Annotated in this window: 49 protein-coding genes and 3 pseudogenes (2 of these 52 only partly in view); 27 read left to right on the top strand and 25 right to left on the bottom strand. The window is 70.6% G+C overall.

The genetic code is table 11. The features are described from left to right. The 3 genes from AB0C62_RS07905 to AB0C62_RS07895 form a co-directional block, all read left to right on the top strand. A protein-coding gene (locus AB0C62_RS07905) for an alpha/beta hydrolase (RefSeq protein WP_362970632.1) crosses the window boundary here: on the top strand, positions 1-306 show its end. The gene continues 762 nt to the left of window position 1, outside the view; the window shows 306 of its 1,068 coding nt (coding positions 763-1,068); its start codon lies beyond the left edge, outside the window; the stop codon is at positions 304-306. Between the two features lie 225 nt (positions 307-531). Continuing rightward, positions 532-1,092 carry an NAD(P)H-dependent oxidoreductase gene (locus tag AB0C62_RS07900; RefSeq protein WP_362970630.1) on the top strand — a complete coding sequence of 187 codons (561 nt, stop codon included), beginning with the start codon at positions 532-534 and terminating at the stop codon, positions 1,090-1,092. 123 nt (positions 1,093-1,215) lie between these two features. After that, positions 1,216-1,776 carry a CGNR zinc finger domain-containing protein gene (locus tag AB0C62_RS07895; protein WP_362970628.1) on the top strand — a complete coding sequence of 187 codons (561 nt, stop codon included), beginning with the start codon at positions 1,216-1,218 and terminating at the stop codon, positions 1,774-1,776. A gap of 132 nt (positions 1,777-1,908) precedes the next feature. On the opposite strand, the gene AB0C62_RS07890 is transcribed toward AB0C62_RS07895, so the two are convergent. Continuing rightward, positions 1,909-2,379 (bottom strand): MarR family transcriptional regulator, encoded by a 471-nt coding sequence (locus AB0C62_RS07890; RefSeq protein WP_362970626.1) that lies wholly within the window; start codon positions 2,377-2,379, stop codon positions 1,909-1,911. Between the two features lie 121 nt (positions 2,380-2,500). Between AB0C62_RS07890 and AB0C62_RS07885 the strand changes: the two genes are divergently transcribed. The 4 genes from AB0C62_RS07885 (at position 2,501) to AB0C62_RS07870 (ending at position 5,851) form a co-directional block, all read left to right on the top strand. Beyond that, a complete protein-coding gene (locus AB0C62_RS07885) occupies positions 2,501-3,550 on the top strand; it encodes an LLM class flavin-dependent oxidoreductase (RefSeq protein WP_362970624.1) in 1,050 nt (349 codons plus the stop codon). Then, on the top strand, positions 3,543-4,574 hold the full coding sequence (locus AB0C62_RS07880; protein ID WP_362970622.1) for an LLM class flavin-dependent oxidoreductase: 1,032 nt from the start codon (positions 3,543-3,545) through the stop codon (positions 4,572-4,574). The genes AB0C62_RS07885 and AB0C62_RS07880 overlap by 8 nt, the downstream gene beginning before the upstream one ends. Positions 4,575-4,594: 20 nt before the next feature. Continuing rightward, positions 4,595-5,311: an NAD(P)-binding domain-containing protein gene (locus AB0C62_RS07875; protein WP_362970620.1), complete on the top strand. Its 717-nt coding sequence runs from the start codon at positions 4,595-4,597 to the stop codon at positions 5,309-5,311. Positions 5,312-5,452: 141 nt separating this feature from the next. After that, positions 5,453-5,851 carry a DUF1622 domain-containing protein gene (locus AB0C62_RS07870; protein ID WP_362970682.1) on the top strand — a complete coding sequence of 133 codons (399 nt, stop codon included), beginning with the start codon at positions 5,453-5,455 and terminating at the stop codon, positions 5,849-5,851. Between the two features lie 41 nt (positions 5,852-5,892). Here the strand turns inward: AB0C62_RS07870 and AB0C62_RS07865 are convergent, their stop codons facing one another. Continuing rightward, positions 5,893-6,699, bottom strand: coding sequence for a DUF1963 domain-containing protein (locus AB0C62_RS07865; protein WP_362970618.1), 807 nt, complete (start codon positions 6,697-6,699; stop codon positions 5,893-5,895). Positions 6,700-7,104: 405 nt separating this feature from the next. Between AB0C62_RS07865 and AB0C62_RS07860 the strand changes: the two genes are divergently transcribed. Beyond that, positions 7,105-8,808: a SpoIIE family protein phosphatase gene (locus AB0C62_RS07860; RefSeq protein WP_362970616.1), complete on the top strand. Its 1,704-nt coding sequence runs from the start codon at positions 7,105-7,107 to the stop codon at positions 8,806-8,808. A 64-nt stretch (positions 8,809-8,872) separates the two neighbouring features. On the opposite strand, the gene AB0C62_RS07855 is transcribed toward AB0C62_RS07860, so the two are convergent. From AB0C62_RS07855 to AB0C62_RS07810, 10 genes and pseudogenes are all read right to left on the bottom strand, one after another. Continuing rightward, positions 8,873-9,211 (bottom strand): hypothetical protein, encoded by a 339-nt coding sequence (locus AB0C62_RS07855; RefSeq protein ID WP_362970614.1) that lies wholly within the window; start codon positions 9,209-9,211, stop codon positions 8,873-8,875. 99 nt (positions 9,212-9,310) lie between these two features. After that, positions 9,311-9,523 (bottom strand): annotated as a pseudogene (locus AB0C62_RS07850) (helix-turn-helix transcriptional regulator); the annotation flags it as partial. Between the two features lie 86 nt (positions 9,524-9,609). Next, entirely contained in the window at positions 9,610-11,310 is a 1,701-nt protein-coding gene (locus tag AB0C62_RS07845; RefSeq protein ID WP_362970612.1) for a methyltransferase, read from the bottom strand. A gap of 76 nt (positions 11,311-11,386) precedes the next feature. Further along, a complete protein-coding gene (locus AB0C62_RS07840; protein ID WP_362970680.1) occupies positions 11,387-12,550 on the bottom strand; it encodes a 4-hydroxybenzoate 3-monooxygenase in 1,164 nt (387 codons plus the stop codon). A gap of 125 nt (positions 12,551-12,675) precedes the next feature. Continuing rightward, positions 12,676-13,599: an NADP-dependent oxidoreductase gene (locus tag AB0C62_RS07835; protein ID WP_362970610.1), complete on the bottom strand. Its 924-nt coding sequence runs from the start codon at positions 13,597-13,599 to the stop codon at positions 12,676-12,678. A 22-nt stretch (positions 13,600-13,621) separates the two neighbouring features. Beyond that, positions 13,622-14,260: an HD domain-containing protein gene (locus AB0C62_RS07830; protein ID WP_362970678.1), complete on the bottom strand. Its 639-nt coding sequence runs from the start codon at positions 14,258-14,260 to the stop codon at positions 13,622-13,624. A 57-nt stretch (positions 14,261-14,317) separates the two neighbouring features. Beyond that, entirely contained in the window at positions 14,318-14,956 is a 639-nt protein-coding gene (locus AB0C62_RS07825; RefSeq protein WP_362970608.1) for an HD domain-containing protein, read from the bottom strand. A gap of 119 nt (positions 14,957-15,075) precedes the next feature. Continuing rightward, positions 15,076-16,062: a GlxA family transcriptional regulator gene (locus AB0C62_RS07820; protein ID WP_362970606.1), complete on the bottom strand. Its 987-nt coding sequence runs from the start codon at positions 16,060-16,062 to the stop codon at positions 15,076-15,078. A 208-nt stretch (positions 16,063-16,270) separates the two neighbouring features. Next, positions 16,271-17,548, bottom strand: coding sequence for a cation:proton antiporter (locus AB0C62_RS07815; protein ID WP_362970604.1), 1,278 nt, complete (start codon positions 17,546-17,548; stop codon positions 16,271-16,273). Positions 17,549-17,554: 6 nt separating this feature from the next. Next, positions 17,555-18,025, bottom strand: a complete 471-nt coding sequence (locus tag AB0C62_RS07810; RefSeq protein ID WP_362970602.1) for a TrkA C-terminal domain-containing protein — start codon at positions 18,023-18,025, stop codon at positions 17,555-17,557. A 222-nt stretch (positions 18,026-18,247) separates the two neighbouring features. On the opposite strand from AB0C62_RS07810, the gene AB0C62_RS07805 reads away from it, so the two are divergent. After that, positions 18,248-18,688: a hypothetical protein gene (locus tag AB0C62_RS07805; RefSeq protein WP_362970600.1), complete on the top strand. Its 441-nt coding sequence runs from the start codon at positions 18,248-18,250 to the stop codon at positions 18,686-18,688. 107 nt (positions 18,689-18,795) lie between these two features. Here AB0C62_RS07805 and AB0C62_RS07800 read toward each other — a convergent pair whose 3' ends face one another. After that, positions 18,796-19,563: an alpha/beta hydrolase gene (locus AB0C62_RS07800; RefSeq protein ID WP_362970598.1), complete on the bottom strand. Its 768-nt coding sequence runs from the start codon at positions 19,561-19,563 to the stop codon at positions 18,796-18,798. Positions 19,564-19,941: 378 nt separating this feature from the next. Here AB0C62_RS07800 and AB0C62_RS07795 point away from each other — a divergent pair, with 378 nt between their 5' ends. From AB0C62_RS07795 to AB0C62_RS07780, 4 genes are all read left to right on the top strand, one after another. Continuing rightward, entirely contained in the window at positions 19,942-21,465 is a 1,524-nt protein-coding gene (locus tag AB0C62_RS07795; protein ID WP_362970596.1) for a right-handed parallel beta-helix repeat-containing protein, read from the top strand. 131 nt (positions 21,466-21,596) lie between these two features. Then, a complete protein-coding gene (locus AB0C62_RS07790; protein ID WP_362970594.1) occupies positions 21,597-23,027 on the top strand; it encodes a sulfatase-like hydrolase/transferase in 1,431 nt (476 codons plus the stop codon). Between the two features lie 154 nt (positions 23,028-23,181). Continuing rightward, a complete protein-coding gene (locus AB0C62_RS07785) occupies positions 23,182-24,396 on the top strand; it encodes a glycoside hydrolase family 3 N-terminal domain-containing protein (RefSeq protein WP_362970592.1) in 1,215 nt (404 codons plus the stop codon). A 153-nt stretch (positions 24,397-24,549) separates the two neighbouring features. Beyond that, positions 24,550-25,107, top strand: coding sequence for a GNAT family N-acetyltransferase (locus AB0C62_RS07780; protein WP_362970590.1), 558 nt, complete (start codon positions 24,550-24,552; stop codon positions 25,105-25,107). Positions 25,108-25,183: 76 nt separating this feature from the next. Here the strand turns inward: AB0C62_RS07780 and AB0C62_RS07775 are convergent, their stop codons facing one another. Both AB0C62_RS07775 and AB0C62_RS07770 read right to left on the bottom strand, forming a co-directional pair. Then, positions 25,184-26,761, bottom strand: coding sequence for an amidohydrolase (locus tag AB0C62_RS07775; RefSeq protein ID WP_362970588.1), 1,578 nt, complete (start codon positions 26,759-26,761; stop codon positions 25,184-25,186). Positions 26,762-26,811: 50 nt separating this feature from the next. Next, complete coding sequence (locus tag AB0C62_RS07770) at positions 26,812-28,314, bottom strand: APC family permease (RefSeq protein WP_362970586.1); 1,503 nt, start codon at positions 28,312-28,314, stop codon at positions 26,812-26,814. A gap of 145 nt (positions 28,315-28,459) precedes the next feature. Here AB0C62_RS07770 and AB0C62_RS07765 point away from each other — a divergent pair, with 145 nt between their 5' ends. Both AB0C62_RS07765 and AB0C62_RS07760 read left to right on the top strand, forming a co-directional pair. Then, entirely contained in the window at positions 28,460-29,068 is a 609-nt protein-coding gene (locus AB0C62_RS07765; protein ID WP_362970584.1) for a TetR/AcrR family transcriptional regulator C-terminal domain-containing protein, read from the top strand. Between the two features lie 109 nt (positions 29,069-29,177). Next, complete coding sequence (locus AB0C62_RS07760; protein WP_362970582.1) at positions 29,178-30,074, top strand: NAD-dependent protein deacetylase; 897 nt, start codon at positions 29,178-29,180, stop codon at positions 30,072-30,074. A gap of 119 nt (positions 30,075-30,193) precedes the next feature. On the opposite strand, the pseudogene AB0C62_RS07755 reads toward AB0C62_RS07760, so the two are convergent. From AB0C62_RS07755 to AB0C62_RS07745, 3 genes and pseudogenes are all read right to left on the bottom strand, one after another. Further along, positions 30,194-30,601: pseudogene (locus tag AB0C62_RS07755) on the bottom strand (NUDIX hydrolase); the annotation flags it as partial. Positions 30,602-30,724: 123 nt separating this feature from the next. Continuing rightward, positions 30,725-32,224, bottom strand: a complete 1,500-nt coding sequence (locus AB0C62_RS07750) for a hypothetical protein (protein ID WP_362970580.1) — start codon at positions 32,222-32,224, stop codon at positions 30,725-30,727. Between the two features lie 44 nt (positions 32,225-32,268). Further along, positions 32,269-33,705 carry a hypothetical protein gene (locus AB0C62_RS07745; RefSeq protein ID WP_362970578.1) on the bottom strand — a complete coding sequence of 479 codons (1,437 nt, stop codon included), beginning with the start codon at positions 33,703-33,705 and terminating at the stop codon, positions 32,269-32,271. Between the two features lie 394 nt (positions 33,706-34,099). Between AB0C62_RS07745 and AB0C62_RS07740 the strand changes: the two genes are divergently transcribed. The 6 genes and pseudogenes from AB0C62_RS07740 (at position 34,100) to AB0C62_RS07715 (ending at position 41,446) form a co-directional block, all read left to right on the top strand. After that, positions 34,100-35,623 carry a cryptochrome/photolyase family protein gene (locus tag AB0C62_RS07740; protein ID WP_362970576.1) on the top strand — a complete coding sequence of 508 codons (1,524 nt, stop codon included), beginning with the start codon at positions 34,100-34,102 and terminating at the stop codon, positions 35,621-35,623. Positions 35,624-35,805: 182 nt separating this feature from the next. After that, positions 35,806-37,518, top strand: a complete 1,713-nt coding sequence (locus AB0C62_RS07735; RefSeq protein WP_362970574.1) for an aldehyde dehydrogenase family protein — start codon at positions 35,806-35,808, stop codon at positions 37,516-37,518. A 68-nt stretch (positions 37,519-37,586) separates the two neighbouring features. Beyond that, positions 37,587-38,192: an RNA 2',3'-cyclic phosphodiesterase gene (gene thpR / locus AB0C62_RS07730; protein ID WP_362970572.1), complete on the top strand. Its 606-nt coding sequence runs from the start codon at positions 37,587-37,589 to the stop codon at positions 38,190-38,192. A 202-nt stretch (positions 38,193-38,394) separates the two neighbouring features. Further along, a complete protein-coding gene (locus AB0C62_RS07725) occupies positions 38,395-38,598 on the top strand; it encodes a cold-shock protein (RefSeq protein WP_081222374.1) in 204 nt (67 codons plus the stop codon). 439 nt (positions 38,599-39,037) lie between these two features. Continuing rightward, entirely contained in the window at positions 39,038-39,682 is a 645-nt protein-coding gene (locus tag AB0C62_RS07720) for a dihydrofolate reductase family protein (RefSeq protein WP_362970570.1), read from the top strand. Between the two features lie 229 nt (positions 39,683-39,911). After that, a pseudogene (locus AB0C62_RS07715) lies at positions 39,912-41,446 on the top strand (carboxylesterase family protein). Between the two features lie 113 nt (positions 41,447-41,559). On the opposite strand, the gene AB0C62_RS07710 reads toward AB0C62_RS07715, so the two are convergent. Further along, positions 41,560-42,180, bottom strand: a complete 621-nt coding sequence (locus AB0C62_RS07710) for a TetR/AcrR family transcriptional regulator (protein ID WP_362970568.1) — start codon at positions 42,178-42,180, stop codon at positions 41,560-41,562. Between the two features lie 94 nt (positions 42,181-42,274). Between AB0C62_RS07710 and AB0C62_RS07705 the strand changes: the two genes are divergently transcribed. Beyond that, on the top strand, positions 42,275-43,204 hold the full coding sequence (locus tag AB0C62_RS07705) for an aldo/keto reductase (protein WP_362970566.1): 930 nt from the start codon (positions 42,275-42,277) through the stop codon (positions 43,202-43,204). Positions 43,205-43,442: 238 nt separating this feature from the next. On the opposite strand, the gene AB0C62_RS07700 is transcribed toward AB0C62_RS07705, so the two are convergent. Beyond that, positions 43,443-44,081, bottom strand: a complete 639-nt coding sequence (locus AB0C62_RS07700; protein WP_362970564.1) for a TetR/AcrR family transcriptional regulator — start codon at positions 44,079-44,081, stop codon at positions 43,443-43,445. Positions 44,082-44,149: 68 nt separating this feature from the next. On the opposite strand from AB0C62_RS07700, the gene AB0C62_RS07695 reads away from it, so the two are divergent. From AB0C62_RS07695 to AB0C62_RS07680, 4 genes are all read left to right on the top strand, one after another. Next, entirely contained in the window at positions 44,150-45,754 is a 1,605-nt protein-coding gene (locus AB0C62_RS07695) for an FAD-binding oxidoreductase (protein ID WP_362970562.1), read from the top strand. A 137-nt stretch (positions 45,755-45,891) separates the two neighbouring features. Next, positions 45,892-47,460 (top strand): hypothetical protein, encoded by a 1,569-nt coding sequence (locus AB0C62_RS07690; protein WP_362970559.1) that lies wholly within the window; start codon positions 45,892-45,894, stop codon positions 47,458-47,460. After that, positions 47,460-48,329 carry a PhzF family phenazine biosynthesis protein gene (locus tag AB0C62_RS07685; RefSeq protein ID WP_362970557.1) on the top strand — a complete coding sequence of 290 codons (870 nt, stop codon included), beginning with the start codon at positions 47,460-47,462 and terminating at the stop codon, positions 48,327-48,329. The genes AB0C62_RS07690 and AB0C62_RS07685 overlap by 1 nt, the downstream gene beginning before the upstream one ends. Positions 48,330-48,459: 130 nt before the next feature. Beyond that, positions 48,460-48,888, top strand: coding sequence for a pyridoxamine 5'-phosphate oxidase family protein (locus AB0C62_RS07680; RefSeq protein WP_362970555.1), 429 nt, complete (start codon positions 48,460-48,462; stop codon positions 48,886-48,888). A 121-nt stretch (positions 48,889-49,009) separates the two neighbouring features. On the opposite strand, the gene AB0C62_RS07675 is transcribed toward AB0C62_RS07680, so the two are convergent. The 4 genes from AB0C62_RS07675 to AB0C62_RS07660 all read right to left on the bottom strand — a co-directional run bounded on the left by AB0C62_RS07675 (position 49,010) and on the right by AB0C62_RS07660 (position 52,279). After that, on the bottom strand, positions 49,010-50,467 hold the full coding sequence (locus AB0C62_RS07675; protein ID WP_362970553.1) for an FG-GAP-like repeat-containing protein: 1,458 nt from the start codon (positions 50,465-50,467) through the stop codon (positions 49,010-49,012). A 134-nt stretch (positions 50,468-50,601) separates the two neighbouring features. Continuing rightward, positions 50,602-51,201: a DinB family protein gene (locus AB0C62_RS07670; RefSeq protein ID WP_362970551.1), complete on the bottom strand. Its 600-nt coding sequence runs from the start codon at positions 51,199-51,201 to the stop codon at positions 50,602-50,604. Between the two features lie 94 nt (positions 51,202-51,295). Continuing rightward, positions 51,296-51,457, bottom strand: a complete 162-nt coding sequence (locus AB0C62_RS07665; RefSeq protein WP_362970549.1) for a hypothetical protein — start codon at positions 51,455-51,457, stop codon at positions 51,296-51,298. A gap of 333 nt (positions 51,458-51,790) precedes the next feature. Then, positions 51,791-52,279 carry a lamin tail domain-containing protein gene (locus AB0C62_RS07660; RefSeq protein WP_362970547.1) on the bottom strand — a complete coding sequence of 163 codons (489 nt, stop codon included), beginning with the start codon at positions 52,277-52,279 and terminating at the stop codon, positions 51,791-51,793. 652 nt (positions 52,280-52,931) lie between these two features. Between AB0C62_RS07660 and AB0C62_RS07655 the strand changes: the two genes are divergently transcribed. Next, complete coding sequence (locus tag AB0C62_RS07655; protein ID WP_362970545.1) at positions 52,932-53,543, top strand: DUF4232 domain-containing protein; 612 nt, start codon at positions 52,932-52,934, stop codon at positions 53,541-53,543. 126 nt (positions 53,544-53,669) lie between these two features. Here the strand turns inward: AB0C62_RS07655 and AB0C62_RS07650 are convergent, their stop codons facing one another. Beyond that, on the bottom strand, positions 53,670-57,671 hold the 3' portion of the coding sequence (locus AB0C62_RS07650; RefSeq protein WP_362970543.1) for a discoidin domain-containing protein. It continues 273 nt past the right edge of the window; the window shows 4,002 of its 4,275 coding nt (coding positions 274-4,275); its start codon lies off the right edge, out of view; it ends in the stop codon at positions 53,670-53,672.

Below are 57,671 nucleotides of genomic sequence, written 5' to 3'. Positions count from 1 at the left end.
TTCGAGAACCCGGACTACGCGGCCATCGTGATCCACAACTACCGCTGGCGGCTCGGTCTCGCCGAAGGCGAGCAGCGCTACGACCGCTACGAGAGGGTTCTCGCCACGCGTCCCGTCATCGCCGTGCCGACCATCACCCTCGACCCCGAGCGCGACCCGTTCACCGCGCCGGGGAACGGCGCCGCCTACCGCGACCGCTTCACAGGTCCCTACGACCACCGGACGCTGGCGGGCATCGGTCACAACGTGCCCCAGGAGGCGCCCGCCGCCTTCACGCAGGCCGTCGTCGACGCGGACCGCCTCTGAGCCCAGGGCCGGGCGTCCATCACCTTTCAGAAGGTGACCTCTACGGTTCGCCCTCACCACGGCGAGGCGGAGCGGCCCATGAGGAAGCCCGCCCGAAGCAGCGCGCCGCGGCGCACCTGGGCCCATTTACTTGACCCATCAATCACCTCTCGGCATACTTCGCTAGGCAAGTACTTATGGCGGTGTGTTCACCAGCCGCTGCTGTCCGCACGAAAGGGCCTTCCCGTGACCAAGATCGGAATCATCATCGGCAGCACCCGGCCGGGCCGTAACGCCGAGGCCGTCGCCCGCTGGGTGCACGAAGTCGCCATCGAGCGCACCGACGCCGAGTTCGAGCTCGTCGACCTACTGGACTACAAGCTGCCGCTGCTGGACGAGGCCTACCCGCCGTCGATGGGCAACTACACCCAGCCCCACACCCAGGCATGGGCCGAGAAGATCGCGTCCTTCGACGGGTACGTCATCGTCACTCCCGAGTACAACCGCGCGGTGCCGGGCGCCCTGAAGAACGCCATCGACTTCCTCTACGCCGAGTGGAACAACAAGTCCGTGGGCTTCGTCAGCTACGGCGGTGTCGGCGGCACCCGCGCCGTGGAGCACCTGCGCGGCATAGCCGGCGAGCTCCAGTTGGCCGACGTCCGATCCCAGGTGACCCTCTCGCTGTTCACCGACTTCGAGAACTTCTCCACCTTCACGCCGGCCGACATCCAGCGGGACACCCTCGTCACCACCCTGGACCAGGTCGTGGCGTGGGCCGGCGCGCTCGCTCCGCTGCGCGCCGCCTGACCGACCGGGACGGCCACCCTTCGGCTGAACCGGATGTGAGCCGCGAGGCCGACGCGCCCATCCGCGCGTCGGCCTCCACAGGCGCGCCTTGGCAGTCACACAGTCACCTGTCAGACTAGTGATGTGAACCTCGACCACGTCTTCGTCTGCGGGAATCCGGCCCTCGACTTCGCCGCGACCCTGCGCGCGCGGCGCTCGGTCCGGTTCGAGATGTTCGCGACGCCGGACAGGTTGGACGCGTGGTACACGGAGTCCGGCGTCGTGGACGCCGTCTCCCCCGCTCAGGGCACCGACGTGGAGCAGGCGAAGGCCGTGCGTGAGGCGGTCTACGAGCTGGTCACAGCGCGTCGCCTCGGTGAGGACTTCGGTCACGGGGCCCTCGCCGTGGTCAACAGCGCCGCGCGTAAGTCGCCTGCCGTGCCCCAGCTCACCCCCTCCGGACGCTGGACGGCCGCGACGCCCGACGAGGCGCTGTCCACGGTGGCGCGGCTCGCGATCGAGTTGCTGAGCGGACCGGACGTACCCCTGCTCAAGGAGTGCGGAAACCCCGAGTGCACCCGCACCTACATCGATCGCTCACGCGGGATGCGACGGCAGTGGTGCGGCATGGAGTCCTGCGGCAACAAGATCAAGGCGGCCGCCTACCGCGCCCGCAAGAAGGAGACCGCGCCGGCCTCCAGCTGACGGACGGGGCGGGCGGCGATCGCACGTGCTCGTCACGGCTGCTTCGACTTCACCGACGTACGCACGCCACCCCGGTAGACCCCGGACACACGCACGGCCGCGTATGGCGAACTCGGCCAGGACCGTTCCCTGTCAGCGCCGGTGGATTCCCCGGGCGGCGCGCAACGCGGCCATCGCGTCACCGACGGCCGCGATCCGCTCCGCACTCAACGAATCGACGAACACCTCACGGATCGCACGCAGGTGCGGCAGCAGGGCCGCCCGGAAGGCGTGGGCGCCCTCGTCGGTGAGTGCCACCTCCGCGCCGCGGCTGTCGGTCGCACACTTGTCCCGCCGAATCAGCCCGCGGCGCTCCATCCGTCCCAGGTGATGCGACAGCCTGCTGCGCTCCCAGCCCATGGTCTCGGCCAGCTCCGACGACCGCAGGGTGTGACGGGCGGCCTCGCCGAGCGCCAGAAGCACCGCATAGTCGCCCGGCGACAAGGAGGAGTCCCGCTGCAGGCGGGCGGCCAGCTCGTCATGGAGTGCCTGCGCGGTTTCGACAAAGTCGCGCCACACCCGTAGCTCCTCGGCATCGGGATACGGGCTCCGTCGTTCACTCACCACTGGCCGCCTCTTTGTTTGACGTGTCAATCATGTCGAGTGATACTTGCTTCATCAAGCACATGCTACTCCCGCATCTCTCAGGTGGCCCGCCGTCCGGGAACCATCGGAGGAGGACGCCATGACGACCGCGACACTCACCTTCGGTCTGAACTCATTCGGGGAGGTCGCGACGGACGCCGGACGCGTCCTTGACGACGCCGAAACCGTGCGGCTGCTCGTCGAGGAGGCGCGCCATGCCGAGGCCGTGGGCCTGGACGTCTTCAGCGTCGGCGAGCACTACCGTCCCGGCCACGTCGACACCTCAGCTCCGGTGCTGCTCTCCGCCATCGCCTCCGCCACCCGGCGCATTCGCCTCGGAACGTCGGTGACCGTGCTGAGCACCAACGACCCCGTGCGGCTCTACCACGACTTCTCCACGCTCGACGCGGTCTCGAACGGCCGCGCCCAGCTCGTCGTGGGACGCGCCTCGGCGACGGACTCGTTCCCGCTGTTCGGTTACGACGTCAGTGACTACGAAGAGCTCTTCGAGGAGAAGCTCGAACTGCTCATGCGGCTCCAGCGGGAGGACTCGGTGACGTGGTCCGGCGCCTTTCGCGCTCCGCTGTCGGAGCAGCGACTGCGTCCCCGGATGCGCCAGGACGGGATCCCCACCTGGATCGGAGTGGGAGGCAGCCCCAACTCCGTCCTCCGCGCGGCCCGTTACGGCCTCCCCCTCATGCTGGCCATCATCGGTGGGCGCCCGGAGCGTTTCGCCCGTCATGTCGATCTCTACCAACGCGCCCTGCGGCAGGCCGGACACGACCCCCAGCCGATCGGCCAGCACTCGCTGGGGTTCGTGGCGGACACCGACGAGGAAGCCACCGAGACCTGGTGGGAGTACTGGAAGCCGGTGGTGACCGGCCTCGCGAAGGAACGCGGCTTCTATCCGCCGACCTGGGACGTCTACCGCGACGAGATCGACCACGGTGCGCTCTACGTCGGCTCGCCCGACACCGTCGCCCGCAAGATCGCCACGGCTGCCCGTGACCTGAGTCTGAGCCGCTTCGACCTCAAGTACGACATCATGCACCTCCCCCGCGAGGCCCGCGCCCGCAGCATCGAGCTGCTGGGGCGCGAAGTCGCCCCACGGGTGCGGGAATTGCTCACGAAGGAGTCCCGTCATGTCTGATCTCGACTTCGGCCTCGACACGTTCGGCGACGTGCCGGTGGACCACTCCGGTGCACAGGTCTCCCATGCCCGGGCGATCCGTCAGCTCGTGGACGAGGCGGTTCTCGCCGACGACATCGGCGTCGACGTCCTCGCGGTGGGGGAGCACCATCGTCCCGAGTACTCGGTCTCCACGCCGGAAACCGTGCTCGCCGGCATCGCCACGCGGACCAAGCGTCTTCGGTTGTCCTCCGGCGTGACGGTCCTCAGCTCCGACGACCCCGTCCGGGTCTTCCAGCGCTTCGCGACCGTCGACGCCCTGTCCAACGGGCGAGCCGAGGTGATCCTGGGACGAGGGTCCTTCACGGAGTCCTTCCCCCTCTTCGGTTACGACCTCAGCGACTACGACAAGCTGTTCGAAGAGAAGATCGAACTCTTCGTGCGGCTGCTCGACGAGAAGCCCGTCACCTGGAAGGGCAGTGTCCGGGCCCCCCTCGAAGAGGCGGAGGTCTTCCCTCCCACCGAATCCGGCCACCTGACCACCTGGGTCGGTGTCGGCGGTTCACCCCCGTCGGTCGTCCGGACCGCCCGCTACGGCCTTCCCCTGATGCTCGCCGTCATCGGCGGCTCCCCCGCACGCTTCGCGCCCTACATCGACCTCTACCAGCGGGCCACGGCGCAGTTCGGCACCACCGCACACCCCGTGGGGATGCACTCGCCGGGATTCGTGGCCGACACCGACGAGGAGGCCCGCGAGGTGTTCTGGCCCAGCTACCGGACCATCCGCGACCGTATCGGCGCGCTACGCGGCTGGCCGCCGATACGCCGCGCGGAGTTCGACGCCGAGATCGAGCACGGCTCGCTGTACATCGGTTCGCCGGAGACGGTCGCGCGCAAGATCGCCCGCGCCGTGGGCGACCTCGGCGTGGGCCGCTTCGACCTCATCTACACCGCGGGCGCGCAGCCGATCAGCGCCCGGCTGCGTGCGGTGGAGTTGTACGGCACGAAGGTGATTCCCATGGTCCGCGACATCCTGGCCGGCTGACCGAGGGAGAGGGAGACACCATGAACAACGACGACGCGCGCACGATCGGCATCCTGGGCGCCGGAAAAGTAGGGACCGTACTGGCACGGCTGGCTCTCGCCGCCGGCCACCGCGTGCTGATCGCGGGTTCCGGCGCGGTCGAGAACATCGCTCTCACCATCGAGGTGCTCGCCCCCGGGGCGGTCGCCGTCACCGCGGACGAGGCGGCGACCGGGGCGGAGGTCGTGGTCCTGGCGCTCCCCCTGGGAAAATATCGCAGTCTCCCTGTCGAAGCCCTGCGGGGAAAGCTGGTCATCGACGCGATGAACTACTGGTGGGAAGTCGACGGCCCACGGCAGGACCTCACCGACCCTGCCGTCTCCACCAGCGAGATCGTCCAGGCGTTCCTGCCCGACTCGCACGTGGTCAAGGCGTTCAACCACATGGGGTACCACGACCTCGAGGACGGAGCCCTGCCCGCCGGAACGCCCGGCCGCAAGGCGATCGCCCTCGCCGGCGACGACCCGCACGACCTGACCGCCGTCGCACACCTTGTGAACGCCCTCGGCTTCGACCCCGTGGACGCCGGCCCACTCATCGAGGGCGTACGACTGCAACCCGGCACGGAACCGTTCGGCGCCAACGTCGGAGCCCTCGAGCTGCGGGCCATGCTGGACCGCTTCCCGACCACGGAGCACGGCCGAGCGGTCCTCGAAGCCCGGGCCACAGGAACGGCACCCTTCCACATGGCCCGCTGAAGCGCCCCGGCGAGAGCACCAGGGCCGCGGCCGTGGACCGGGTCACCCATCCGGCTCCTCACCCCCGTTCGCGCCGGGGCACAGGAGAGCGCGAGCGCCTAGCCTGACAGAGTAGCCAGGGAGGACGAGTCGTCTGCCGTGATGTTCAGCATCGGTGACCTGCTGCCCGAGTCCGGCCTGCGTACCGGAGTCGATATGTTGGTGCGCCTGGTGGAGGCGGGCGGCGCCATCATCATCTTCGTCGGCGCGGTCGTCGCTTTCTCCCGTCTTGTCACGGTTGGACTGCGGGAACGCAAGCCTGAGATCTTCGTGTCCGTGCGTCTCACCCTGGGGCGCTTCCTGCTCCTGGGTCTGGAGTTCCAGCTCGCCTCCGACATCCTGCGGACGGCCATCTCCCCGACCTTTCGCGAGATCGGCCAGCTGGCCGCGATCGCGGCCATTCGAACAGCGCTCAACTACTTCCTCGGTCGCGAGATCAAGGAGGAACGCGCCCAGATCGCGGCCGAGAAGGCGCCGGAGGTCTCCGGAGAAGACTCGTGACAGCGATGCTCAGGTGGTGAGGGCAGGCGACGCCGCGTACCTCAGCACTGCTGCTCGAAATGAAGGTTCTGCCAGCGTCCGGCCGCGATGTCCTGGCGGGTGCCCACGATCAGATTCAAGGTGAACAGGCCGTGGTCGACGCCGTTCCCGGATATCTGGGCCAGGAGCACCAGGCCGTCCTGGTCGGGCGGCACCTGCCACTGGTCGGAGAATCCGCCGATCTGCGCGACGGAGTGGGGCGCGGTTCCGGCGTGGACGCTGTTCACCAGGGCCGCTACGAAGCGGTCCACCGCCTCCGCGTCCTTGCCATCGCCGTCGCCATCGCCGTCGCCGTCGCCCTCGCCGTCCAAGAATGCCTGCACCAGTGGAGCTCCGGGCCACTCGTGGTCGATGGTCAGTCCCGGCACGGGGTACAGCACACGCGGTTCGTAAGCAGCCGCCTTCGAAGCGTCCACGTCCTCGGGCAACGGACGTTCCGCGCTCGGGACACCGGCCGGGACGTGGAGAACGGCGGAGTCCTCCGGCTCGTACTCGAACGTGGTGAAGAACAGCAGTTGCCCGTCCGGGGGAAGGTCGATGTCGAGGTAGTCGCGGGGCAGGGCCGCGCAGTCGACGACCAGTACGAAGGGGTCCGCCTGTCGGCCCCTTTCCGCACCCTCGGGCAGCGGGGGAAGCCCGCCGGTGCGTCCGGCCGGACGCAGGCCCTCCCGGGCGGCCTCGGGCAGATCGGCGTCCCCCACCAGCAGGACACACGGTCGCAGCAGCCCCGCCAGCTCCCCTGCCACGTCAGCGGGAACGCCGTGCTCTCCCGCCAGCCCGGTCACGTTGTGCTCGTCGACGTATGCCATGCCGATGATCGTGTCACGGGCCACTGACACCGGGCCGGACTCTCCTCGGGCGGGAAAGACCCCGAGTATGCGGTGCCGGCCCACCGGACCGCCAGAACCGAGGGCGTGGCGCGGTCCCGGACACAACCTGCTCGATTCCGGGCGCGTCCAGTCCGTAAACGCGTGCTAGAAAAGGGGGACTTCGGCTCTCGTGGCCGACGGCGATCGGCGGTTCGGACAAGAGCAGCCTCCTCAGGGAATCCGTCCCGGCAGCCCCTGCACTGCCCGCCCCCTCTGACGTGGTCAGGTGGGACGGCAGCCACGGCGGCCGCGGAGCGGCTTCTCCTGATCACGCTGCCTGCCCAGGACCTGTCCGGGACTCGACCGGACGGGCGGGCAAAGCCCCCTGTCATGCGAGGAGCCATGATGACGGACCGCTCAACCGCACCGCCGACGGTCATCGATCAGCTGAGTGTGAGCGCGGCCCTCGAGCACGCCAGTGCGGGCGTGTACGCCGTCGGGGAGTCGGGGCGGATCATCTGGGTCAACACGCGCGCTCTCGATCTCCTCCTTCGCGGCGCCGACGACGTGATCGGGCACGACGCCCACGATCTGTTGCACCGCGACGCGCGCGGACGGCCGGTCCCGAGGGAGAGCGGCCAACCACGCCCACCGCTTCAACAGGCGTTTCGGACGGGCCGCAACTGGTATCCCCGCGGCGACGGAACCCTCCTGCCGGGGCAGTGGTTCTCCCTCCCCTGCGAACCCAACGAGCAGGGCGTGGTCGCCCTGGTGGCGTTCCATCCCGCCGAGACACCCGAGCAGGACGCGGGCAGGCCGGCGGCGTCGCCCCGCGCCCTGTCGGAGGGTGAGCGTCTGGCCCTGCTGGCCGACACCACCGCTCAGTTGATCTCCAACGTCGACGTGCACGGGGCCCTGCGCCGAGTGGTCGAACTGATGCTTCCGCGGCTCGCGGACTGGGCGGTCATCGACCTGATCGTCGAGGGGGACGAGGTCACGCGATCGCTGGTCGTCCAGGCACAGGACTCCGTGCTGCGTATCCGTGAGGACCTGCAGGGCCCCATGCCCCCGATTCCCGCCTCCTCCCCCATGCCCCTGTCCAAAGCCCTGCGAGGTGCGGCTTCGGCTCTCGCGGGCCCCGAGACCTACGACGGGCCCCCCGACACCGGCATCGCGGTGGAACAGCGCAAGCTGTTCGAGGCGACCGGGATCCAGACCGCGGCCATCGCTCCCATCCGCGGACCCCACGAGGTCGTCGGTGCCCTCACCTTGGGGCGCACCCGACGCGACGAAGCGTTCACCACGGACGATCTGGCCCTCGTGGAGGACATAGCGCGCCGGATCGGCATCGCTCTGGAGAACGCGCGCCACTACCAGCGTCAGCGCCAGATCGCCGCCACCATGCAGCGTTACCTGCTGCCCCAGCTCCCACGGTTGTCGGGGGTGGAGATGACCACGCGCTATCTGCCCGCCCCGGACGCCTCGCACGTCGGCGGAGACTGGTACGACGCGTTCACCCTCCCGGCAGGGGACACGGCGCTGGTCATCGGTGACGTGGTCGGCCACGACCTGGACGCGGCCGCCGGCATGGCACAACTGCGCAACATGCTGCGCGCCTACACCTGGTCACAGGACAACCCCCCGCACCGCACCGTGCAGCACCTCGACCAGGCGATGAGGCACATCACCGACGTCCGCATGGCCACCCTCATCCTGGCCCGCCTCGCCTGCGACCCCGCCGGACACTGGATCCTGCGCTGGACCAGCGCAGGCCACCCACCGCCCCTGCTCGTCGACTACGACGGAGTGACCCGCTATCTCCACGAGGGCAACGGACTCCTCCTCGGCACCGGCACCGACCGTCCGCGCCACGACGCGCAAGCGGTGCTCCCGCCGGGATCCACGCTCGTCTTCTACACCGACGGACTCATCGAGACCCGCCGAGAGCTTCTGGACACCGGTCTGGAGCGCCTGCGCCGGCACGCGGCCGCACTCGCCCATCGGCCCTTGAACTCGTTCACCGACCTCCTGCTCGAGCGCACCCGTCCGACCGACAACGACGACGACGTCGCCCTGCTCACCATCCGCATCCCGCTCGGCACCCCGTAGGACAGGGTTCCGCGTTCGGCGCTCCGAGCCACGGATCCGCCCACACAGACGCGGACCTCCCGTTTCAGCCCGCGTCAGGCGCAGCGACGATGTTTCCGTCCTTGTCGAGGGTGTGGGTACGCCAGTACACGTCCCACTTGTCGTCGACCTGCTGCGGCACCTTGCCCGCGGGATACCGCGTATATCCCGCCGAAGGCTCTTCCTTGTCCGAGAAGCAGGCCGACCCGGTGCCGCCCACCGACAGGGCGGGGTACTCGCCGTTGCCGCAGATGTTCTCCTGGTACCCGAAGTCGGCGCATCCGGTGAGGACCGTGGCAGCGGCCGCGGCCGCAAGGGCAGCGGCGACAACGACGGGAAGCCTTCCGGCGCGGAGGAGGATGGCGGGTCGGTTCGTGCGGGGCACGTTCACGATGATCTCCAGTCACTTGGTATGCACCCACCTTCGCCGTCCAGGACCTCCCGTGCCTTGAGTACCCGTACTCAGAGGAACCTGGTCTCGTGCTCAACACGCCCTGGCGGAAGCCGATCTGATGGAGTCGCAGGTGTTCAGGCCAGGGGCCTCCAAGGAGCTGAGGGCGTCGGCGAGTTGTGTTCTGGTGGTGATGCCGAGTTCGGGGAAGATCCGGTAGAGGTGCGAGCCGATGGTGCGGTGGGAGAGGTAGAGGCGCTGGCTGATCTGGCGGTTCGTGAGCCCGGTGGCGGCGAGCGTGGCGATCCACAACTGCGGTGCCCGGCCCAGGCATACAGCCTGCGCCGGGCCTCGCATCGCCTGCGGCAGCACCCTCCGTGTGCCGGGGACTCCTAGGTCGTGGGTGCGGTGTTCGCCGTGCCGGTTCTGCGGGCGTGCAGAACGCTGCCGTCCAGGGGCAGGGGTGCCTGGCTCACCAGGGTGAGGCCCGCTTCGGCGAACAGTTGGGCGTAGTGGTCGGCGCGTCGTTCGCGGCCGCCGACGTTGCACATCATGTGCAGGTCCCAGGCGGTGGCCAGCGAGACCGAGCCGTCGGTGGGCAGGACGCGTTCGACGACGAGCAGATCGGCGGTGTCGGGCATCGCGCGGGCGCAGTGGCGCAGGATGTCGAGGCAGCGGTCGTCGTCCCAGTCGTGCAGGACGCGGGACAGGACGTAGACGTCGCCGCCCGCCGGGACGTCCGCGAAGTCGCCCGCTCGGAAGGTGCACCGCGCCGCATGGCCGGCCTCGCCGAGAAGGCGGCGGGCGGTCTCGACGGTGTGCGGGCGTTCCAGCAGGAGGCCGCGCAGGTGGGGGTGCGCGGAAAGGATTCGGCCGAGCAGTTCGCCATTGCCGCCGGCGATGTCGACCACGGTCGCCCCGTCGGGAGCGTCGGCGAGGACGGGGTGGGCGGGCAGCGGGTCGAACATGCGTGAACCGGCGGCCATCGACCGGTCGAAGAGTTCGGCGAGTTCGGGATCGCGGGCGAAGTGGTCGAAGTGGTTCTCGCCGAAGCGTTCCTCGAAGGCGACCTGCCCGGTGCACACGGTGTGCCCGAGCCCTGCGAAGGACTCGTAGAACGGTCCTCCGTACATCAGCGCCAGCGGCCGCATCGACCCTTCGGCGTCCGCACGCAGCAGCCTGCCGGTGTCCGTGAGCCGGAAGCCGTCGCGGCCTTCGCTCACCACGCCGAGCATGGTGAGGTAGCGCAGCAGGGTGGTCAGGTTGGGCGCGAAGGCTCCGACGTCCTGCGCCAGTTGCGCCACTCCGACGGCACGCTCCTCGTGCATCGCGTCGGCCACCTCCAGCTGTGCGAACGCGGCGAGGGCCTGGGTCGTCCACGCCCCGGTCAGCAGGCGCAGCAGTGCCTCGGCGGGCTGCCCCTTGCGGTGTTCGTCGAGGTGGGCGGCGAGGATGTCCCGGTGATCGCCGGGGACGTACACTTCCACGCGCCGGTAGCCGGCCTTGGCCTCGGCGGGCGCGGTGAAGTAGAACACCGTCCCGTTCTCGTGGGGGTTGTAGCCGCCACCGCCAGGGGTGGCGCCGTACCGTCCGAAGGTCGCGCACAGGCCGCGCAGCACCAACGGGTCCGGTGCCTCGACCTCGAAGGCGACATGCGCCTCGTGCTGCTGCTCCCGCTCGTGCGTGGCGAGGGTGTCGAGGTCGGAGCCCGGCGGCACCGTCAGCGCGAACACCTCGACCATGCGCCGCGCCCCGTCCCGGCACTCCACCGCGGGTCGCAGAATGCCGACGTCGAGGTGCGCCGCGGACCTCTTGTGCCGTGCGGCCAGGCGTTCGCGGACGACGACGCTCGGCCTCGGCGACGTGTCCGCGACGAGCCCGCAGTCGGCGAGGAGGGCGTCCAGCGCCGCCGCGTCGGGCGGGAAGACGAGGAGTGCCGCGTGCGAGAAGTCGCAGCGCTCGGCCAGGGTCCGCAGCTCCGGGCCGTCGAGCCCGGGGAGCAGGAGCGGGAGCAGGGTGGCGGTGTCCTGTTCCTTGACGAAGTCGACCGTCGCGCGCAGGCGGGACGTGTCGCCCGACAATGCCGTGATCATTGCGGGAGGATCCTCATTCCGGGGTTCGGTTGTGTGCGTACGGGTGTACGCGGGTGCGGAGCGTGAGGGCGGCGGCCTAGACGCCGACGTAGTGCTCGGCGAACCAGTCCTGATGGCTGCGCGAGGTGCGCAGCGAGGTGAGGCGGGAGCGGCGCAGGGAGTTGTGGAACCGGGATTCGCCGTCCGCGCCGGAGGGGCCGTGCAGCAGCCCGATCATCCAGTGGGAGAACTCCTGCGCACGCCAGATGTGCGTCAGACATCGCGCCGAGTAGGCGTCGAGTCCCTCGGAGTTCCCGGCCGTGAGGTTTTCGATCAGGGCCGGGGCCAGGATCGCCGCTTCGAGGACGGCGAGGTTGGCGCCCTTCGCGGCGGAGGGGCTGATCAGGCCGGCGGCGTCGCCCACGAGGAACAGGGCGCCGTGCCGGAGCGGTTCGAGCACGTCGGACTCCAGGTCGATGACGGCCCGTTGCACGATGGGCCCGCGGCGCAGCGGGCCGTACTCGCCCGCCCGCATCCGCAGGTCCAGCTCGCCCCAGATCCGGTCGTCCGACCATGCGTCGGCCGGGATGCCGCGTTCGCACTGGAGGTAGTAGCGGGTGACGTCGCTGGTGCGGGCCATGTGCCCGGCGAACCCGTGCTCGTGCACCGCGTATCCGACGGCGTCGAGGCTGGGCGGCGCCTCGGCGAGCAGACCGAGCCAGGTCACGCCGTGATCGCGGTGGTGGCGAACCGTTCCGGCCGGCAGCGAGCGCCGGGCCGCGCCGTGTCGTCCGTCGCAGCCGGCCACGTACCGCGCCCGCCACAGGCCGGGCCGCCCGTCGGCCTCGCGCACGGACACCTCGGGCCGCTCGGTGTCGGCGCCGCGCACGGCCACGGCCTCGGTGCCGAAGCGGATCTGTCCGCCGCGTTCGAGGAACCGCGTCAACAGGTCGGTCACCAGGTCCTGTTGGGGGTAGACGGTGTGGCGCTCGCCCTGGCCGAGCCCGCTGTAGTCCAGCCGGAACCGGCCGTCCTCGGTACGGAACTCGCAGGTGTTGTGGGTCTGCCCGTGCCGGTGCAGTCCTTCGGCAAGACCGTGCCGCTCCAGGATCCGTACGGTGTTGGCGGCCAGGAATCCGGCACGGGCCCGTGTCTGCACGTGCGCGCGCTCGGCCCGCTCCAGGACGACGCAGTCGATGCCCTGGTCCACAAGGATGTTGCCGAGCACGAGCCCGGCCGGCCCGGCCCCGAGGACGAGCACATCGGTCGCGTGGTCGTCCGGTTGCCGACAACTCTTTCCATCTGTCACGGAGACAGATACTAAGGAGGCCTAAATCCTTGATCGAACCGAAATCACCTGAATGCCCCGTACGAATGGAAGAGTGATCACCGCTCCTCGGCCACCTGAATGATCGTTCTGCCGGAGACGCGACGATCGGGTACGAAGGCCGCGGCGGCCTCGCCGAGGGGGCGCACCTCCGCGACCCGGACGTCGAGGTGTCCGTCACTGACCCGCCGTACGAGGTGCGTGAGGCGCGCGCGGTCGGGTTCGACGACGAAGAAGAGTGCTCGTCCGTCCTTGGGCCGAACGGTGGGCGGCCGGGCGATCGTCACGAGCGTGCCGCCGGGGCGCACGAGCGCCGCCGAGCGGTCGAGGACGTCACCGCCGATCACGTCGAACACGACGTCGACGTCTCCCGCGTCCTCCAGCCGGTCGTTCTCGAGGTCCAGGAAGGCATGCGCGCCCAGCCCCAGAGCCGTCTCCCGGTCGGCGGCCCGGCCGGTTCCGATCACCCGGGCTCCGGCCTCCCTGGCGAGCTGCACCGCCATCGAACCGACAGCCCCGGCGGCGCCGTGGACGAGGACGGTCTGGCCGGTCCTGATCTGCGCGTGATCGAAGAGGCCCTGCCAGGCGGTCAGTCCCGAGACCGGCAGCGCGGCCGCCACGGTGTGGCTGACGTCCGCGGGCAGCGGGGCGAGATTGCGGGCCTCCACGGCGACGTACTCGGCGAGCGAACCGTCGCGTGTCCAGTCGGTCAGTCCGAAGACCCGTTGGCCGACCGTGAGACCGGTCGTGCCGTAGCCGAGTTCCGCCACGACTCCTGAGACCTCGTGGCCGGGCACGCTCGGCGTGCGGTCGTGGCCCGCGCGATCGGTCCACGTCGCGGGCCAGTCGAGTTCACCACGGGTGAACCCCGCGGCGTGGACCCGCACGATGACGTCGTTCTCCGCCATGTGGGGATGGGGGAGGTCCGTCAAGGTGAGCCCCTTGACGCCGGCGTCGCGGTCCCCGGCGGTGATGGCCTGCATGTCATAACCTCCTTCGTTCGCGTCAGCTCGGCCACGGCGCGTCGGTGATGCGCTCGACCATGCTGGTACGCCGAAATCCTGGGATGAAATGTTCCAGCACGTCTGCGTTGACGGTCCCGTACGTGGTGTCCGGACGATTCCTCAGACCGTCGACGAATTCCTGCAGGAAATCTCTCTTGAATTCTCCGCGCGGATGGGCGGCGACGATTTCGTCGGCCTGACCGTCGTCCAGTTCCGCCAGGCCCCATCCGACGGCGTCGGTCAGTACACCGTAGTTCGTGGCTGCGATCTCCGCGCCCAGGCGACCGGGAATCCCCGGCGTCGTGTGCAGCGCGACCGCCATCCAGGCCACCTCGGCGGCGCTCTGCGGGAACCCGTGGTCGAGCAGGAACCCGCGGGCATGGTCGGCGCCGTCGAGCTCGAAGCGCTGCTCCTTGTCGGAGTACGGGGACAGCAGTCCGGCGTCGTGGAACATGGCGGAGACGTACAGCAGCTCGGGATCGGGCCGGAGGCCGAGCCTGCGCGCGTGCAGAGAACCGAAGAGAAAGACGCGGCGGGAGTGATGGAAGATGAGCGGGTTCGTCGTCTCCCGAATGAATTCGGTGGCAGCATCAATTGCCGCCGTCTGAGGAATCTCCACTCCGGAGATGGTCTCGATCATGAAGGTCATGTCTTTCCGTGTGGCGCGCCAGGGACACTGCGGGGGATCTGCGTACGGTCACTCCGGCCAGGCTGAGTTCTCGATGACGTCGACGAAGTCGGTACGCCGAAAGCCCGGGACGAAGTGCTCGAGAACGTCCGCGTTCACCGTGCCGAAGGTGGTGTCGGGTCGATGCCTGAAGCCGTCGGTGAACGCCTCGAGGATCTGCCGCTTGAAGTCCGGCCTCGGGTGGACAGCCGTGACGGCGTCGATCTGCGCCCGCGTGATGTTGGCCAGGCGCAGGCCCAGTACGTCCGTCTCGACACCCGCCGTGGTCGCCGCGATCTCGGGCGCCATCTTGTAGGGCACCTCCGGTGTGGTGTGCAGGGCGACGGCCGTCCAGACGGTGTCCGCGTCGCTCTCGGACAGACCGTGGGCCAGCAGGAACGCCCGCGCCTGGTCGGCACCGTCCATCTCGAAGCGCTGATCGTCGCTGCGGTAGGGCGCCACCAGGCCCGTGTCGTGGAACAGCGCCGCCACGTACAGCAGCTCCGGGTCGGGGCTGAGCCCCAGTGCGGCCGCCTGGAGACTGCCGAAAAGGTAGACCCGGCGGGAGTGGTGGAAGATCAGGGCCGGGGTCGTGTCACGGATGAGCTCGGTGGCGTCCTGCGCGAGCTTGCTGTCGGGGATCGCGACGTCGGCGATGTACTCGGTCATGGCTGCCTTCCCTGGGCGGGGTGGGGTTCCTGTCCCCAGCTTCCGCCGAGCGGGGCCGCCGCGTCCGCAACCAGATGGCCGACAAGCCCTCGAAAACGGTCACGGCCCAGGCGGCCGGCTCACCTCGCGTTGGGTGCGCGCGAGGTCGGTGTCGTGGTGGCGAAGCGGTGCTGGTACTGGGTGGGGGAAAGCCCGAGATGACGTGCGAAGGCGCGCCGCAGGCTCTCGTAGCTGGGGAAGCCCGAGAGCGAGGCCGCCTCCGTCGCGTTGTGTCCGGCATCGAGGAGGGCCTTCGCCCTGTCGAACCGGATCAGTTCCACGTATTTCATGGGTGTCGTGTCGAGTTCGGCGCGGAACATCCGGGTCAGGTGCCGTGGGCTCACTCGGACCCGCGCCGCGAGGGACTCCAGTCCGTGATCGGCTGTCGGATCGGCCTGGACCGCGTCCTGGATCATCCGCAGCACGGGAGTTCGGGGTGCCGGGCCCTGGAGCGACGCGGAGAACTGGGACTGTCCGCCGGCTCGCTGCATGTACACCACCAGCGAACGGGCGATCTTGCGGGACAGGTCCGGTCCGTGGTCCTGCTCAACCAGGGCGAGGGCGAGGTCGATACCCGCGGTGACACCCGCGGAGGTGTAGGTGCTGCCGTCCCTGACGAAGATCGCGTCCGGCTCCACCGTCGTCTGCGGGCAGCTACGGGCCAGCGCGGCGGTGTGCTGCCAGTGCGTGGTCGCCCGCTTGCCCTCCAGCAGTCCCGCGGCGCCCAGGACGAAGGCCCCGGTGCAGACCGACGCGACGCGTTCCGCCCTGTCCGCCAGGGCTCTGGCTGTGGCGGACAGCTCAGGGTCGACAGGAGTGGCCGGCAAAAGGTCGCCACCCACCACGAGCAGCGTGTCGAAGGGGTCCGCGACCGCGGCCTCCACGTCGACGGGAACGCTCATGCCGATGGAGGAGCGCACCGGCGTTCCGCCCGCGGAGACGATGCTCAGCCGGTACTGGGCGCCGTACCGGTTGGCTTCACTGAAGACCTCCGCCGGCCCGGACAGGTCCAGCATCTTCATTCCGTCGAACACAAGGACGCCCACGCTGTGTGTTCGGGATGCCATCGTTCCTCGTTCTCTTCGCTGCGTCGCTCCCCCGCCGTACTGGTCACGTCTACCAGGAAAGAGCCTTGAAGCATGCTTCCGAGCACACGTGTGTGACTGACCGGCGCGTGTCCGGACCCGCGTGCCCCGACCGTGGAGCCCGGTTCTCCCGCCGCAGTTCAATGCCGGTCGGCGCGGCCTTCCTCGTCGCGTGCCGATCCGTCCTGGGTCACACGCGGCCGACCGTGTCCTGCTCGTCCACCGCGTCCTCTCCGTCCATCGCGTCCTCCTGCTCCCCGGCCGACGCGTCCGACGCGTCCGACGCGACGAGGGCTGCGGGAGAGGGCTTGCGCAGGCTGCCCACCAGGCGTGCCACGGGCTCCGTGTAGCGGGCGGTGAGCGGGCCGAGGATCACCAGGATCAGCACGTACGCCGTGGCCAGCGGTCCCAGCGAAGGCTCGATCCCCGCGGTGACCGCGAGTCCGGCGATCACGATGGAGAACTCGCCCCGCGCGACGAGCGTGCCGCCCGCGCGCCACCGCCCCTTGACCGAGACGCCGGCGCGCCTAGCGGCCCAGTAGCCGGTGGCGATCTTCGTCGCCGCGGTGACGGCGGCGAGGGCGAGCGCGGGAAGGAACACCGGCGGAATGCTCGACGGGTCGGTGTGCAGACCGAAGAACACGAAGAACACCGCGGCGAACAGGTCCCGCAGCGGTGCCAGCAGATTGTGCGCGCCTTCGGCCACTTCGCCGGAGAGGGCGATGCCGACCAGGAAGGCTCCCACGGCGGCCGACACCTGGAGCTCCTGCGCGAGCCCGGCGACCAGCAGGGTCAGGCCGAGGACCACCAGCAGCAGCTTCTCCGGATCGTCGCTGGAGACGAAGCGCGAGATGTGCCGGCCGTAGCGCACTGCGATCAGCAGCACCAGGCCGGCCACACCGAGCGCGATCGCCAGCGTGACGCTGCCGGCCGCCAGCGTCGTGCCGGCCAGCAGGGCGGTGACGATCGGCAGGTAGACGGCCATGGAAAGGTCTTCCAGGACCAGGATGCTGAGGATCACCGGCGTCTCCCGGTTGCCCAGCCGACCGAGGTCACCGAGGACTTTGGCGATGACTCCGGAGGAGGAGATCCAGGTCACCCCGGCCAGGACCACCGCCGCCACCGGGCCCCAGCCCAGCAGCAGGGCCATCGCGGCCCCGGGCAGGGCGTTGAGCGCCGCGTCGACCAGCCCGGCCGCGTACTGGGTCTTGAGGTTGGACACCAGGTCGCTGGCCGTGTACTCCAGGCCCAGCATGAGGAGCAGCAGGATCACGCCGATCTCGGCGCCGATCGCCACGAACTCCTCGCTGGTGCCGAGCGGCAGGATGCCGCCCTGCCCGAAGGCCAGCCCGGCGAGCAGATACAAGGGGATGGGTGAGAACTGGAAGCGGCCGGCGAACCGGCCCAGCAGTCCGAGGCCGAGGATGATCGCACCGAACTCGATCAGGAAGGTGGCGGAGGAGTGCATCGCGGGTCACTCCCGTCCGAGGATCACGTTGGCAGCCTCGACGCCCTCGCGTGTGCCGATGACGATCAGCGTGTCCCCGCCGGCCAGTCGGAAGTCCGGCCCGGGTGAGGGGATGGCCTCTGCCCGGCGCAACACCGCCACGATCGACACACCGGTGTCCGTCCGCATGCGTGTCTCACCGAGCAACCGTCCGTTCCAGTACGAGGTGGCGGACAGTTCGGTCCGTTCCGCCACCAGTCCCAGCTCGGTCGTCGACAGCAGGTTCGGGCTGTGGTGCGCGGGCATCAACGCGCCGATGAGCACCTCCGCCTCTCCGGAGGACAGCCGCACCGACAGTGCGCAGGCATCCGGGTCGTCCTGGCGATACGCGCTCAACGTCCGCGAGCCGTCCCGGTGCGCGACGACCGACAGGCGTCGCTGCTCTCGTGTGCTCAGGTCGTAGCGGACCCCGATCCCCGGCAACGGCGTACTGCTCATGCGCGCAGCGCCCACAGCTGCCCTCCTGTCCGTCTGTCTCATTTGACTGTTCCTTTGCGAACCACTGGGTGTCACCATACCGAGCACCGGGGCCGCCCCCCGCGGCCCCCTTGGACCGCCAGTGGAACAATCCGCCCTCGGGGGGCCACCCGTCGCAGCAGTCGAACCCACCGGCGTTTCCCTCCCCTTGGCGCCGGCACGGACCGGAAGGAGACGTGACCCATGATCGAGTGGGTGTCCCTCAGCAACGGCAGCCGACCCGTTCCCCGGCCCGCGTCCACGTCGCTGGTGTGGGCAACGGCCTTCGTCGGCGCGCTGGTTCTGGTGGCCTTCCTCAACACCACCGTGGGACCGGATCGGCCCGGGCTCGCCCTCACCGCGCTGTCCCTGTTCGCCGTCGTCCTCGGCTTTCCGGCCAGCTTCACCGCGGCGCCCGGAACGGCCGTGCTGTGCTGGCTGTTCCTCAACGGCTTCGCCGTACCGCCCGCGGGCACCTTCAGCTGGATCGGGCACCGCGACACCTTCTGGCTCGCCTGCCTGCTGTCCGCCGCCCTCATCGGGACAACGCTGGCCCGCCTCGCCCACGCCCGGGCCGCGTACCGCAAACTCCCCGCCGCCACCGCTTCGGTGGCGGAATTCGACGACGAGCCGCGTGTCCCCTGACCATGTGCTGTAGCCGAGCCCGCGGGTCGGTGCGTTCATGCTCTGGCCACGCGGTCGCGGCGCCCGGCTGGTTGGCTGGGCGCCGCGGCCGTTCAGGTCAGGTCAGGTCAGGCCGCGACGGTGCCTGCTCCGCCGAAGTGCCGGTCGAAGAAGCGGACCGCGCTGTCCGCCTCGAACCGGGGCAGCTCCTTGTGCCTGCCCGCGTTCACGTGCAGCGACTTCTCCTTCGAGGCGAAGGCGTCGAACAGCGCGAGACCCTCCTCGCGCGTGATGTGTTCGTCGTCCCACTGCAGGTCGAACTCGATCGGGATGGTGATCCGCTTCGCCTTCTCGGCCAGGACGTCGGGCCAGTGCTGACCGAAGACGGCGGCGGTGATCCTGGGTTCGATCGCCACCAACGGCACACCGATCGCGGTGCCCATGTTGAGGCCCCAGAAACCGACCGGGCCGTCGGCCCCGATCTCCGGAAGTTCTTGGAGTGCATCCAAGGTTGCCTGGTATTCGGGCACGGCGAGCCGGGCGAGGTGTTCGTTGTAGCGCACGACGATCGGGCCTTCCGGCTCGCCGGCCGCCCTCGCCCGGAACAACTCGGCGATCTCCGCCTCGTCGTGTGCCGTGCGCGGCCGGTCGCCGTGACCTGGCGCGTCGATGACGGCGACGTGGAAGCCGCAGCCGGCCACGACGCGCTGAGCGCGGCCGGACATCGCCGGATGCCTCTTGTGGTTGCCGCCGCCGTGAGCCATGAGGATCAGGGGCGCGCGCTCGGCCGCGTCCGCGGCAGGCGACCAGAGGACGCCGGGGACGTCGCCCACGGTGAAGTCGCGCTCGAGCACGCCGTTCGACGACGACTCGGCGGTGAACTGCGGAGGGTGCATGTGTGGTGCCTTTCGGGAGTGCCTAGTTGTCGAGGCGCTCCCGGCGACACCTGTGTCAATCGCCCGACCGTGACGAGAGGGGAAGCACCCACGTGGATACAGCGTTCATGGGTCTCACCTCCTCGGGACGGTGCCGCGGTCGACGGAAAGCTAACAGCCCGACCGCGATCACGCCCACTCCTTTTCCACGACGCGATCACAACTCCAGGGAGGGCCCGACACCCCAGGAATTCGCCGTTCGGACGGGACTTGGCCCATTGAGGTGACGGAAGCGCGGCAACTGTCCAAGCACACGGGATGTTTGTCCATGGAGCCCGGTCCGGATCGCTTCGTAGTGTCGACGGCGTCCGCATCAGCCAGCCCGTTCGGAGCCGATACGTGTCCAAGAGCCTGAGCCGCTCGGTCGTCCTCACCACCGCTGTCGCCGTGTCCGTGTCCGCCGCCCTCCTTCCGGCAGGCGCGGCGTCGGCGCACGGCGCACCGTTGGGAACCTCGTACTACGTCGACTGCCAAGGGGGAGACGACCGGGCCTCCGGCGCCGGCCCCACCGCGGCCTGGAGGTCGCTGGCGAAGGCCAGTGAGCACGTGTACGGAGCCGGTGACCGGCTTCTGCTCAGGCGCGGCGGCAGTTGCGCGGGCGTCCTGGCTCCTGCCGGATCCGGGGCGGCGGGCGCGCCGGTGCGGATCGACGCGTACGGCCTGGGGGCCAAGCCGCGCATCGAGGGCGGAGGCGCACGCGCGGCGGTTCGGCTGGTCGACACCGAACAGTGGGAGATCCGCAATCTGGACATCTCCAACTCGGGTGCTCCTACGACGACGGAACGGCGTGCCGGGATACTGGTCCAGCTGACCGACTACGGAGTGGCCCGTCATTTCGTGGTCGACGAGGTGGACGTCCACGACGTCAACGGCGCGGACTTCAAGGACCCGGATCCCAGCGGGGGCATCCTCTTCACCGTGCTCGGCTCGTCCGTGCCCACCCGGTTCGACTCCGTCACCGTCGAGGACTCGACGGTGCGGCATGTCGACCGCACCGGCATCGCCACCGCGTCCACGTGGGGGCGGCGTCCCGAGCATCCGAGCGGACCCGGAACGAGTTGGGAGCCGCAGACGGGTGTCGCCGTGCGGCGCAACACGGTTCAGGACGTCGGCGGCGACGGCATCGTGGTGCAGACCGCGAAGGGCGCGCGCGTCGAACACAACCGCGTCGACGGATTCAACATGCGTTCGTCGGGCTACAACGCGGGCGTATGGGCCTGGAACTCGGATGATGTGCTCTACCAGTACAACGAGGTCAGCGGCGGCCACGGCACGTTCGACTCGATGGCCTTCGACTTCGACGGCGGCAACAACCGCAACGTGTACCAGTACAACTACAGCCACGACAACGAGGGTGGCTTCCTGCTGGTGTGCAACGGCGCGGGGATGACCACGCGGGGAAGCCGGTTCCACGACAACGTGAGCATCGACGACCACAACACGATGGCGCCGTACGGCGTCATCTCGGCAGCGTGTGCTTCGACCACCGACACTCAGATCTACCGGAACACGATCGTCACCGACCGGGCGGACACCGCCCTGGTGTCCAACGACGGCAGGACGGGCGTGACGTTCCGCGACAACGTGTTCGTCGGGGCGCCGAACGGTGGTTCGCCGATCGCGGACACGTCGAGCACCTTCCGCCACAACCTGTACTGGCGTACCGCACAGTCGCTGGACACGAGCGCCATCGACGCCGACCCGCTGCTGCGCTCGGCGCATCCGGCCGAGGCGCGCGACACCATGCTCCGCCCGGGCTCACCGGCGCGTGGCGAGGGTACGGTCACCGGCGACGGGGTGACCCGCGACTTCTTCGGCCACCGGATCGGCACGCGCCGGAACCTGGGCGCCGACCAGAGCTGAAACTCTCCCCGGGGCGCACTCTCGCCGTCGGGACCCGCGCGGGGCGGTGGAGGCGGGGCGAGGATGCCCGCGGTCACGGCCGTCCCTGATGCTGCGCACTCCCCCGTTCCCTCGAAAGGGCTGACTCACCGTTGTCCAGTCAACCGCCCAACGTCATCGTCGTTCTGACGGACCAACAACGGTGGGACACCACCGGTGTCCACGGCAACCCGGCCGACGTCACACCCGAGTTCGACCGGATCGCGCGTACGGGCACACATGTGGAGCAGGCCCTCACACCGCAGCCGGTGTGCGCGCCGGCCCGGGCCTCGCTGCAGACCGGCCGCTACCCGACCGCGACCGGGGTGTTCCGCAACGGCATCCCGCTGCCGACCAAGATCCCCACCATCGCCGAGGTGTTCGGCGAGGCCGGCTACACCACCGGCTACATCGGCAAGTGGCACCTGGCCGCCGGCGCCTCGGGGGCCGGTCCCGTGTCGCCCGGGCGGCGGGGCGGCTACCAACGCTGGCTGGCCAGCGACCTGTTGGAGTACACCTCCGACGCCTACCGCACCGTGCTGTACGACGGGGACGGTGAGGCGGTGCGCCTGGTCGGCTTCCGTTCGGACGCATTGATCGACGCGGCCATCCGCTTCGTGGCGGACCATCACGACCGGCCGTTCTTCCTCTTCCTGTCCCTGCTGGAGCCCCACCATCAGAACGCCACCGACGACTATCCGGCGCCGGAGGGCTATCGCGAGCGCTACGAGGGGCGTTGGATGCCCGCCGACCTCGCCGCGCTCGCGGCCGCCGCGCCGCAGGGTGGCCCGCACCGGCACATGGGCGGCTACCTGGGGCAGATCAAGCGGGTGGACGAGGGGGTCGGCCGACTGCGGGACACCCTGCGCAGCCTCGACCTGGCCGATTCGACCGTCCTGGCGTGGACCGCGGACCACGGCTCGCACTTCCGCACCCGCAACGACGAGTACAAGCGCTCCGCCCACGACGCGTCGGTACGCGTCCCCCTCGCGCTGACCGGCCCGGGATTCACCGGCGGCGGACTGATCCGCCGTCCCGTGAGCACGGCGGACCTGATGCCCACGCTCGTGGAGGCCGCCGGGCTCCCCGTGCCGGAGGGTGTGCAGGGCCGTTCCTTCCTCCCTCTGGTCGGCGGCGGAGAGGACCCCGGCCGGCCGGAGGAGGTCTTCGTCCAGATCAGCGAGTCCCACGTGGGCCGCGCGGTGCGGACGGACCGGTGGAAGTACGCGGTGGCGGCACCCGACGGTGACGCCTGGGAGGACTCCGGCGCCGCGCGCTACGTCGAGACCGAGCTGTACGACCTGCGGGCCGACCCCCACGAGTTGGACAACCTCGCGGGTCTCGCCTCGCACCGGGAGATCGCGGACGGCCTGGGCGAGGCGCTGGTCCGCTGGATGGTCCGCGTCGGCGAGGCCCCTCCCGTCGTCGAACCCGCTCCGGTTCGCGATTCCGGCGGCCGGCACGCCGACCCGGAGGTCGGGCAACTCCCCTGGGACAACCTCCCCTTCGGCCACGCGGGGAGCGCCTCACTCCGCACCCCCTGACCGCGGGCGGTGGCGGTCCAGCGCGCCGCCGTGCGCCGCAGGTCACTGCCTTTTCGCGCACTGGCGGCACATTCCCACGTTGATACGATGAGCATGGCATCTGACTATCCGCTCGACGTCCGAGCGGCCCGCAGCAGGCACCGTCGGAGTATTCATGGCATCCCACCAGTCGCCGGCCCACCGCTCCCCCGCCAAGCGTCGTGTCCGGCTCGCGACCTCGCTGACCCTTGCGCTCGCGTTGGCGGGAGCGGCAGGCGTACAGATCTCGCAGGCCGCCATCATCGACCCGTCGGGAAAGACCCCCACGGTCGCGGCGAACACCTGCGCCGACACGACCTTCAAGGCGATGTCGGCTCCGCAGCGGGTCGGTCAGCTCTTCATGGGATCGGTCACGCCGTCCGCGCCCGACAGCAAGCGGATCGCGCTCATGCACCAGTACCACGTCGGCTCGGTGTTCCTGGCCGGCCGGAGCACGGCCGGGACGAAGGCGACCAAGACCGTCGTCGACGGTCTGCAGGCGAAGGCGGACACCGCGGCAGGACACCGTGTGGGCCTCCTGGTCTCGACCGACCAGGAAGGCGGGCAGGTGCAGGTGCTGTCCGGCCCCGGGTTCTCGACCATCCCGAGCGCCCTCACGCAGGGAACGTGGACCACGTCGAAGTTGCGTGGTGAAGCCGCGGTCTGGGCCAAGGAGCTCAAGGCCGCCGGTGTGAACCTGAACCTCGCCCCCGTCGCGGACGTGGTGCCTCAGAGCCTGGGCAGGGACAACGCCCCGATCGGTCGGTTCGACCGCGAGTTCGGCCACACCGCCGCGACGGTCGCCCCGCACAGTGACGCGTTCCTGGAGGGCTCCACCCAGTCCGGGGTGTTGCCCACGCTCAAGCACTTCCCGGGACTGGGATACGTACGGGGCAACACCGACACGACGGCCGACGTCGTCGACGGTGTCACGACGAAGAACAGCGCGAGCATCACCACCTTCGACTCCGGGATCAAGGCCGGGGCACCGTTCGTCATGATCTCCTCCGCCACGTACAGCAAGATCGACTCGAAGAACCGGGCCGCGTTCTCCTCGACGGTGATCCAGGGACTGCTCCGCAAGGATCTGGGCTTCAAGGGCGTGGTCATATCGGACGATCTCGGGAACGCGGTGGCGGTGAAGTCCGTGTCCCCGGGCGACCGGGCGGTCAAGTTCCTGTCGGCCGGCGGCGACGTCGTCCTCACGGTCGAACCGAACCTGATCCCGGCCATGACCAAGGCCGTGCAGAGTCGCATGACCCAGAGCGCGACCTTCCGCGAGCAGGTGGACCAGAGCGTTCATCGCGTCCTGAACGCAAAGCAGAAAGCGGGTCTGCTGTCCTGCGACTGACCCCGCGCACTTCGCGGCCACGCCTCGTGCGAGCGCGGCGACGGCCACTCCGTGTCGGAAGCCGCGCGGACGGCGGGTGGCGGGCCGAGGTCGAAGGGCGGGCGTGCGTGTTCCGGACCGCGTAGCCGTGCATCGTGAAACGGGGAGGGTGGCATGACGTCGCTGCGGTTCCGTACGGGGGGTGCCGACGACGCCGCGAAGGTGGCGTCGCTGCATGCCGACAGTTGGCGCAGGCACTACCGCGGTGCCTACGCCGACTCGTTCCTGGACGGGGATGTCGTCGCCGACCGCCGTTCCGTCTGGTCGTCACGGCTCGCCGTACCCGGCGACAACGTGACGGTCGTCGCCGAGTACGACAGCGAACTGGCGGGATTCGTGCACGTCGTGTTCGACGCCGACGAGCGATGGGGAAGCCTCGTCGACAACCTGCACGTCGTCCACGGCCGTCAGCGCACCGGCATGGGCGCCGCGCTCCTCACCCGGGCGGCCGCGGCCGTCACCGAGCGGGCCACCGGCGCATCCATGTACCTGTGGGTGTTGGAGCAGAACACCGCCGCCCAGCGGTTCTACCGGGCCCTCGGTGGCACCTGCGTCGAGAAGGCGGCGGTGCCGGCTCCCGGCGGTGTCCCGGCTCGGCTCAACGGCGCCCCTGACATGCTCCGCATCGCCTGGTCCGACACCTCGTTGCTGGGGCAGCCCACCGGTCACTGACCGTCACGGCAGACGACCTCACGACGCTCGTCGGTGTCTTGGCCCAGGTCCACTGACCCCGCCGACGAGGATGTACTCAGTCCCCGCGGTGCGTGATGTGACCACCGACGGTGGTGAGGCGGACCGGCGCTTCGGCGGTCTCGTCCGCGGGAGCACAGGCGGGGTCCACGCCGAGGGCCGTGAGGTCCGCCCGCAGACCCGGTGCGATCCGTCCGGCGTCCTCTCCGGCGGCGCGTGCCGCGTGGGAGGTGCAGCCTTCCAGGGCCATCAGTCCGGTGAGTCCCTGCCGGGAACCCGCGGCGCCCTCGGGCGCCTGCGCCATGGACAGGACCCGGCGGACGTCGTAGTGCGCGATCGGCCAGTCCGAACCGAGCGCGAGCACCGCGCCGGCGTCGCGCAGGTCGCGGATGCGCCACGCGCGGGACGCCCGGTCGGAGCCGAGGCGCCTGGACCACTCGTCCGCATGGTCACTTCGGGTGTACGCCGTGTGGGGCGGCTGCATCGACGCGGCGACGCCGAGAGCCGCGAAGCGCGGGATCGTGTCGTCGGGCACCGTCTCGATGTGCTCGATCCGGTGCCTGCCGGCACCGCCCGCGCCGAGGGACTCGACCGTGTCCAGGACGTGCCGCACGGCCGCGTCGCCGATGGCGTGGGTGGCGGTTCCGACGCCGGCGTCGTGCAGGTGGCGCACGGCGTCGGAGTAGGCCTGGGGGTCGGGCCAGAAGGCGTCCGTGCCCTGCCCGTGGCAGTCGGCGTGCTCCAGCCACGCGGTGCCGCCCTCGACGGTGCCGTCCATGAAGAACTTGACCCCTCCGACCCGCCAGTGCCGTCCGGCCTCGCGCTGGAGGGCGATCAGCTCGTCCAGACCGTCCTGGTCCGTGCCCGGCATGCACCAGGGTGCGAGGCGCAGCCGCAGGGGCAGCACCGCCTCGTCCTCCACCGATGCGAGGAGTTGCGGTACGTCGCCGTGCCCCAGGTCCATGACGTGCGCGCCGGTCAGTCCGGTGGCCGCCATCCGCGACAGGAGGGCGAGCAGTCCGGTGCGGCGCTCGCCGAAGGAGGGCCTGGGGACGGCGTCGAGCATGAGGTCCATGGCGGCGTGCTCGACCAGGTGACCGGTGGGACGGCCGTCCGCGTCGCAGACGATCTCCGCGCGCTGGGCGAACGTGCGCGGCCCCGTGACCCCCGCGGCCTTCAGCGCGGTGGCGCTGGCCAGAGCCGAGTGCCCGTCGTAGAAGCGGATGAAGGCGGGCGCCCCGCCGAGTTCGTCCTCGACGAGGGCGCGGTCGATCCGCCGGCCCGCGAACACGTTGTGATCGAGCCCCCAGGCGACGACCCAGCCGTCGACCCGTGGGGCGTCGCGCAGGGCCCCCCGGAGTTCGTCGAGCGTGCGCACGCCCGACAGGTCGGTGCCGGTCGCCATCTCGAGCCCCCACACCGGGTGGCTGTGCGCGTCGACCAGGCCGGGGACGAGGGTGGCTCCGGTGAGGTCGACGCGCTCCGTTCCCGGACCGCTCCACTCGCGGACGAGGTCCTCGGTGTCTCCGACGGCCGCGATCAGACCGCTCCGGACGGCCACGGCCGTCGCCTCCGGTAGCGCGGGGTCGAGGGTACGGACGTGGGCGCCGGTGAGCAGCAGGTCGGCTTCGGACACGAGGGAGCTCCGTTCGGGTGTGTCTGAGGTGGGCAAGGCGAAGCGTCGGGTCAGGCCCGTACGGCTCCGGCGTGGTCGGCGTCCGTGTCGTCGGCCGGCTCCGCCGCGAAGCGTTCGAAGACCTCGGGCTTGTTGCGCCGCAGTCGTCGACCGAGCGCCAGGCCGAGGACGAAGACCGCGGGGGCGACGGACGCGAGGATCGTGTTGACCAGCGAGGACGCTCCGGTGAACAGGTCGAGGTGGGTACAGACGAGCACGATCGCCACGCCGAGGAGCACGGTGGCCACGACCGGGGCGACGACCGTGCGCAGCACACCCTCCTGGTGGGTGATGCGGCGGAAGTAGAACGGAACGGCGATCGCGGCGAGGAGCTGGAGCAGCATGAGGCCGACCATTCCGGGGGTGTTGACCCACAGCAGGAGCTGGGCGTAGGGGTCGGCGCCCGCGGCCCAGAAGGCGAGGACGACGACCGCGCCCAGTACCGTCTGCGCGAGGCCGGCGACGTACGGCGACCGGTGCCGGGCGTGGACGCGGCCGAAGGCCTTCGGCACCACGCCTTCCTCCGCGAGCGCGAGACCGTAGCGGTTGATCGCGTTGTGGAAGGCCAGGAGCGAGGCGAGGACGCTGGTCACGATGAGGATGTGCATCAGGTCGGCCGCCCAGCCCCCGACGAAGGCGCTGATGGCCGAGAAGAACAGTCCGGCCGGGTCGCTGCCCGCAGCGGCCACGACCCCGGCGTCGCCGAAGGCCTGGATCACGGTCCAGACGATGAACGCGTAGAACAGCCCGAGGAAGGCGACCGCGATGTACGTCGCGCGGCGCACCGTGCGCCCGGGGTCGCGGGCCTCCCGGCGGTAGATGACGGTCGACTCGAACCCGGTGAAGGCGGCGAACGCGAAGGCGAGCACGGCGGCGGTGCCGGGCACGAACACGTTGTGAGGGGCGAAGGAGGCCACGGACAGGCCTTGTGCGCCGCCCTTGAGCAGGACGCCGGCCGCCAGCAGGACGAGGATGCCCGTCTCGGCGCAGAGCAGGACGCCGAGGAGTTTGGCTCCGAAGTCGATGGACCGGAAGCCGCCGTACCAGATGAGGACGAGCCCGGCGAGGGAGACCGGCAGCCAGGGGATGTCGACGCCGAACAGAGCATGCAGGGTGTCCTGCGTCGACGTGCCGAGGAGCCCGTAGACCCCGATCTCCATGCCGTTGTAGCCGACCATGGCGAGCAGAGCGGCTCCGATGCCCACGGAGCGGCCGAGGCCTCGGGTGATGAAGGCGTAGAACGCCCCGGCGCTGCGGACGTGGCGGCTCATCGTGGTGAAACCGACGGCGAACACGGCGAGCGTCACGCCGGCGACGAGATAGCCGACCGGCGCGCCGATGCCGCCCAGCGCGATGGCGAACGGCGCGACTCCCGCCATGACGGTGAGCGGCGCGGCGGCGGACACGACGAAGAAGGCGATGTCGGCGGTACCCAGGGTGCCGGCGCGCAGGGTGGGTGCGGCGCCGACGCCGCGGTCGGTGTGGGGCTGTGTCTGCGGTGAGGTTGCGGGCATGCGGAAGGAAGCCCTTCTGGCGGCGGGGAGACGGGGTCCCGAGGGCATCGGTCCCGGGCCCGGAAGCTAAATCTAAAGGCTTTCGGTTTCGGCAATGTAGCCTCCCTCTGGGCATTCGGGAAGACCACATTTTCGGGAGAGCGCGATGGGACGGCCGAGCAAGCCGCTGCTGGACAGAGAGCGGATCACCACGACCGCGCTCGAACTCGTGGACGCCGAGGGCGACTTCAGTGTTCCGAAGATCGCCCGACGGCTCGGTGTCCAGACGGGATCGGTGTATCACCACGTGGACGGCCGGGACGGCATCGTGGAGCTGCTGCGCGAGCGGGTGGCCGTCGCGATCGACCCGGCTCCGCTGACCGCCGAGGCACAGCCGTGGGACCGGCGGATGGCGGACTGGGCTCGTTCCTACCGGGCGGCCTTTGCCTCCCACCCGAAGGCGATTCCCCTGCTCACCACGTCGCCGGTACGAGCGCCGCGCGTCCTGGAGCAGTACGACCTGGCGGCCGGTCTCCTGCTGGACGCCGGTTTCTCCCTGCCGGACGTGATGCCGGTGATCATCGGCCTGGAGAACGTCGTGCTCGGGTCGGCCCTCGACATGGCCGCGCCGGAGATGATGTGGGAGCTGACCGACGAAACGGCGACGCCGCACCTGGCGGCGGCCCTGGCGGCGATGGGCGGGGGCCGCGCCGACGCGGCCTTCGAACTGGCCCTGACCGGCTTCCTGAGCCACGCCCGTTCCCTGCTGCTGTGATGAGGTCCTGATGCCGTCGGGTCACTCACCCGGGGCGGGTCCGAGCACGTCCGGCAGCGGTGTCGGCACTGTTCCGCGGACCAGGGCGCCGGGTCCGTACCCTGGCATCATGCGCATGCGCCCCACACTGAGCTGGACACCCACCGAGGACCTGCCGCCCGGCACCACGGATCTGCGGCCGGTGACCGACGCCCTGAGCACCGGCGGGGTGCTGGTGCTCAGCGGGGCGGGCATCTCCACGGAGTCCGGCATCCCGGACTACCGCGGCGAGCACGGGAGCCTGAGCCGGCACACCCCGATGACCTACCAGGAATTCGCCGGGAGCCCCCAGGCCCGACGACGGTACTGGGCGCGCAGTCACCTCGGCTGGCGAACCTTCGGCCGCGCCCGCCCGAACGACGGACACCGCGCCGTCGCCGCGTTCGAGCGACACGGACTGCTCTCGGGTCTGATCACCCAGAACGTCGACGGTCTGCACCAGGCCGCCGGCAGCGAGGGCGTCGTGGAACTCCACGGAGGTCTGGACAGGGTCGTGTGCCTGTCCTGCCACGACGTGAGCCCGCGTCGCGAACTCGCCCGCCGGCTGGAGGAGGCCAACCCGGGCTTCGAGCCGTTGGCCGCCACGATCAACCCGGACGGTGACGCCGACCTCACGGACGAGCAGGTCGGCGACTTCCACGTCGTGCCGTGCACGGTCTGCGGCGGCCTTCTCAAGCCGGACGTGGTGTTCTTCGGCGAGTCCGTCCCCCCGCTCCGCGTCGAGGACTGCCGCCGGCTGGTCCGCGAGGCGACCTCGCTGCTGGTTCTGGGCTCTTCGCTGACGGTGATGTCCGGCCTACGGTTCGTCCGCCAGGCCGCCCAGGAGGGAAAGCCGGTGCTGATCATCAACCGGGACCCGACTCGAGGCGATCCGCACGCCCTCGCCCGGGTCGCACTGCCCCTCGGAGCAGCCCTGACCACGGTGACCGCCCGGCTGGAGATCCCGCTCGACGAAGCAGCGGCCTGAGTGAGGCGGGTTCTCTCGGGAACCCCGAGGCATTCGCCCCATCCGCTCGACCAGCGGGTCAGATCGGCGAGATACAGGTCCAGCGTCTGAACGCGGCCTGGAAGAGGCTCGATCCGATCCCACCAGTGGATCGCCGCGATCTCGTCGGTGGCCAGGTAGTCACGAACCGCGGTACAGCGGCCCGCGAACAGGGCCAGGTACTCGGTTCGCCGGTCGGGCGCCACCACGAACTTCGCGAACCCGATGAACCGCAGCGCTCCGTCGGGTTCCTGTCCGCTCTCCTCCAGCAGCTCACGAACTGCCGCCTGCCGCAGGGACTCCCCTTCTTCGACGCCTCCGCCGGGAAGTTCCCAGGACTGGCGGTACCGGTCGAAGACCAGCAGGATCCGGTCGTCGTGCCAGAGGGCGACCAGAGCGGCCGCTACGGGTGCGTCGTTCGGCGGTGCCGTCTCCGCTCCCGGCGAGAAGGACAGCAACGCGGTTCCGCGGTCATCGACTGCGAGCGGTCGGTGCTCGGAGCTGGTCACGGTCGGACCCTTCCCCACTCGGCCCGGTGGAAAGCCCTCTGCGGCCCGGGCCTGCCCGCTTGCGTCGAAGCGCGGCAGTCCCGGGCCGGTACCTTCAGCCCCCGATGGACGGCGACCGCTCCGTCAGACCGTGGAGTGCGCGCCGGGGAGTGCCGCGCCGAAGTCGATCTCGGCGTAGCGGCGCTTGAGGCCCGCTGCGGTTCCGCTGATCGTCGTCGATCCCCTGGTGGCGGGTCCGGCGGCGGAGCCCCGGGCCGTCCACAGCAGTCCGTCGGAGTTCTCGCCGGGGACGCCCACGACGATTTCCGCCCTGCCGTCCTTCGTGACGTCCACCAGGTGGGTCGAGGCGCCGAAACGGTCTCCGGCCTCGGCCGTTCCGGCTATGCCGCCGGTCGTCTGCGAGTAGGCGCGCGAGCCGGCCGTGGTGAGACCCGCGGCCGAGCCCCGCAGCAGGGTCGCCTGCCCCGCCCCCGTGCTGGAGCCCAGCGCCTCCCAGGGAGCGCCGACCAGGACGTCGGCGTACTTGTCGCCGTTGGTGTCGCCGATGCTGAGCGACCATCCGAACTGGTCGCCGTTCTCGCCGCTCCCGGGTACACCGCCGGTGTCCTGGTGGACGATCTGCGGCTTCTGGTCGGGTGAGATGCCGTGAGCGCTGCCGTAGAGGACCTGGATCTCCCCGCCGCGGTGGGTGGGGACGGGCGCGGAGGTCAGTGACGCGTCGTACGGCACGCCGGTCACCAGGTCTCCGTACCCGTCACCGTCGATGTCGCCGATCTGGCCGGACAGGCCGTCGGCGAGCGGCAGTTCCGTGGAGGAGCCGTCGTGACCCTCGGCGTGGACGGGCCCGCCCTCGTCGCCGTCGGTCGGGCCGGGCAGCCAGAAGCGTTCGGCCCTCCCGTCGCCGTCGACGTCGCCCATGACGACACCGCGGTTGGTCCCGTAGTCGTTCACGAACCTTCTCTCGGCCGGGACACCGGAGCGGGTGAACGGGCCCGTGTAGGTGGTGGCGCCGCAGTTGCCCGTGACACCGATGTCCGGCGCTCCGTCTCCCGTGACGTCTCCGACGGCCAGCCCGGCCGCGAAGCCGCACCCTTCGTCCAGACCGGTCGGCGGTGAGATGTTCGCCGCGCTCTTGAGGCCGGCCGAGCTGCCCCACACCACGGTGAGCGAGCCGACGCCCCCCATGGTGCCCACGGCCTCGTCGGGGGTGCCGACCAGCAGGTCGGCGTAGCCGTCACGGTCCAGGTCCGCGGAGGCGACGGTCGTACCGAACTGGTCCCACTCCTCCGCCGCGCCCGGGATGCCGGAGGTGGCCTGGGTGATGACCGTGCGGTGGGAGGCCGACACCCCGCTCGCGGAGCCGTACAGCACCACGACCGCGCCCGCCTCGTCGACGGAGCCGTTGGCGGCTCCGGGCGCGCCGACGGCCACGTCGCGGTAGCCGTCGCCGTTGAAGTCGTCCTGGACGGCGGCGGTGTTGGCGCCTCGGTAGGGTGCGGCCGCCGTGGCCGTGCCGGGCAGTACGACGACGGTCAGTGTCGCGGACGTGGTGACGGCGATGGCGGAGGCCAGGATGCGGGAGGTGAAGGTGTTCGGGGTGCGGAGGCTGGTGCGGGAGGACATGGACGCTCCGGGTCGGGGGACGGACGGGACGGGGCGGTACGACGTCATGGGCCGGTCACCACGCTGCCGAAGTGGGTGGCGCCGGCCGAGCCGAGGCCGACGCCGCCGGTCGCGAAACTGATCGCGCCTGTCGCGGTGACGGACGAGGCGGATCCGCGCAGCGACCAGACGGCGCCCGAGCCGCCGTTCTCGCCCGGAGCGCCGACGACGAGATCCGCGTAGCCGTCCTTGTCGAGGTCGACGACCCGCACGCCCGTGCCGAACCCGTCGCCCGTCTCCGAGCTGCCCGGTACACCGGAGGTGCTCTGCGTCCAGGTACGGGCGTGAGCGGTGTCCAGTGTTCCCGTGGTGCCGCGTACGACGGTGACGCCACCGCTGCCGCTGTTCTCGCCCGGGGTGCCGATCACGAGGTCCGAGCGGCCGTCCTTGTCGGTGTCGCCGATCGCCAGCGAGGCGCCGAAGCGGTCCTTGGCCTCGCCGGAACCGGGCACCCCGGCGGTGTCCTGCGTGATCGTCTGGACGCGGTTCGAGGAGCCCGAGTATCCGGCGTCGAAGTAGATCGTGACCTGGCCACCGAGCGCTGTGCCCGGGCTCTGCGAGGGGTCCTCGGGGTTGCCGATGACGATGTCGGGAGTTCCGTTGCCGTTCAGGTCCCCCACGGCGGAGGAGGTCCCCGCGGGCAGGGGCGCGTCGTCGAAGCCGGCCGGGTCGGCGAACTGGGTGGACGGGTCGTCGCCGGTCCCGTCGTAGCCCCGGCCGCCGTCCGACACGCCCCGGCCGTGGACGATCAGACGGTCGTCGTCGGTGCCGGGCACGTCGACCGGGGTGAGGGCCACGATTCCGTGGGCCGGGTTGAAGTCGAACCCGTTCCCCGAGGTGCCCGACTGGTGTGACAGATCGGCGGGCACGTAGGTGACCTCGGCGTCGTTGGCGCCGACGGCGATGGACAGCTTGCCGTCGTTGACGGGATTGAGGCCGTCGTAGGTGCCCACGGCGACCGTCCGTCCGTACGCGTCGTGCGAGGTCGGCCAGGGGTCCTCGACCGTCTTCGCCTTCGTCAGGCCGGAGGCGGTGCCGTAGACGACCGTGACCGAGCCGCCTCCGACGTCTCCGTACACCTCCTCGCCGGGGGCGCCCACGACCAGGTCGCTGTAGCCGTCGTGGTTGAGGTCGGACACGGCGACGGCGGCGCCGAAGCGGTCGCCGGCCTCGGCTGCCCCCGGAACGCCGGTGGAGTTCTGGGTCAGCACGGTGCGTCTGGAGGGGTCGACTCCGTGCGAGGTGCCGTAGAGCACGACGACGGCTCCGGCCTTGCTGTGGCCCGCCACCGTGGCGTCGGGGGCGGAGACGACGATGTCTCGGTAGCCGTCCTTGTTCACGTCACCCGGGGTGCCGGCGGTCGCCTCGGCGCTCGCCATGGCGAGCGGGGTCAGGCCCGAGGCGAGGAGGGTTGCGGACATCAGCAGGGTGCGTTTACGCACGAGCTACTCCAGAGAGGGTGATTCGGACCAGAAGGCGATGGACTCGACCACCCGAAAGCAGTTTCCGACATGATCAGGCCAAGTACGCGCACGCAAGACTCCCGAGGCGGCTGGAGGGTTGCACGAGGCGGACGTTTTTCTGAACCGCACGTGGCGCGTGGGCATCGGGCCCGGCGCCGACGAACATCTCGGCTCCGTCGTCACCCGTCCGGGTCGGTACCGGATGACGCGCGCGCGGAACGCGGAACGGTCGGCCGGCGGCCGTGTAGAGAGGACCAAGCGCGGGCCTTTCACTAGCCGCGCGGAGGAGGCTCGGCTTTCGGCAGGGGCGGTGATCGCGTCGGCCGCCCGAGTCGCCGAACGTCCGTCGAGGTGATGGAGGCCGAACACGCCCATGAGCACTCCCCACTGGCTCTTCGGCGACCAGCTAGGTCCCCACTTCCTCGCTCCCGGCGAGGGCGGCCCGGACCGCGACGCTCCGGTGCTGATCATCGAGGCGCGGTCGGTCTTCCGCCGACGACGCTTCCATCGCGCGAAGGCCCATCTGGTCCTGTCGGCGATGCGGCACCGGGCCGCCGAACTGGGCGACCGGGCTCGCTACATCCGGGCCGACACCTACCGCGAAGGGCTCCGCGAAGCGATCGGCGACGTCGACAGCGGCGCCGGCGGCGCGGTGACGGTGCACCATCCGACCTCGCACGCGGCCCTGCGGCTGGTGCGGTCGCTCGACGCCGTCACCGTCCTGCCGGCCCGCGGTTTCCTGGTGCTTCAGGAGGACTTCGGCACCTGGGCGGACGGCCTCGGTGGTCGGCGGCTGCGGCAGGAGGACTTCTACCGGTGGGTGCGGCGCGGACACGACCTGCTGATGGACGGTGACACCCCGGCCGGCGGGCGCTGGAACCACGACCACGACAACCGCGAACCACCTCCCAAGAACGTCCGGACCCTCGACGTACCGGCGCCCTACCGGCCGCGGGAGGACGCGATCGACGAGGAGGTCCGGCGCGACCTCGACCGGTGGGAGAGCAGCGGAGAGGTGAGCTTCGTCGGACGGGACGGGCCCCGGCTTTTCCCCGCCTCCCGACGTGAGGCGCTGGCGGCGCTTCGACGGTTCGTGGAGCACCGCCTCACCGGCTTCGGCGCGTACGAGGACGCGATGCTGGCGGCGGACCCGGTGATGAGCCACAGCCTGCTCTCGTCGTCGCTGAACCTCGGCCTGCTGCATCCTGCCGAGTGTGTCGAGGCCGCGGAGGGCGCCTGGCGGTCCGGGCAGGCTCCGATCAACAGCGTGGAGGGATTCGTCCGGCAGATCGCCGGCTGGCGTGAGTACGTCTGGCAGCTCTACTGGTACTTCGGTGACGACTACCGGAACAGCAACGCGCTGCGGCACCACACGCCGCTGCCCGACTGGTTCCTCGATCTCGACGCCGAGGCCGTGACCGCCCGTTGCCTGGCCACGACGCTCGCCCAGGTACGCGACACCGGTTGGACCCACCACATCCCGCGGCTGATGCTGCTCGGCAGTCACGCCCTGCAGCGCGGCTGGGACCCGCGGGCGGTCACGGACTGGTTCCACCGCTGCTTCGTCGACGGCTACGACTGGGTCATGCTGCCGAATGTCGTCGGGATGTCCCAGTACGCCGACGGCGGGCGGATGACCACCAAGCCCTACACCTCGGGCGGCGCGTACGTGCACCGCATGAGCGACCTGTGCACGGGCTGCGCCTACCGTCCGACGGAACGCGTGGGGGAACGGGCCTGTCCGTTCACCACCGGCTACTGGGCCTTCCTGTACCGGCACCGGCAACGGCTGTCCGGGAACAACCGGATGAGCCAGGCCGTCCGCGGGCTCGACCGGCTCGGCGACCTGGACGAACTGCTGCAGCAGGCACGGGACAACGGCGACGGGCCGCCCTGACGGGCGTGGGTGGGGGCGTGATCCGCCCGGGCATCACCGGGGGCCTCACGCGTCGAGGTGTGCGCAGTCGCGTCCTTCCTGCTCGTCGACCCCGTGCGGGACACTGCCCGTAGGCACGACCGACCGGGCCCGGCCGATCCCGACGCACCTGTTCGCGCACCCCCACCGAAGGAGTTGTCCCTTTGAGTACCGCACCCGCCCTCGACACCGCCCACCTCGACCTCGCGGTCGGCGAACTACGCGCGCACGCCGACTCCTGGACGGCCACCTCCCTGGCGGAGCGCATCGGCCTGCTGGAGCGGATGTTGCCACGCATCGGTGACGAGGCCTCGGGGATGGTCGCCGCGGCGGCCCGCGCCAAGGGCTACGACGAGCGGTCGGAATGGGCCACCGAGGACTGGGCGTCGGCCCCCTGGGCGCTCGCCCAGACCGTGAGCGCCTACCTGCACGTGCTGCGGCGCCTGCACGCCGGAAAGGCCCCGGTCAGCGCGGGACAGACCCGCACGCACGACGGCCGCGCGGTGATACGGGTCTTCCCCGCCACCGCCGCCGACCGCCTGCTCCTCAACGGGTTCACAGCCGATGTGTGGACGTTGCCGGGCACCTCACGGGAACAGGTCCTGGAGCGGGCCGCGGGCGAGTACCGCGGACGTCCCGGCCGCCCCGCCGTCGCTCTCGTGCTCGGCGCCGGCAACGTCGCGGCCATCACCCCGCTCGACATCCTGCACAAGCTCTATGCGGAGGGGCAGGTCGTCATCGCCAAGATGAACCCGGTCAACGCCTACCTCCGTCCCCATTTCGAGGCGGTGTTCGGCGAGTTCGTGGAACGAGGGCTGGTCCGCTTCGTCGACGGAGGCCAGGCGGAAGGCACCTACCTGACCCGGCACGACGGCATCGACGCCATCCACGTCACCGGCAGCGAACGCACCCACGACGCCATCGTGTGGGGCACCGACGAGCGGGCGGCGGAACGCCGGCGCGCCAACACGCCGCTCAACACCAAGCCGTTCACGAGCGAGTTGGGCGGCATCAGCCCCTGCATCGTGACGCCGGGCCCCTGGAGCACGGCCGACTTCCGCTTCCAGGCCGAACACATCGTCACCAGCAAACTCAACAACTCCGGTCACAACTGCGTCGCCAGCCAGATCCTGCTCGTCCCCCGGGACTGGGACGGCACCGACCGCCTGCTGGCCGCGATCCGCCAGGTCCTGCGCCGACTCCCGCCGCGTGACGACTACTACCCGGGCGCCGAGACCCGCCTCGACACAGTCGTGCGGGCCCACCCGGAGGCCGAGACCTACGGCGCCGGCGTCTGCCGTGTGCTGGTCCCGGACGTCACCGACCCCGACGATCGGATGCTCACGGACGAGGTGTTCGCCAGTGCCCTCGGCGTCGTACGCCTGCCCGGCGCCGACGCTCCCGAATTCCTCGCGGCGGCAACGGAGTTCGCCAACGAGAAGTTGCCCGGCACCCTGGGCGCCACACTCCTCGTCCACCCCAGGACCGAGCGCGCGCACCGTGCCGCGGTGGACGACGCCGTCACCGCGCTGCGATACGGCACCCTCGGCATCAACTGCTGGTCGGCCTTCGGATTCCTCCTCGGCCACACCCCGTGGGGCGCCCACCCCGGCCACACGCCCCAGGACATCGGCAGCGGCATCGGCTTCGTCCACAACACGTTCATGCTCGAGGACATCGAGAAGACCGTGCTCCGCGCCCCCTTCGCCCCCGCGCCCCGCGGCCTGTTCACCGGCTCCCCCTCCCTGTCCCCCCGCCCGCCGTACTACGTCACCAACCGCACCGGACGCACCACCCTGCAGCGCCTGACCGCGTACACGACGGACCCCGGATGGAGTCGCCTTCCGTCGATCTTCGCGTCGGCACTGCGCGGCTGAGCGAGAGGTTCGGGGCGGGGCCGGCCGTTGCGGCCCCGCCCGTACGCCATTTCGCTTCCGTGTCACCGATGCGGTACGAAGACGCGGTGAAGGATCATCCCCCGCCCTCGACCGTCCGTGTGTTCATCGCGCTCGCCCCGCCCGACCAGGCGAAAGAGGAGCTGGCTGCGGCGCTCGGCCCCGCCTACGCGGCGCACCCGGAGATGCGGTGGAACCGTGTCGAGGACTGGCACATCACCCTGGCGTTCCTGGGAGAGCTGCCCACCGACGCGGTCCCCCTGCTGCGGCCGCCCCTCGCCGACCTCGCGGCGAAGCGCCCGTCGCCGTCTCTGGCCCTGCACGGCAGCGGCACGTTCGACGACCGCGTGCTGTGGAGCGGCGTCGACGGAGACCTTTCCGAACTGCACGAACTCGCCGCCGACGTCCGTACCGCCGTACGGAACTGCGGGATCTCCTTCGAGGAGCGTCCGCTCCGCCCTCACCTGACGTTGGCCCGCGCCCGTAGGGGAGACCATGCCTCAGCGGCTGAGATCGCCCAGGGGATCGCCGGCTTCACCGGCCGCCGATGGTCCGCCGAGCGTCTCCATCTGGTCGGCAGCAACGCGGGCCGCGGCCGGGGGCCGATCCACTACCGCGACATCGAGGCCTGGACTTTCGGCGACAGGGCTGCGTAGCCCCTGCCTGTTCGCTGACGAACGACGCCCAGGGCCTGACCCGCCGCCTTGGACGCCCCCACGGGCTGCATGACGCGCTCCCTCACGTCACTGTGCGTGGTTCACTCTATGCGGTGAGTTAGTTTCTCGTCCGCACGGGGCAAGATCGATCAGGCCGTGTGCAAGGCGCGGCCGTCTGCACGTAGTCACAGAGGATGCACAGATGGCAACAGGTGTCGTGAAGTGGTTCAACTCGGAGAAGGGCTTCGGCTTCATCCAGCAGGATGACGGCGGTCCCGACGTGTTCGTGCACTTCTCCGCGATCCAGACGACCGGCTTCAAGGAGCTGGCCGAGGGCGCCAAGGTCGAGTACGACGTCAACCAGGGCCCCAAGGGGCCGCAGGCTGAGCAAGTGGTGCCCGTCTGACTCCGCCGTACCGAGCGGGCCGACCAGCCCCGCGCACACGAGGGCCGCTTGCCGCCGATCGGAGGCAAGTGGCCCTCGGGCGCTCAGGAGGGTCAGGGCTTGGGGCGTGTCCCTGTTCCGGTGATTCCCTAAGCGCCGGGCACCCGTGGGGCGGACCGCTTCAGCCGGGCAGAGCGCTGATCTCGCCGCCGGCCCTGCACGCCGCGTAGGCCCTTCCGACGGGCGCCGCCTCGCTGCGCACCCCGCTGGTACGACGTACGCCGGGTGCCCGGTACCGCGTAGGCCGGGTGCCGCCCGAACTCCGCACGTGAGCTGTCGTCCGGCCACCGGGGAAAGAAGATTCGGGCCAGTGTCGATCCGGGCGTGTTCCGTTCGACGTGCTGGTGTGGGGCGGAACTCCGCCGCACGAGGACGCGACGGGACCTGTCGAGGAGATCACGTGGAACAGCTGCTGAAAGTCATGAATTTCAACGTCTCGAGTGACGGAATCGGGGCGGGTGAGGACCAGACCCTCGAACGCCCCTTCGGCCTCCCCCATCCCGAGAGACTGTTCGCCTGGGCCGGCGCCACGGCGAGCTGGCCCATGCGCTCGGACCCCGGAGGCAGCCGGGGCCTGGACGACTACTTCACACGGGACTTCGCTCACAACATCGGCGCCGAGATCATGGGCCGCAACAAGTTCGGCCCCCAGCGCGGGCCCTGGGAGGACCACGACTGGCGCGGCTGGTGGGGTGAGGAGCCCCCGTTCCACACCCCGGTGTTCGTCCTGACCCACCACGAGCGTCCTTCGATCACGCTCTCCGACACCACGTTCCACTTTGTCGACGGTGACCCGGCCGCCGTCCTCGAACGGGCGCGCGAGGCGGCCCAGGGCAAGGACGTCCGGCTCGGCGGCGGGGTCACCACGGTCCGGCAGTTCCTCGACGCCGGCCTCGTCGACACCCTGCACGTGGCGGTCTCGCCGGTGAAGCTCGGGTCCGGGCTCCGCCTCTGGGATTCACCCGAGGACCTGCTCGACCGGTTCCACCTCGACGTCGTGCCCAGTCCGAGCGGGGTGGTGCACCACCTGTTCTGGCGGCGCTGACACGCGACGGGTGCCGCCGCCTCACCGCCCCCTCCACTCGGCTCACTCCTCCCATCGCCGTCTGCCCTTGTGCCGACGGAAGTGCGAGCACGGTGTGGTGAGGGCGGCGGATGGCGGCTCGCGCCGTACGAGACAGCCGTAAATCGCTGGCGTGCCTGCCCGCCGCGGTGGAGGATCCCGAGGGTCCGGGGTACCTGCGAGCCCTCGCCTTGTCTGATGGGTGGTCGTGATGACCGTTGCCGAACCGGAGTCATCCGGGCCCCGGCCCGAGGTCCGCTTGGTGGCGGGAAGGCTGCGGGGTGTCCGGGAGTCCGGTGCTGCCGTCTTTCGCGGCATCCCGTTCGCCGAGCCTCCGGTCGGCAGGCTGCGCTTCGCGGCGCCGCGACCCGTGCCCGGCTGGAGCGGCGTGCGCGAGGCACTGGCGTACGGTCCGCCGCCTCCGCAGGGCGGGCACTTCGGCATGGACGCGTCCTCGCAGGAGACGCCGGGTGACGACTGGCTGACGGTCAACGTCTGGTCGCCCGATCCCACCCCGGGGGTGGGACTGCCGGTGATGGTGTGGATCCACGGCGGCGCCTATGTGATCGGCACGTCCGGCCTGCCCGAGTACGACGGTGGCCGGCTCACGCGCGACGGCGTCGTCGTGGTGACGTTCAACTACCGGGTGGGGATCGAGGGCTTCGCCCAGATCGAGGGGGCCCCCGCCAACCGGGGGCTGCTCGACCAGGTCGCCGCCCTCGCCTGGGTGCGCGACAACATCCGGGCCTTCGGCGGCGATCCGGACCGGGTCACGGTGTTCGGTCAGTCCGCGGGCGCTGGATCCGTCGCCGCGCTGCTGGCCATCGACCGAGCCACCGGGCTCTTCCGCCGGGCTGTCGTGCAGAGTGCCACGGGCACCCTCTTCACGCCGGAACTCGCGGCCGACATCACCGCCGCCTGCGCGGCCGAACTGGGACGCCAACCCACCGTGGCGGACCTGTCAGCCGTCGCCCACGGGAACTGTCCGTCGCCGCCGACACGGTGGGCGCCAAGATGGACCAGTGGGCCCGGCGTTGGGGCCGGGCCGCGTACCGGTCGATCGTGTTCTCTCCCGTCGTCGACGGCGAGGTCCTGACCGTCACGCCGTGGCAGGCCCTCGCGGACGGCGCCGGACGCGACATCGAACTCCTCGTCGGCCACACCCGCGACGAGCAGCGCCTGTTCACCGCCATCAGTGGACTCCTCGGCGAGGTGGGCGAGGAGCAGGCGGCGCGCGCCCTCGACGCCCTCGCCCCCGGCGCGGACGGTGCACGCCGCTACCGCGAGGCCTTCCCGACGGCCCGCCCCGACGAGCTGTACGAACTGGTCCACTCCGACTGGCTGTTCCGCATGCCGTCGCTCCACCTCGCCGAGGCGCGGACAACCGCCGGCGGGCGGGCGCACGTCTACGAGTTGACCTGGCCGGCCCCCGGTATGGGAGGCGCCCTCGGCGCCTGCCACGGCCTCGACGTGCCCCTCGTCTTCGGCAATCTGGACCGCGGACAGACTGCCCTGCTGATCGGCGAGGCACCCTCCCCAGAGGCCGAGGCGCTGTCCGCGCGCATGCGCGCGGCGTGGACCTCGTTCGCGGCCCACGGCGATCCCGGCTGGCCCGCGTACGACGCGGATCAGCGCCTCGTCCAGTGCTTCGACACGGAGCCGACCGTCAGCGCCTACCCGGAGGAGCCCTCCCGCCGGATCTGGCAGGACCACACGTTCTCGCCGCTTCCGCTGGTCGGCGATTGAGCCCGCCAGGGGACGGGAGCTGTTCGCCGCGGTAGGTCCGGGCATCGGTCGGACGGATGAGCCGGGTCGGCAGGCGTCGCGCCGACCTCGGCTCGGGCGGGAGCGACCGACACTCAGGCGCGCCGCGCCGGTCGCAGTCCGTCGGCGATGAGGTCCAGGTGGCGTGCGGTCTGTTCGGGCTGGATGCCCGAGACCGCGGCCAGGGAGACGCCGAGCAGCAGCGTGGTGAGGTCGTCGGGCGTGACGTCGGCGCGGAGTGAGCCGTCCCGCGCGCCCGCCAGCAACAGCGTCTCCACCGCTTCGACGATGCGTTCGCGGGTGGGGATCACGGGCATCCTCCCCGCCGTGGGACCGGTGCGCGGGTCCCGGTACATGGCGTGCTTGGTCGCGGCGAAGGCGATGTAGCGGTCCATCCATGCCCGCAGCGCGGCCGGCGGGGGCAGCTCCTCCAGAAGCCGGCCCGCACAGGCGGCGACCTGGTCGAGTTCGTTCGCGTAGACGGCCTCCACCAGTGCGTCGCGGGTGGGGAAGTTGCGATAGAGCGTGGCGATGCCCACGCCCGCCTGCTTGGCGACGGTCTCCAGGGCCACCGGTTCCGTAGCGGACGTGAACGCGGCCCGGGCGGCCTCGATGATCTTGTCCCGGTTGCGGCGCGCGTCGGCGCGGGGTGCGCGCGGCGCCCCGGGTTCCGGCGTGCCGGGATTTCTGTCGGCGGGAGAAGCGTGCGCGGACAAAGTGGAGGATCCCTCCGTATGTGTTACGGTCGATATGGCGGAGGATTCCTCCACTTAGACCATGCTCTCACGCCTCTCCGAGGACGGACATCCCATGACCTCTCCCGCCCCGACCCCCTCGTCCCCCACCACCGCCATCGGCGCTCCCCGGGCCGGCGGCCCGGGCCGCCTCGGCGACCGTGTCGTCTCCCGCGTCGGCTTCGGAGCGATGCAGCTCCCGCGACTGCGCGACGACCGCGCCGGCGCCCTCGCGATCCTGCGCCGCGTGGTCGAGCTCGGCGTCGACCACATCGACACCGCGCAGTTCTACGGCGACGGCTACGCCAACGACCTGATCCGCGAGGCGATCCGCCCCGAGGACGGCGTCACCGTGGTCAGCAAGGTGGGAGCCACGCCCCACTCGGACGGCCCGGTCCCGCTCCGCTACGCCCAGCACCCCGACGAACTGCGCGCCGACGTCGAGGCCAACCTCAAGAGCCTCGGGCTCGACACGATCCCCCTCGTGAACCTGCGCCGCCCCACCACCAGCGGTTTCGGCCTCACCGTCACACCTGACCAGGTCGTCGACCTCGACGACCAGCTCGCCGTGATGACCGAGCTGCGAGACGAGGGCAAGATCGGCGCCATCGGTCTGAGCACCGTCGGTCTCGACGACCTGAAGCGGGCCCTGCCGGCTCGGATCGCCTGCGTGCAGAACGCGTACAGCCTGCTGGCCCGCGAGGACGAGGACCTGCTGCGGACCTGCGCCGCCGAGGACATCGCCTGGGTGCCGTACTTCCCCCTCGGCAGCGCCTTCCCCGGCCTCCCCAAGGTGTCCGAGCACCCGGTGGTCGAGGAGATCGCCGGCTCCCTCGACGCCACTCCCGCCCAGGTCGGCCTGGCCTGGCTCCTCCACCACACCCCCAACGCCCTCCTCATCCCCGGCACCGCCGACGCCTCCCACCTCGAAGCCAACGTCGCCGCGGGCGCCGTCACGCTCGACGCCCCCACCCTCGCCCGGCTCGACGCAGTCACCGTGAGCTGACTCCGGCCCCCGACTGCCGCCCAGCCGAACCGACCTCGCGCGGACGACCGCACGAGGTCGGTTCGCGTGCGGTGCGGGCGCCGCACCACCTGTCGGTCAGGGGCACGGGCGCGCAGACCGCGCCCGACGGACGCCGCCCGGCCGGAACCCCTTGCGGACGCCGCCCAACGCACCCCGCTCGCCGCCCTGTTGAGCCGCGGGACCGACCAAGGCGAGGGACGAGGGGTACGCGTCGGGCCTACGCGTTCCCGTCGTCCACGGCGAGGATGGTGCGGCTCGCGGCGAAAAGGCGGGCGCAGCGTCGCGTCATGGCTTCGGGCGTCTGCTCCGGATGGCCGGCCCACCAGCGGACCAACGCCGTACACAAGCCGCGCCAGGCGTACGTGAGCGCGTCGGCGTCCAGCGGGTCGCCGGCTCCGGCCTCCTGGAGGAGGTCGGCCGTGCCGATGGCCGCGAGGTCGTCGATGGCTCCGCGGTAGTACGCCGCGCGTCGGGCGGCGGCACTGTCGGGCGGCAGGGTTCCGTCGTAGAGGACGAACCACGCCTCGCGCCGCCCGTCGAGAGCGACGAACAGGGCCTCCATGACGCGCAAGGGGGTGGGCGGCGCACCTGTGGCGGGTCCGGCCATCGCGTCGCGGATCGCGTCCAGCAGTCCGTCACCGACCGGATTCAGGCACGCGAGATAGAGGTCCTCCTTGCTCCCGAAGTAATGGTGCAGCAGCGGCTTGGTGACCCCTACGCGGGCGGCGACGGCGGCCACGGTGGTGGCCTCGTACCCGTGGCGACCGAACTCCTCGGTGGCCACGGCCAGGACCTGGCGTTCACGCGCGGCCCTGGGGACACCCTTGGTGCCGGCCTTCGAAGGGAGCGTTGTCATGGTCCGGATATTATCCTAGGGTAATTTTCCGTTGGGTCAATTCTCTGGACCTCGCTGGGAGCACACGTATGTCCGCCACTCCGTCCGGCCCCGGTCCGTCCCGCATGCGCTCCTGGTGGGGCTGGGGTCACGTCGACGCCCACCCCGACGACGCCGAATGCGTCGCCATGGGCGCCCTGCTCCCTGGCACGCTGGCCCGCCCCCTCCCGATACCCCGGGTCGCCGACCTGGCCATCGGCAGCCCCGCCGTGACCGCACCGCTCTCGCTCGCCCACCTGGTCAGCGCCGATCCGGACGTACGCGCCGCACACGCCATGGGCAAGGCCTACCGCGACGTCGTCCGGGCCCTGCGCGGCCGTCCCGGGCGGATCCCCGATCTGGTCGCCCGGCCGACCGACGACCAGGATGTCGTCGACCTGCTGGACTGGGCCGGCGAGCAGGGCGTGGCCGTCGTCCCCTTCGGCGGCGGCTCCTCGGTGGTCGGCGGCGTGGAGTACCGCGGCGACGCCCATCGCGCCGTGCTCTGCCTCGACCTGACCTCGATGGACCGGGTCCTGGAGATCGACACGGCCGGCCGCTCGGCGCGGATCCAGGCAGGCGCGCTCGGGCCCGTGCTGGAAGGCCAGTTGCGACCGCACGGGCTCACTCTGCGGCACTTCCCGCAGAGCTTCGAGTTCTCCACGCTCGGCGGCTGGCTGGCCACCCGGGCGGGCGGTCACTACGCCACCGGCCGCACCCACATCGACGACTTCGTGCAGTCGATGAACGTCGTCACGCCCGCCGGAGTCAGCACCTCGTGGCGTCTGCCCGCATCCGGCGCAGGACCGTCGCCCGACCGACTCTTCCTCGGCTCGGAGGGTGCGCTCGGTGTCATCACCGAGGCATGGATGCGGCTTCAGGAGCGGCCGGAGCACAAAGCCTCCACGTCCGTCGCTTTCGCCGACTTCCACCAGGCGCTGGACGCGGTACGTGCCGTCGCCCAGTCCGACCTCGCCCCGGCCAACTGCCGTCTGCTCGACCCCGGTGAGGCGCTTCTGTCCGGCGCCTCGCACGACGGCTCGGCCGTCCTCGTCCTCGGTTTCGAGTCCGCGACCGCCCCCGTCGACGACCGACTCGCCGCCGCTCTGGCCATGGCCCACGCCCACGGAGGCCGGGGCGGAACCATGACCGCAAACCGCGCCAAGACGGCCGATTCGGTCGTGGGCGCCTGGCGGTCGGCGTTCCTGCGCATGCCGTACCTCCGCGACGGACTGGCCCGGATGGGTGCCGTCGTCGAGACCTTCGAGACCGCGGCCACCTGGGACAGGATTCCCGCGCTGATCGACGCCGTCCGCACCGAGGTCGGCGCCGCCGCCGTCAAGGCGACCGGTCACCCCGCCACCGTCAACTGTCGCCTGACCCACGTCTATCCGGACGGCGCGGCCCCCTACTTCACCGTGGCCGTCGCGGGTCGGCCCGGGGACGAGATCGAGGTCTGGGACGACATCAAGGCCGTCGCCGGCGACGTACTGCACCGCCACCGCGCGACCATCACCCACCATCACGCCGTCGGCCGCGACCACCGCCCGTCCTACGACCTCCAGCGCCCGGAGCCCTTCGCGAAGGTGCTCCGGGCCGCCAAAGAGGCGTTGGACCCCCACCACATCCTCAATCCGGGAGTTCTGATCGACTGACCGTGCGACGACGGACGGCCGAGGGCCGGAGGTCGGGCACCTGAACTCCCCCTCCCACGGGGCGACTTCGGCGGGAGACGTCTCGTGTGCCGGTGAGACGTCTCGCGTACTCCCCGTGTCCCTGCGAGGATCTCCAGGTGTATCGCATACGCCGCCGGGGCGCGGCTCTGATCGTTCTGTTGCTGGCGGCATTCCTCCTGCCCACGGTGACAGCCCAAGCGGCCACCCCGGCAGTCGAGTTGAAGGTGCCGGACACGGCGTACCTGCCCAAGCGGGGGGTCAGCCCCAGCGGAGGCATCCGACTCTGGCTCACCCCGCGACCAGGGGCGGGCCGGGCCGCACAGGCCGACGTGACCCTGACGGTCGACGCGTCGGAGCTGGAGGGCATCGCCCGTCTCCGCACCCGCCGTACCTGCGGAGACCACGCCTTCGGTACGAGGGACGTCGTCCGGTGCAGTCTCGGCACTCTCACTCGCGGCAAGGAGAACCATCCGGACGGGATCTACATCGAAGCCGTCGAGGGCGTGCGCCGCGGCAGTCACGGCACGATCCGCTACACCTTCGGTGCCCCCGGTACCCAGGACGCCGTCTTCGAGACGGACGTGTGGATCGAAGGTCCCGACCTTCGCGCACGCGTAGAGAAGCCGCGCACGGGCGACGCCGCCGGCGAGACCTTCGGCTTCACGCCACAGATCCGCAACGCGGGCAGGTTCCCCGCGCGGGGATTCGGCGTGAGGTTCGCCGCCCCGCACGTCACCTTCCCCACGCAGTACGCTAATTGCCGGTACGCGGCCGAAGGGCCCGGGCTCTTCGCGGACTGCTGGTTCGACCACCAGCTCGCGCCCGGGCAGGCATACGCATTCGCCGAGCCCATCTCCGTCGACGTACCGGACACGATGGTGAACGGCAGCTTCAGCTACGTCCCGTACCTCCAGGGGATGACGGGAAACGCGGAGGAGGACCCCGGCGCCACCGGCACCGACCCCACCCTGCGGCAGGGCACGGGACCGAAGTTGAGGGTGCGTGCCATCGACGCCGAGGCCGGCGCGTTCGGCGACAAGTACAGCCTCGGCGACATCCGACTCCACACCTCGCAGACCGCCGACCTACGGGTGAGCGCCGATGCCGTGGTGGGCACGACCGGGAGCACCGCCGAGGCCACGTTCCGTGTCGACAACGCCGGACCGGGCCGCATGTCGGGCACAGTGCTGCGCATCACTGTCCCGGAGGGTCTGAGCGTGGTCGCGCCCACGCCCCCGCCGGACCCCGACAACGAGTCGGAGTGGCAGTGGGAATGTGCCGCATCCAGCAAGCGTGTCCACACCTGCACCCCGCCGAACCCCCTGGAGCCCGGCGACACCTGGCAGACGACGCTCGAGTTCCGCATCGACCGGCGCGTCCGCGGGGCCGAAGGTCTCCTCGAAGCGGTGCAGGATCCGGAGCGGCCCGCGAACGACCCGAGGAAGGCGGACAACACGGCCTCCATCGCCGTGCGTTCCACGGGTGGTCCGCTCGTCGAGCCGTCCGAGGCGAACCCGGCTCCGCTCGCGGCCGCCACCGCACGTGGTGGCGACGACGGCTCGCACCTCGTGGTGGCGCCGGCGCTCGGCGCGTGTCTCGTCGGTGCCGCCGTGTTGTTCGGACTTCGTGCGCGGGCGGTCCGCCGCGGGGCGGAGAACGGCGGCCGGGACGAGGAGAGCCGCTGATGCGCGGGCGCGGACTTCCCGTCACGATCGTCCACGCCTGTCTCCGCGAAGGCCGCGGCGGAAGTCCCACCGCGGTGCTGGCCGAGGCGCCGCTGAGTGACGACGAGCGGTGTCGAGTGCCGGCCGTGACGGGCACCTCGCACGCCGTCTTCGTTTCGGTGCACGACAGCCCGCCCTCCGGCCCCGTGGTCTCCCTTCGCTTCTTCACCGCCGAGGGCGAGCTGCCTGCGTGCGGTCATGGGACGGTCGCCGCGCTGGCCTTCCTGGCAGGGCGCGCCGGGGGCCGGGAGTACCGGGCCACCTTCCACGCGGGAGGGCGGGTCTTCTCCGGCTGGTCCGTACGCGGGAAGACGCAGGTCGATGCCGCCTTCGACCCCGGTCCCGTCGCCCTGCGCGAGCCCACGGCGATCGAGCGCGGCCTTGTCCTGCCCGCAGTCGGTGTCACCTCGGGCACTCTCGCTCCCGGCACCCGTGTCGCCTCGGTGGGGCGGTCCCGGTTGCTGGTTCCCGTCGCGACGCGGTCCGCTCTCGCCGCCCTCGACCCGGACTTCGAACGGCTCCGGGACGCCTGCGACCGACTCGGTCTCCTCGGCTGCTACGCCTATTCGGTGCCCTCCGCCACCGGGCGCCTCGCGGCACGCATGTTCGCCCCGTCGATCGGCGTCGCGGAAGACGTCGCCAACGCCAACAGCACCGCCTGCCTCGCCGCTCACCTGGCCGGTCGGCGCGACATCGACATCGCCGTCGACATGGGCGACTCCCTGGGCAGCCCCTCCACCATCACCGCCACCGCGCGGCACGACGCATCCGGTCCGCTCATCCGCCTGGGCGGCGCCGCGACGATCGCGCGCACCATACGCCTGCCCTAGCCGGTCCACGGCCCGTCAGCGCGTAGCGAGCACCTGACTCGGGCAGGGTGCGCCCTCGTCCCCCACCGTGCCCCCGGGCGTCCGGCCGTTCGCGGAGACATGGTCAGAGCCCCGCCTTACAGTCGAATGCATGGCACTCTCACGTGAAGAACGCGAAGCCTTCCTGGCCCAGCCGCACGTCGCCACGCTCGGCGTCGCCGCCGGGGAGGACCGTGGACCGTTGCTGGTACCGATCTGGTACGGCTTCGAGCCCGGCGGCATGCCCTGGATCCTCACCGGCGCGGACTCCCGGAAGATGAAGCTGATCAAGGCAGCCGGCAGCTTCAGCCTGCTCGTGCAGCGCGTCGAACCCACTCCTCGGTACGTCTCCGTCGAAGGTCCCGTCGCCGAGGTCACCGAACCCGCCGCGGGCGTGCACCGTGAACTCGCCGCGCGCTACCTGTCCGGCGAGGCACTCGACCGGTACACGGCATGGGCCGAGACACAACTCGACGACCACGTGGTGGTCCGCATGCGTCCGACGCACTGGACGGGCGCCGACCTCGGCTCGATCGGCTGACACACCAGAGCCGCTACGGCAGCACCACACCCCCTCAGACGCGTGCCGGGCCCGATGTCACGGGCCCGGCACGCGTCTCCGAGCGGTGTCACCGCCCTGGGCGGGGCGTGACGCCCGTGCCTCAGTCGCTGGTCAGCGTTCCGCCGTACTTCAGCGCGCTCGACGGGGAAGGCAGGCCGAGCTTGCCGGGGGTGAACACGTAGGAGCCGTCGGCAGAGGCCGCCGGAAGCACCCAGACTCCGCCGGATCCGGTGTTCTCCCCGGGTGAGCCGACCGCGATGTCCGTCGTGCCGTCGTGGTCGTAGTCGCCCGTCGCGACCGCGGCGCCGAACGCGTCGCCTCCCTCCGCGGCGCCGGGAACACCCGGGGTGTTCTGCTGGTAGGCCACCGAGTGGCCCTCGCCGTGCGCGTCGACGAGGCCGGTCGGGCCGCCCAGGAGCAGTGTCGCGGCGCCCGCCTTCGCGCGGCTGCCGATGGCCTCGCCGGGAGCACCCGCGATCAGGTCGTCGCGACCGTCGCCGTTGACGTCGGCCGCGGCGAGCGCCGCGCCGAAGTGGTCGGCGGTCTCGGCGACGCCCCTCACGCCGACGGTGTCCTGGTTGAGGGTCTGCTGGCGGTAGCCGAAGTTCCAGGGGATGCCGGCGCCGTAGTGGATGTGGATGCCGCCGCCCTCGGCGAGCTCTTCCGGGCCGCAGGGGTCGTCGATGTTCTCGTCGGCGATCTCCCGGCACTCGCCGAGGGCGAGGTCGTCGTGGCCGTCCCCGTCGAAGTCGCCCGCGGCCAGCGCGGAGACGCCGGCGTTGTCCGTGTTCCAGAAGTTGGCGAGCGACTTCTCCTCGGGGGACCAGCTCCACAGGCGTACGTGGGACTGGGTGAAGGGGGCCGTGGACCAGTAGCCCGTGGCCAGGTCGGGGATTCCGTCGTCACTGCCGTCGAAATCGCCGGCCGCCAGGATGGGCGCGCGTCCGCCCATCGCGCCGGTGAACACGGTGGTCGCGGGACCGCCGCCCCGCTTCAGCACGACCTTGTCCGTCGCGCCGATGGCGACGTCCGTGGTGCCGTCGCCGGTGAAGTCGGCCGCCACCAAGGACTTTCCGTACGCGGCGGAGGACGCGGGGCCGTTCAGGACGGTGGCGCCGGTGCCCAGGCCGCCCCGTACTCCGTACAGAACGGCGACGGTTCCCGCGTCGGCGCCGGCTCCGTCGACGTCCTCACCGGGGGCGCCGATCACGACGTCCGCCCTGCCGTCGCCGTTCACGTCGGCCACGGACACCGCGGCGCCGAACCGGTCACCCTTCTCGGGGGTACCGGGGATACCGGGTCTCGCCTGGGTGATCCGGGTGTTGCCGCTCGTGCCGAGCCCCTTCGGGCCGCCCCAGACGACGTTGACGTATCCGGCCTTGGCCTTTCCGTCGACGGCACCGTCCGGCACTCCCACGGCGAGGTCCGCGAAACCGTCGCCGTTGAAGTCACTGACGAACGCCTTCGGGACGGCCGCGGTCGCGGGCGGGGCAAGGGTCAGACCAGCGGTGGCCGTCGCGGCGACCGTCACTGCTATGGCGTACGTCCGTATGCGCACGGGGGCTCCAACTCGGTTCGCGGACACAGGGGCACTCCTGTGACAACCGAGAGGGGTCCGGGGTTGTGCTGTGGTTGCTACGGGGTTCACCTCGGGTTCACGGTGCCGGGAGACGCCGGAACCGAGGCACAGGATCACCCGTCGTCGGCCTCCCGGGCCGCCTGCTCCAGACGCTCCCGGTACCGACCCCAATCCGCCTGGTCGCCGTCCGGGATGTTGGCGCCGCCCTTCTGGTCGCCGACGGACCCGTCCACGAGCTCGCGCACGATGTCGGCGTGGCCGGCGTGCCGTTGGGTCTCGGCGAGGACCCGCACGACGACATGATGCAGCGTCACCGCGCTTCGCTCCTCGGGCCACCAGGGGATCCGGCCGAGCGCGTCCAGGGGCAGAGAGTCGATCGTGGCGTTCGCGTGCTCCCAGGCTCTCCGGTACAGGCCCACGATCTGCTCGCGCGACTCCTGTGGGGTGGCCCACATGTCGGCGTTGAGTTCGGCGTCCTCCGTGTACCACCAGGCCGGCGGCTCCTTGTCGAAGAACGGCCGCCCGAAGGTGTCCCCGAAGTAGCCCAACTCCACGCCGCTGAGGTGTTTGACCAGCCCCAGCAGGTTCGTCCCCGTCGGGGTGAGGGGACGCCGGATGTCGTACTCCCCCAGTCCGTCCACCTTCCACACCAGGGAGTCCCTGGCCTCCTGCAAGTAGCGGAGCAGATCGGCTTTGGCGTCGTGATCCATCATGGCGGGCAGTCTCGCACCCGCCACTGACATCGGCTTCGACTTCCGCCGTCGCCCGCGCCGCCCCCGCATCCAGGAGATCGGGGGCTCGGGGAACTCACCTCTCTCGGTCCTTGCGCCGAGCCGCGTGGTTGCTGACCAAGAGCCAGACCCACAGCAGCACCTGCAACGAACTCCACACGATGCTCGCGCCGTCGGAACCGGCGGCGGTCCGCCAGACCAGGAGTCCGACACTGATGCAGAGCAGCGGCCAGTACACCCACGGCCCCCACCGCGCACCCGGCCGCGCCCACGCGGGCGCGGTTCGGCCTCTCGAACGATCCAGCACGCGCGCCTCCCGTCGACGAACCACCTCCTCAGGGTGCCCCCGAGCCGACGTCATAGACACGCGACTCCTCGTGACAAGTCCGCCTGCTGCGACGGCCGTCGAGATCACCGACCTTCGATCCGCCGGCGCAGGACAGCAGGCGGTGGAGCACCCCGCGGCCATTCCCGGCCCGGAACACTCCACCGCCCGTCACGTACTGCGTGCCGCGCGCCCGCCCGCCGCGGCCGTGGTCGTCCACGGCCAACCGGGGCGGATCAGGTCCGGCTAGCGGCGGCCCTCGTGGTGGCGGCGCCCCCACGAGGCGTCATCGACGAAGCGGCGGTGGTCGTTGCGCAGGGTGGCGGTGTCGGTGTGGTTGTCCCACACGTAGTTGCGACGGTCCTGGAACACGTCGCGGTGGGTGTCGTGGCCGACTCCGGTGTGGACGCGGACCGTCGAGCGGCCGTCGAGGCGGTAGTGGTGGAAGGTGTAGGTGCGGCCGTCCCGGGCGGAGAGGGTCCAGCCGTCCAGGTTGACGGCCTGCCGGGTGTTGTTGGTGATCTCCACCCACTCCTGGTTCAGGGAGCGGTTGGAGCGGTCCTCACGACCCGGGGAGTCGTACTGCACACGGCTGATCTCGACACTCTGGCGGTGCGGGCGGTGGTCGGCGGCGGACGCCGGCACCGCGATCGCCGCGGTCACGGCCGCGGTGGTCAGCGCGGCAGCGGTCAGACGGCGGGCAGTCACGGATACGGTCACAGGTTCCCCCTGCATCGTGCGGGCACAGCCGGCAGGAATACGGGCCGGTTGTGCGGCGTGCGGGTGGCGGCCGGTCGGCCGCGCATTCACACCTTGCCCACCACATCGCCGCGATGTGAACGAGACGTGGATCGCGTTTCCGTTCACCTACATTTCGGTGACGCTTGATTGCAGCGTCCATCTAGGTCGTGAAGGCGCCGGGTTGACGCCCGCGCGGCCGGTGATCCGTTGCCAACGCTGGTCACGGGTCCGTTTTCGCCACACTCCGCCACCCCGGCGGGCATCTCACCGTCACCCGAAAGTGGGTAACAACCACGTGACGTGGCCGAGTCCGGATCGTCGCACAGCAAAAGACCCCGCCCCCACAATCCGGGGACAGGGTCTTCACAGAGCGCCGGGCAGGCCTTGCACCTGCATCTCCCCACAGGAAGTGGGGCGTCTTTCCTTGGACCACCGACGCATCGTGAACCTGCGGGCTTCCGCCGTTCAGCTCAAGATCAACTGTAGCAGCCCCCCAGCGCGGCACCAACTACGGGTGCGCCGACTTTTTTCGCTCTCTCGCGAACTTTTCCGCTCGGTCGGTCATCGGACCTCGTATACGGCACCACAAGACGGCGCGGGTACGGAACAGGGCCCGCGCCGACGAACACGAGTGGAGTGCATTCTCATGAGCGACCGCCACAGCACCGCCGACCACACCGCCGTCTCCGGTTCCACGGGGGACGGCCGCCCGGACCGCCGGCTGCGCCGTACCGCTGTCGCGGCGGCGGCTGCCGCCGTCCTCGGGCTCACCGGAGCGGGCGTCGCGCAGGCGGCGAGCGGTGGCAGCGCCGGTGCGGCGAAGGCCACGCCGACCTGCGCCGCCTCGGCGCTCAAGGCGACCTTCGGCGAGAAGCTGGCCGGCGGCATGAACCACCAGGGCGTCGTCGTGCGGCTGCGCAACCTCAGTGGCACCACGTGCGCGCTGCGCGGGTTCCCGGGACTGGGCCTGGAGAACTCGACGCACAAGTCGCTCTCGTCCCACACCCACTGGGGCGACACCTGGTACGCCGGCAACCCGGGAACCAAGACCCTCACGCTCAAGGACGGCGAGAGTGCCGAAGCCGTCGTGTCCTGGACGCACGCGAACACCGGCACGTCCCAGGCGGTCCACGCCGCCTACCTCGAGATCACGCCGCCCGCCGCGACCCGGCACAAGACCCTCGCCTTCCCCGAGTGGGTCGACAACGGCGCCCTGAGCGTCACCGCGCTCGCCAAGCACATCGACGTCACCGGCTGACCGCTCCCGGTACGGCGCCCCGCCGACGCGCGCGACACCTGCCGCGAGGCCAGGTCTCTCTGAAGACAGCGGCACGGGGCCGCCCTCTCGAAGGGCGACCCCGTGCCGTTCACCGGCGTGCGCCGGCTACTCGACGTTGATCTTGAACGTGCTCGTGGTGTTGCGGATGTCCTGGGCGTTGCCGCTCATCCGCAGGTTACGGAAGGTGGCTTCGCCCACCGCGGGGCCCTGTCCGGGCTCGGGGAGTTCGTTGGCCCAGATGCCGAATCCGGACTTGGCGTCGAACGCGTCTCCGCTCTTCTTGGAGTTGGTGATGGAGATGTCGGTGAAGATGGTGTCCTTGACCGGGAACTGCGGCTGGCCACCGACGTAGTTGGTCTGGAACATGACGCCGCCGTAGGTGGAGTCGTCGATGTCGACGTCGTTGACCCGGATGCCCTGGAACACCTTCGAGGCGGAGAAGGCCCAGATGGCGGGGAAGACCTGCGAGCCCCAGAAGTGGCCGCCCGTTCTCTCCAGGGAGACGTTCTCGATCGTCGTGGGGTCGGTCCCGAAGCCGTTCATCGGGTAGCCGAAGTCCAGCGAGGAGATCGTGATGCCGGAGTACACCAGGGTGTCCGCCACGCGGATGTTGCGGAAGGTGTTGTTGTATCCGCCGTAGACGGCGATACCCGCCGCTCGCCAGGTGAGGGTCGAGGTGAGGTTCTCGTAGAGGTTGTTCTTCTCGTCCGCGCCGCCGGAGTCGATCGCCGAGAAGAGCGCGAAGCTGTCGTCGCCGGTGGCTCGGGCGTCGTTGTTGACGACGTGGTTGTCCGTGGAGCCGTTCGTCATGTTGATGCCGTCGGCGAACGTGTCACGGATGCGGGAGTTCTTGATGGTCACGCTGTCGGTGTTGGCGCCCCAGTAGAGGCACACCATGTGCTCGACCCAGACGTTGTCGATGGTGATGTTGGAGACGTTGGAGAAGTCGAACACCTTCCCCGGGCCGTCGATCCGGGACGTGTAGTTGCCGAAGTAGGTGAATCCGGCGAACGTCGAGCCGTTCGCGGTCGCCTCGGCCCGGAAGCCGATGTCGGTGTTCTCCTGGGAGGAGGGCGCGTGGAAGCGGGTGAACCACGGCCCGGCTCCGACGACCTTGACGGCCTTGCCGTAGACCTGGAACTTGCTGGCGGTCTCGTAGTCACCGGCGGGCAGGTAGACGCCGACGAGCTTGCCGGTGGTGTCCATCCGCACCTTGTCGAGCGCGTTCTGCACGTCCTGGTGCGTGAAGCCGGCGGGGACGGCGTAGGCGGCCGGGTCCGGGTTCGCGGCGGCGGTCGCCTGTTCGGTGTTGACGAAGTCGATGGCGTAGGTGGAGGTGTTGGCGGCGTCCTTCTGCAGCCGGATCTTGGAACCGGCCTGCACGGTCTTGCCGAGCAGCAGGTTCGCCTCGTCGTAGATGTGGCGCGGGGCGCCGGAGCCGGGCGAGTTGCCGGGCGCGGTCTCGCTGCCGTACAGCCAGGCGTACTGCGAGGTGAGGTCGATGGCCTTGAGGAACTGGCCGTCCACGTAGACGTTGAGGGTGGTGTTGGTGCCGTCCGGGATCGAGAAGCGAGTCACCAGGGTGTTGGTGGCCGCGCGGGTGGTCCACTCGACGTACTGGCCGGTCCCGCTGAGGGTCACCGCCTTGCGGCCGCTCGCCTCACCGGCGATGTCACCGACGGTCCGGTTCGGGCCGACGACCTTGGCGCCACCACCGACCGTGCCGTCCTCCGCCTCGTACATGTCGTACGGCATGTCGGCGCCGCGGCCGACGAACAGGGCCTGGCTCGTGGTGTTGTTGGTCCGCTTGACCGGCAGTTCGTTGGCGTCGTCGGCGATGACGGTCTTGACCGTGTACTTGCCGTTGACGGCCGTCCACGAGCCGAGGCTGACCGGTGCGGTCGTCTGGCCCGCGGCGATGGCGCCGCTGTAGGAGCCGGTGAGCGTCTTGACGGTGGCGCCCTTGGAGTCCAGGACCGTGAGGGTGACGCCGTGGGCGCCCGCCGCGGAGGCGATGCTTCCCTGGTTCTTGATCGCGACGGTGAACTTGACGTCGTCACCGGCCGAGGCGCTGGACGGGCTCCAGGCGACGGGGGCGGCGACCAGGTCGGAACTGGAGACGGGCTTGACGACGAGGGCGTCGGAGCGGGTGAAGACGTTGTTCGCGTCGTTCTGCTCGATGACCTTGTTCGACGGGTCCACCTCGGCGCCGACGGAGTAACTGCCCGCGTCCCGGGCGCCGATGCTCGCGGTGACGGTCTTCGTCTCACCCGCGGCGAGCGCCGGGACGTCCGCCGTGGCGACCTTCGTTCCCCCGAGGGTGAAGTTCAGGTCGGTGGCCTTGGCCGCCTTGGTGCCGCTGTTGGTGACGGTCGCGGTGAGGCTGATCGCGTCCGACTCGACGGGAGCCGCCGGCGAGTTCGTGATGCCGGTGACCTTGAGGTCCGGGTTCGCGGCGGGGGTGCCGATGACCTGGAACTCGGCGACCTGCGCGCCCGGGGCGCCGGTGTTGGAGGTGACCTTGAGCTGGACGTCGGCGGCGGCGCCCGAGACCGGGATGGTCACCGTGTTGCCGCTCGCGGGGTTGAACGTGTAGTCCTTCGCCGCGGCGAGGCTGGTGAAGGCCGTCGCGTCCTGGTCGCGGCCGAGGACCTGGATGTTCTGCGTACGCGTCCCCCAGGCGGAGTCCGGGCTGAGCTTGACGACGACCTGGCTCAGGTCGGCGTTGGCACCCAGCTTGGTGGTGAGGGTGGCCGGGTAGGCGCCGCCGCCGCTCTCCCAATAGGTGCTGGTCGAACCGTCGTTGGCGTTGGCCGCGACGAACGTGAAGGTGGACGAGGAGGCGTCGATGGGCTTGCCCTGGGCGAGGTTGGAGCCGCCGCCGGTGGAGCCGGTCCGAGTGACGCTGTTGCTCGCCGTGGACGTGTTCCCGGCGGCGTCCTTCGCCTTCACGTAGTAGGTGACGGTGGCCGTCGCGGACGGGGTGTCCGTGTACGTCAGGACGTCACCCGTCACGGACTTGACGACCTGGTCGTTGGCGTAGACGTCGTAGCCGGTGACCTTGACGTTGTCGCTCGACGCCTGCCAGGTGAGCTTCACGTCGCTGCCGGACTGCGTGTAGGCGAGGTTGCCCGGCGCGGTGGGCGCCTGGGTGTCGCCGCCCGATCCCTTACGGGTGACGCTGTTGCTGTTGGCGGAGACGTTGCCCGCGGCGTCCTTGGCCCGCACGAAGTAGGTGATGTCGGTGCCGGCCGGCTGCGTGTCCGTGTACGTCAGGACGCTCCCGGCGACGCTCGCGCGGAGCTGGCCGTTGGCGTAGATGTCGTACCCCGTGACGGCCGTGTCGTCGGTCGCCGCGCTCCAGTTGAGCTTGATCTGCCCGGTGGCCGGCTCTGTGTAGCTCAGGTTCGACGGCGCGGTGGGGGCCTGGGTGTCGCCGGTCGCGGGTCCGTAGACCTCGAGCTCCGACAACTGCCCTGCGGGCCACGCCGTGTTGGCGGTGACCAGCACGCGTACGTACCGCGTCGTGGTGGTGTCGAGGCTGATGGTCGCCGACTGGTCGGTGCTGCTGTCGAAGGTGTATGCCTTCGAGGCCGTCAGGTCGGTGAAGTTCTGGTTGTCGGTGGAGCCCTGGATCTTGAGCGTCTGGCTGCGGCTCGGCCATCCGCTGGGCAGCCGCAGGGCCACCTGGTTCACCTTGACGGAGGAGCCGAGGTCGACCTGGATCCACTGCGGGAAGGCGTTGTTCTTGCTCTCCCAGTAGGTGGCCCGGTTGCCGTCACCCGCGTTGGCCGCGCCATAGACGTCGGCGTGCCCGCTCTCGGTGAAGGGCTTGCCCTGGGCGAGGTTGGGGGTCGCCGCGGCGGCCGTGAGGACCTGCATCTCGGCGAGCTGGGCGGTGGAGGCGACCGAGTTGTCGCTGAAGTCGGCGCGTACGTAGCGGGCGAGGGTCGCGGGGAAGGAGACCTTCACGGTGTTGTCGTTGCCGGGGCTGAAGACGTACCGCGCCGACGACTTGAGTGTGGCGAAGCTCTTCCCGTCGGCGCTGCCCTGCAGCGCCAGCGTCTGCTTGCGGGTCTGCCAGTGCTCGGGCAGCCGCAGCACGAC

It is taken from the genome of Streptomyces sp. NPDC048643, from assembly GCF_040650615.1.
GTDB lineage: Bacteria > Actinomycetota > Actinomycetes > Streptomycetales > Streptomycetaceae > Streptomyces.
This window is presented reverse-complemented; position numbering and strand designations above follow the sequence as displayed.

Coding starts and splice junctions, on each gene's coding strand:
- AB0C62_RS07885 (WP_362970624.1), top strand. CDS start 2,501: ATGACGACCGCGACACTCACCTTCGGTCTGAACTCATTCGGGGAGGTC.
- AB0C62_RS07880 (WP_362970622.1), top strand. CDS start 3,543: ATGTCTGATCTCGACTTCGGCCTCGACACGTTCGGCGACGTGCCGGTG.
- AB0C62_RS07875 (WP_362970620.1), top strand. CDS start 4,595: ATGAACAACGACGACGCGCGCACGATCGGCATCCTGGGCGCCGGAAAA.
- AB0C62_RS07870 (WP_362970682.1), top strand. CDS start 5,453: ATGTTCAGCATCGGTGACCTGCTGCCCGAGTCCGGCCTGCGTACCGGA.
- AB0C62_RS07865 (WP_362970618.1), bottom strand. CDS start 6,699: ATGGCATACGTCGACGAGCACAACGTGACCGGGCTGGCGGGAGAGCAC.
- AB0C62_RS07860 (WP_362970616.1), top strand. CDS start 7,105: ATGACGGACCGCTCAACCGCACCGCCGACGGTCATCGATCAGCTGAGT.
- AB0C62_RS07845 (WP_362970612.1), bottom strand. CDS start 11,310: ATGATCACGGCATTGTCGGGCGACACGTCCCGCCTGCGCGCGACGGTC.
- AB0C62_RS07835 (WP_362970610.1), bottom strand. CDS start 13,599: ATGCAGGCCATCACCGCCGGGGACCGCGACGCCGGCGTCAAGGGGCTC.
- AB0C62_RS07830 (WP_362970678.1), bottom strand. CDS start 14,260: ATGATCGAGACCATCTCCGGAGTGGAGATTCCTCAGACGGCGGCAATT.
- AB0C62_RS07825 (WP_362970608.1), bottom strand. CDS start 14,956: ATGACCGAGTACATCGCCGACGTCGCGATCCCCGACAGCAAGCTCGCG.
- AB0C62_RS07820 (WP_362970606.1), bottom strand. CDS start 16,062: ATGGCATCCCGAACACACAGCGTGGGCGTCCTTGTGTTCGACGGAATG.
- AB0C62_RS07815 (WP_362970604.1), bottom strand. CDS start 17,548: ATGCACTCCTCCGCCACCTTCCTGATCGAGTTCGGTGCGATCATCCTC.
- AB0C62_RS07810 (WP_362970602.1), bottom strand. CDS start 18,025: ATGAGCAGTACGCCGTTGCCGGGGATCGGGGTCCGCTACGACCTGAGC.
- AB0C62_RS07805 (WP_362970600.1), top strand. CDS start 18,248: ATGATCGAGTGGGTGTCCCTCAGCAACGGCAGCCGACCCGTTCCCCGG.
- AB0C62_RS07800 (WP_362970598.1), bottom strand. CDS start 19,563: ATGCACCCTCCGCAGTTCACCGCCGAGTCGTCGTCGAACGGCGTGCTC.
- AB0C62_RS07785 (WP_362970592.1), top strand. CDS start 23,182: ATGGCATCCCACCAGTCGCCGGCCCACCGCTCCCCCGCCAAGCGTCGT.
- AB0C62_RS07780 (WP_362970590.1), top strand. CDS start 24,550: ATGACGTCGCTGCGGTTCCGTACGGGGGGTGCCGACGACGCCGCGAAG.
- AB0C62_RS07770 (WP_362970586.1), bottom strand. CDS start 28,314: ATGCCCGCAACCTCACCGCAGACACAGCCCCACACCGACCGCGGCGTC.
- AB0C62_RS07765 (WP_362970584.1), top strand. CDS start 28,460: ATGGGACGGCCGAGCAAGCCGCTGCTGGACAGAGAGCGGATCACCACG.
- AB0C62_RS07760 (WP_362970582.1), top strand. CDS start 29,178: ATGCGCATGCGCCCCACACTGAGCTGGACACCCACCGAGGACCTGCCG.
- AB0C62_RS07750 (WP_362970580.1), bottom strand. CDS start 32,224: ATGTCCTCCCGCACCAGCCTCCGCACCCCGAACACCTTCACCTCCCGC.
- AB0C62_RS07740 (WP_362970576.1), top strand. CDS start 34,100: ATGAGCACTCCCCACTGGCTCTTCGGCGACCAGCTAGGTCCCCACTTC.
- thpR (WP_362970572.1), top strand. CDS start 37,587: ATGCGGTACGAAGACGCGGTGAAGGATCATCCCCCGCCCTCGACCGTC.
- AB0C62_RS07725 (WP_081222374.1), top strand. CDS start 38,395: ATGGCAACAGGTGTCGTGAAGTGGTTCAACTCGGAGAAGGGCTTCGGC.
- AB0C62_RS07705 (WP_362970566.1), top strand. CDS start 42,275: ATGACCTCTCCCGCCCCGACCCCCTCGTCCCCCACCACCGCCATCGGC.
- AB0C62_RS07700 (WP_362970564.1), bottom strand. CDS start 44,081: ATGACAACGCTCCCTTCGAAGGCCGGCACCAAGGGTGTCCCCAGGGCC.
- AB0C62_RS07695 (WP_362970562.1), top strand. CDS start 44,150: ATGTCCGCCACTCCGTCCGGCCCCGGTCCGTCCCGCATGCGCTCCTGG.
- AB0C62_RS07685 (WP_362970557.1), top strand. CDS start 47,460: ATGCGCGGGCGCGGACTTCCCGTCACGATCGTCCACGCCTGTCTCCGC.
- AB0C62_RS07680 (WP_362970555.1), top strand. CDS start 48,460: ATGGCACTCTCACGTGAAGAACGCGAAGCCTTCCTGGCCCAGCCGCAC.
- AB0C62_RS07670 (WP_362970551.1), bottom strand. CDS start 51,201: ATGATGGATCACGACGCCAAAGCCGATCTGCTCCGCTACTTGCAGGAG.
- AB0C62_RS07660 (WP_362970547.1), bottom strand. CDS start 52,279: ATGCAGGGGGAACCTGTGACCGTATCCGTGACTGCCCGCCGTCTGACC.
- AB0C62_RS07655 (WP_362970545.1), top strand. CDS start 52,932: ATGAGCGACCGCCACAGCACCGCCGACCACACCGCCGTCTCCGGTTCC.